This window comes from Pseudomonas sp. H1_G08 (assembly GCF_054681355.1).
In genome coordinates, this window is the sequence record NZ_CP162822.1 from 3,086,346 (window position 1) to 3,142,890 (window position 56,545).

60 protein-coding genes (2 of these 60 only partly in view) are annotated in these 56,545 nt (G+C 59.9%); 10 read left to right on the plus strand and 50 right to left on the minus strand.

The features are described from left to right. Positions 1-655: the beginning of an NEL-type E3 ubiquitin ligase domain-containing protein gene (locus tag AB4N85_RS13930; protein ID WP_460064758.1), read on the minus strand. Its footprint begins 4,172 nt before the window's first position; 655 of the gene's 4,827 nt are visible here — the first part of the coding sequence; its start codon is at positions 653-655; its stop codon lies off the left edge, out of view. Positions 656-1,019: 364 nt separating this feature from the next. On the opposite strand from AB4N85_RS13930, the gene AB4N85_RS13935 reads away from it, so the two are divergent. The 4 genes from AB4N85_RS13935 to AB4N85_RS13950 all read left to right on the plus strand — a co-directional run bounded on the left by AB4N85_RS13935 (position 1,020) and on the right by AB4N85_RS13950 (position 6,297). Continuing rightward, positions 1,020-2,792 carry an N-acetylglutaminylglutamine amidotransferase gene (locus tag AB4N85_RS13935; RefSeq protein ID WP_252876719.1) on the plus strand — a complete coding sequence of 591 codons (1,773 nt, stop codon included), beginning with the start codon at positions 1,020-1,022 and terminating at the stop codon, positions 2,790-2,792. Positions 2,793-2,795: 3 nt separating this feature from the next. After that, positions 2,796-4,544 (plus strand): N-acetylglutaminylglutamine synthetase, encoded by a 1,749-nt coding sequence (gene ngg, locus AB4N85_RS13940; protein ID WP_252868075.1) that lies wholly within the window; start codon positions 2,796-2,798, stop codon positions 4,542-4,544. Between the two features lie 165 nt (positions 4,545-4,709). Next, entirely contained in the window at positions 4,710-5,900 is a 1,191-nt protein-coding gene (locus AB4N85_RS13945) for an osmoprotectant NAGGN system M42 family peptidase (protein ID WP_024013890.1), read from the plus strand. A gap of 169 nt (positions 5,901-6,069) precedes the next feature. Next, positions 6,070-6,297 carry a YheU family protein gene (locus AB4N85_RS13950; RefSeq protein WP_003172962.1) on the plus strand — a complete coding sequence of 76 codons (228 nt, stop codon included), beginning with the start codon at positions 6,070-6,072 and terminating at the stop codon, positions 6,295-6,297. 5 nt (positions 6,298-6,302) lie between these two features. Here AB4N85_RS13950 and csrA read toward each other — a convergent pair whose 3' ends face one another. The 3 genes from csrA to AB4N85_RS13965 all read right to left on the minus strand — a co-directional run bounded on the left by csrA (position 6,303) and on the right by AB4N85_RS13965 (position 7,834). Then, entirely contained in the window at positions 6,303-6,488 is a 186-nt protein-coding gene (gene csrA / locus AB4N85_RS13955) for a carbon storage regulator CsrA (RefSeq protein ID WP_024013891.1), read from the minus strand. Positions 6,489-6,621: 133 nt separating this feature from the next. Continuing rightward, positions 6,622-6,954, minus strand: a complete 333-nt coding sequence (locus AB4N85_RS13960; protein ID WP_016770946.1) for a YnfA family protein — start codon at positions 6,952-6,954, stop codon at positions 6,622-6,624. 64 nt (positions 6,955-7,018) lie between these two features. Then, the gene (locus AB4N85_RS13965) at positions 7,019-7,834 is read right to left on the minus strand and encodes an SDR family oxidoreductase (RefSeq protein WP_041478247.1); all 816 of its coding nucleotides are present in this window, start codon (positions 7,832-7,834) and stop codon (positions 7,019-7,021) included. A gap of 331 nt (positions 7,835-8,165) precedes the next feature. Here AB4N85_RS13965 and AB4N85_RS13970 point away from each other — a divergent pair, with 331 nt between their 5' ends. Continuing rightward, a complete protein-coding gene (locus AB4N85_RS13970) occupies positions 8,166-8,318 on the plus strand; it encodes a DUF3309 family protein (RefSeq protein WP_003183939.1) in 153 nt (50 codons plus the stop codon). Between the two features lie 72 nt (positions 8,319-8,390). On the opposite strand, the gene AB4N85_RS13975 is transcribed toward AB4N85_RS13970, so the two are convergent. The 10 genes from AB4N85_RS13975 to AB4N85_RS14020 form a co-directional block, all read right to left on the minus strand. After that, positions 8,391-10,484 carry an LTA synthase family protein gene (locus tag AB4N85_RS13975; protein WP_041478246.1) on the minus strand — a complete coding sequence of 698 codons (2,094 nt, stop codon included), beginning with the start codon at positions 10,482-10,484 and terminating at the stop codon, positions 8,391-8,393. 313 nt (positions 10,485-10,797) lie between these two features. Further along, the gene (locus AB4N85_RS13980) at positions 10,798-11,403 is read right to left on the minus strand and encodes an START domain-containing protein (protein ID WP_460064764.1); all 606 of its coding nucleotides are present in this window, start codon (positions 11,401-11,403) and stop codon (positions 10,798-10,800) included. Between the two features lie 40 nt (positions 11,404-11,443). Further along, entirely contained in the window at positions 11,444-11,698 is a 255-nt protein-coding gene (locus tag AB4N85_RS13985; RefSeq protein WP_016770949.1) for a YkgJ family cysteine cluster protein, read from the minus strand. A gap of 163 nt (positions 11,699-11,861) precedes the next feature. Then, positions 11,862-12,335, minus strand: a complete 474-nt coding sequence (locus AB4N85_RS13990; protein WP_076563781.1) for a translation initiation factor 2 — start codon at positions 12,333-12,335, stop codon at positions 11,862-11,864. A 78-nt stretch (positions 12,336-12,413) separates the two neighbouring features. Further along, positions 12,414-13,853: an aminotransferase-like domain-containing protein gene (locus AB4N85_RS13995; protein WP_041478242.1), complete on the minus strand. Its 1,440-nt coding sequence runs from the start codon at positions 13,851-13,853 to the stop codon at positions 12,414-12,416. 201 nt (positions 13,854-14,054) lie between these two features. Continuing rightward, a complete protein-coding gene (locus AB4N85_RS14000; protein ID WP_041478241.1) occupies positions 14,055-14,867 on the minus strand; it encodes an OmpA family protein in 813 nt (270 codons plus the stop codon). Beyond that, on the minus strand, positions 14,864-15,226 hold the full coding sequence (locus AB4N85_RS14005) for a DUF4398 domain-containing protein (protein WP_038860459.1): 363 nt from the start codon (positions 15,224-15,226) through the stop codon (positions 14,864-14,866). The genes AB4N85_RS14000 and AB4N85_RS14005 overlap by 4 nt, the downstream gene beginning before the upstream one ends. A gap of 9 nt (positions 15,227-15,235) precedes the next feature. Beyond that, complete coding sequence (locus AB4N85_RS14010; RefSeq protein ID WP_252868076.1) at positions 15,236-16,057, minus strand: substrate-binding periplasmic protein; 822 nt, start codon at positions 16,055-16,057, stop codon at positions 15,236-15,238. An 81-nt stretch (positions 16,058-16,138) separates the two neighbouring features. Then, entirely contained in the window at positions 16,139-17,068 is a 930-nt protein-coding gene (locus tag AB4N85_RS14015) for an electron transfer flavoprotein subunit alpha/FixB family protein (RefSeq protein ID WP_016770954.1), read from the minus strand. After that, a complete protein-coding gene (locus AB4N85_RS14020) occupies positions 17,069-17,818 on the minus strand; it encodes an electron transfer flavoprotein subunit beta/FixA family protein (RefSeq protein ID WP_007908338.1) in 750 nt (249 codons plus the stop codon). It abuts the gene before it with no gap. Positions 17,819-18,368: 550 nt separating this feature from the next. Here AB4N85_RS14020 and AB4N85_RS14025 point away from each other — a divergent pair. Further along, positions 18,369-20,033, plus strand: coding sequence for an electron transfer flavoprotein-ubiquinone oxidoreductase (locus AB4N85_RS14025; RefSeq protein WP_016770955.1), 1,665 nt, complete (start codon positions 18,369-18,371; stop codon positions 20,031-20,033). A 183-nt stretch (positions 20,034-20,216) separates the two neighbouring features. Here AB4N85_RS14025 and AB4N85_RS14030 read toward each other — a convergent pair whose 3' ends face one another. Further along, the gene (locus tag AB4N85_RS14030; protein WP_016770956.1) at positions 20,217-21,107 is read right to left on the minus strand and encodes an AraC family transcriptional regulator; all 891 of its coding nucleotides are present in this window, start codon (positions 21,105-21,107) and stop codon (positions 20,217-20,219) included. 190 nt (positions 21,108-21,297) lie between these two features. Here AB4N85_RS14030 and AB4N85_RS14035 point away from each other — a divergent pair, with 190 nt between their 5' ends. Further along, positions 21,298-22,350: an NAD(P)-dependent alcohol dehydrogenase gene (locus AB4N85_RS14035; RefSeq protein WP_016770957.1), complete on the plus strand. Its 1,053-nt coding sequence runs from the start codon at positions 21,298-21,300 to the stop codon at positions 22,348-22,350. 9 nt (positions 22,351-22,359) lie between these two features. On the opposite strand, the gene AB4N85_RS14040 is transcribed toward AB4N85_RS14035, so the two are convergent. The 10 genes from AB4N85_RS14040 to AB4N85_RS14085 form a co-directional block, all read right to left on the minus strand. After that, entirely contained in the window at positions 22,360-23,163 is an 804-nt protein-coding gene (locus tag AB4N85_RS14040; RefSeq protein ID WP_016770958.1) for an IclR family transcriptional regulator, read from the minus strand. A gap of 61 nt (positions 23,164-23,224) precedes the next feature. After that, the gene (locus tag AB4N85_RS14045) at positions 23,225-24,535 is read right to left on the minus strand and encodes an MFS transporter (protein ID WP_130888462.1); all 1,311 of its coding nucleotides are present in this window, start codon (positions 24,533-24,535) and stop codon (positions 23,225-23,227) included. A gap of 177 nt (positions 24,536-24,712) precedes the next feature. Beyond that, positions 24,713-25,861, minus strand: a complete 1,149-nt coding sequence (gene dgoD, locus AB4N85_RS14050) for a galactonate dehydratase (RefSeq protein WP_016770960.1) — start codon at positions 25,859-25,861, stop codon at positions 24,713-24,715. Positions 25,862-25,922: 61 nt separating this feature from the next. Then, entirely contained in the window at positions 25,923-26,543 is a 621-nt protein-coding gene (locus AB4N85_RS14055; protein WP_071173195.1) for a 2-dehydro-3-deoxy-6-phosphogalactonate aldolase, read from the minus strand. Between the two features lie 19 nt (positions 26,544-26,562). Further along, positions 26,563-27,552 (minus strand): 2-dehydro-3-deoxygalactonokinase, encoded by a 990-nt coding sequence (locus AB4N85_RS14060; protein ID WP_041479409.1) that lies wholly within the window; start codon positions 27,550-27,552, stop codon positions 26,563-26,565. 295 nt (positions 27,553-27,847) lie between these two features. After that, complete coding sequence (locus tag AB4N85_RS14065; protein ID WP_236168413.1) at positions 27,848-28,294, minus strand: hypothetical protein; 447 nt, start codon at positions 28,292-28,294, stop codon at positions 27,848-27,850. Between the two features lie 56 nt (positions 28,295-28,350). Then, positions 28,351-29,085 carry an alpha/beta hydrolase gene (locus tag AB4N85_RS14070; RefSeq protein WP_252868078.1) on the minus strand — a complete coding sequence of 245 codons (735 nt, stop codon included), beginning with the start codon at positions 29,083-29,085 and terminating at the stop codon, positions 28,351-28,353. Positions 29,086-29,091: 6 nt separating this feature from the next. Continuing rightward, positions 29,092-29,586 (minus strand): PAAR domain-containing protein, encoded by a 495-nt coding sequence (locus tag AB4N85_RS14075; protein ID WP_041479413.1) that lies wholly within the window; start codon positions 29,584-29,586, stop codon positions 29,092-29,094. Next, positions 29,583-30,245, minus strand: a complete 663-nt coding sequence (locus tag AB4N85_RS14080) for a hypothetical protein (protein ID WP_252868079.1) — start codon at positions 30,243-30,245, stop codon at positions 29,583-29,585. Before AB4N85_RS14080 ends, AB4N85_RS14075 begins: the two co-directional genes overlap by 4 nt. Before the next feature lie 159 nt (positions 30,246-30,404). Then, positions 30,405-30,884, minus strand: coding sequence for a GNAT family N-acetyltransferase (locus AB4N85_RS14085; protein WP_041479417.1), 480 nt, complete (start codon positions 30,882-30,884; stop codon positions 30,405-30,407). Positions 30,885-31,261: 377 nt separating this feature from the next. Here AB4N85_RS14085 and AB4N85_RS14090 point away from each other — a divergent pair, with 377 nt between their 5' ends. From AB4N85_RS14090 to AB4N85_RS14100, 3 genes are all read left to right on the plus strand, one after another. After that, positions 31,262-31,606, plus strand: a complete 345-nt coding sequence (locus tag AB4N85_RS14090; protein ID WP_041479419.1) for a hypothetical protein — start codon at positions 31,262-31,264, stop codon at positions 31,604-31,606. Between the two features lie 44 nt (positions 31,607-31,650). Beyond that, positions 31,651-31,905: a hypothetical protein gene (locus tag AB4N85_RS14095; protein ID WP_041479421.1), complete on the plus strand. Its 255-nt coding sequence runs from the start codon at positions 31,651-31,653 to the stop codon at positions 31,903-31,905. Between the two features lie 104 nt (positions 31,906-32,009). Beyond that, positions 32,010-32,390: a Rho termination factor N-terminal domain-containing protein gene (locus AB4N85_RS14100; protein WP_217851772.1), complete on the plus strand. Its 381-nt coding sequence runs from the start codon at positions 32,010-32,012 to the stop codon at positions 32,388-32,390. A 114-nt stretch (positions 32,391-32,504) separates the two neighbouring features. On the opposite strand, the gene AB4N85_RS14105 is transcribed toward AB4N85_RS14100, so the two are convergent. The 25 genes from AB4N85_RS14105 to plsX form a co-directional block, all read right to left on the minus strand. Further along, positions 32,505-33,434, minus strand: a complete 930-nt coding sequence (locus AB4N85_RS14105) for a PfkB family carbohydrate kinase (RefSeq protein WP_252868080.1) — start codon at positions 33,432-33,434, stop codon at positions 32,505-32,507. Then, positions 33,427-34,893 carry a purine-cytosine permease family protein gene (locus AB4N85_RS14110; protein ID WP_150742570.1) on the minus strand — a complete coding sequence of 489 codons (1,467 nt, stop codon included), beginning with the start codon at positions 34,891-34,893 and terminating at the stop codon, positions 33,427-33,429. The genes AB4N85_RS14105 and AB4N85_RS14110 overlap by 8 nt, the downstream gene beginning before the upstream one ends. 202 nt (positions 34,894-35,095) lie before the next feature. Further along, on the minus strand, positions 35,096-36,094 hold the full coding sequence (locus tag AB4N85_RS14115; protein WP_252868081.1) for an ADP-ribosylglycohydrolase family protein: 999 nt from the start codon (positions 36,092-36,094) through the stop codon (positions 35,096-35,098). Beyond that, entirely contained in the window at positions 36,091-36,804 is a 714-nt protein-coding gene (locus AB4N85_RS14120) for a GntR family transcriptional regulator (protein ID WP_016770970.1), read from the minus strand. Before AB4N85_RS14120 ends, AB4N85_RS14115 begins: the two co-directional genes overlap by 4 nt. A gap of 796 nt (positions 36,805-37,600) precedes the next feature. Further along, positions 37,601-38,569 (minus strand): L-arabinose ABC transporter permease AraH, encoded by a 969-nt coding sequence (gene araH, locus AB4N85_RS14125; protein ID WP_101156425.1) that lies wholly within the window; start codon positions 38,567-38,569, stop codon positions 37,601-37,603. 12 nt (positions 38,570-38,581) lie between these two features. Next, positions 38,582-40,129, minus strand: coding sequence for an L-arabinose ABC transporter ATP-binding protein AraG (araG, locus tag AB4N85_RS14130; RefSeq protein ID WP_252868082.1), 1,548 nt, complete (start codon positions 40,127-40,129; stop codon positions 38,582-38,584). A gap of 53 nt (positions 40,130-40,182) precedes the next feature. Further along, positions 40,183-41,187: a substrate-binding domain-containing protein gene (locus AB4N85_RS14135; RefSeq protein WP_016770973.1), complete on the minus strand. Its 1,005-nt coding sequence runs from the start codon at positions 41,185-41,187 to the stop codon at positions 40,183-40,185. 137 nt (positions 41,188-41,324) lie between these two features. Continuing rightward, positions 41,325-42,143, minus strand: a complete 819-nt coding sequence (locus AB4N85_RS14140) for an SDR family oxidoreductase (RefSeq protein WP_236168406.1) — start codon at positions 42,141-42,143, stop codon at positions 41,325-41,327. A 270-nt stretch (positions 42,144-42,413) separates the two neighbouring features. Further along, positions 42,414-43,289, minus strand: coding sequence for an SMP-30/gluconolactonase/LRE family protein (locus AB4N85_RS14145; protein WP_252868083.1), 876 nt, complete (start codon positions 43,287-43,289; stop codon positions 42,414-42,416). 134 nt (positions 43,290-43,423) lie between these two features. Next, the gene (locus AB4N85_RS14150) at positions 43,424-44,140 is read right to left on the minus strand and encodes a FadR/GntR family transcriptional regulator (RefSeq protein ID WP_041479437.1); all 717 of its coding nucleotides are present in this window, start codon (positions 44,138-44,140) and stop codon (positions 43,424-43,426) included. A gap of 193 nt (positions 44,141-44,333) precedes the next feature. Then, on the minus strand, positions 44,334-44,894 hold the full coding sequence (locus AB4N85_RS14155; protein WP_041479438.1) for a DUF1285 domain-containing protein: 561 nt from the start codon (positions 44,892-44,894) through the stop codon (positions 44,334-44,336). A 14-nt stretch (positions 44,895-44,908) separates the two neighbouring features. Continuing rightward, positions 44,909-45,514: a DUF4823 domain-containing protein gene (locus tag AB4N85_RS14160; RefSeq protein ID WP_016770979.1), complete on the minus strand. Its 606-nt coding sequence runs from the start codon at positions 45,512-45,514 to the stop codon at positions 44,909-44,911. Between the two features lie 165 nt (positions 45,515-45,679). Continuing rightward, the gene (locus AB4N85_RS14165; RefSeq protein ID WP_252868084.1) at positions 45,680-46,648 is read right to left on the minus strand and encodes a GTP 3',8-cyclase MoaA; all 969 of its coding nucleotides are present in this window, start codon (positions 46,646-46,648) and stop codon (positions 45,680-45,682) included. A 138-nt stretch (positions 46,649-46,786) separates the two neighbouring features. After that, positions 46,787-47,425 (minus strand): TetR/AcrR family transcriptional regulator, encoded by a 639-nt coding sequence (locus AB4N85_RS14170; RefSeq protein ID WP_016770981.1) that lies wholly within the window; start codon positions 47,423-47,425, stop codon positions 46,787-46,789. A gap of 351 nt (positions 47,426-47,776) precedes the next feature. Beyond that, positions 47,777-48,568, minus strand: a complete 792-nt coding sequence (locus AB4N85_RS14175; protein ID WP_252868085.1) for a TatD family hydrolase — start codon at positions 48,566-48,568, stop codon at positions 47,777-47,779. Positions 48,569-48,583: 15 nt separating this feature from the next. Further along, on the minus strand, positions 48,584-48,940 hold the full coding sequence (locus AB4N85_RS14180; protein ID WP_016770983.1) for a PilZ domain-containing protein: 357 nt from the start codon (positions 48,938-48,940) through the stop codon (positions 48,584-48,586). A 42-nt stretch (positions 48,941-48,982) separates the two neighbouring features. Then, the gene (locus AB4N85_RS14185) at positions 48,983-49,966 is read right to left on the minus strand and encodes a DNA polymerase III subunit delta' (protein ID WP_252868086.1); all 984 of its coding nucleotides are present in this window, start codon (positions 49,964-49,966) and stop codon (positions 48,983-48,985) included. Then, entirely contained in the window at positions 49,959-50,591 is a 633-nt protein-coding gene (gene tmk, locus AB4N85_RS14190) for a dTMP kinase (RefSeq protein WP_016770985.1), read from the minus strand. Before tmk ends, AB4N85_RS14185 begins: the two co-directional genes overlap by 8 nt. 19 nt (positions 50,592-50,610) lie before the next feature. Continuing rightward, entirely contained in the window at positions 50,611-51,780 is a 1,170-nt protein-coding gene (gene mltG, locus AB4N85_RS14195; RefSeq protein ID WP_095181624.1) for an endolytic transglycosylase MltG, read from the minus strand. 3 nt (positions 51,781-51,783) lie between these two features. After that, positions 51,784-52,599, minus strand: coding sequence for an aminodeoxychorismate lyase (pabC, locus tag AB4N85_RS14200; RefSeq protein ID WP_252868087.1), 816 nt, complete (start codon positions 52,597-52,599; stop codon positions 51,784-51,786). Beyond that, a complete protein-coding gene (gene fabF, locus AB4N85_RS14205) occupies positions 52,599-53,843 on the minus strand; it encodes a beta-ketoacyl-ACP synthase II (RefSeq protein ID WP_252868088.1) in 1,245 nt (414 codons plus the stop codon). The genes pabC and fabF overlap by 1 nt, the downstream gene beginning before the upstream one ends. 108 nt (positions 53,844-53,951) lie before the next feature. Further along, positions 53,952-54,188: an acyl carrier protein gene (gene acpP, locus AB4N85_RS14210; protein WP_003175607.1), complete on the minus strand. Its 237-nt coding sequence runs from the start codon at positions 54,186-54,188 to the stop codon at positions 53,952-53,954. A gap of 196 nt (positions 54,189-54,384) precedes the next feature. After that, positions 54,385-55,128, minus strand: a complete 744-nt coding sequence (gene fabG, locus AB4N85_RS14215; protein ID WP_016770989.1) for a 3-oxoacyl-ACP reductase FabG — start codon at positions 55,126-55,128, stop codon at positions 54,385-54,387. A gap of 16 nt (positions 55,129-55,144) precedes the next feature. Then, a complete protein-coding gene (gene fabD / locus AB4N85_RS14220; RefSeq protein WP_056788244.1) occupies positions 55,145-56,083 on the minus strand; it encodes an ACP S-malonyltransferase in 939 nt (312 codons plus the stop codon). A 123-nt stretch (positions 56,084-56,206) separates the two neighbouring features. Beyond that, a protein-coding gene (plsX, locus tag AB4N85_RS14225) for a phosphate acyltransferase PlsX (RefSeq protein WP_082530305.1) crosses the window boundary here: on the minus strand, positions 56,207-56,545 show its 3' portion. Its footprint extends 672 nt past the window's final position; 339 of the gene's 1,011 nt are visible here — the last part of the coding sequence; its start codon lies beyond the right edge, outside the window; its stop codon occupies positions 56,207-56,209.

Here is a 56,545-nt window from a genome sequence, read left to right on the forward strand (position 1 = left end):
GCGATTGCTTCAATGCGGCGATATTGCGGGTCATGGCACTGGTCGCCACGACTTTGCCGCACTCCTCACGCAGACCGAACACTTGCTGCAGATGCTCCTGGTTTTTCTTGCCCAGATCCAGCTTGCGGCACATCGCTGCAAACGCTGCCGGCGTCAGATCCTTCACGCCAGCGGGCACACTCTTGACGCGCACCAGGCTGCCGGCGGGGAAACCGTCGGCCTGCTCCTCGTCTGCGGTGAAGTTTTGCATGGCTGCCTGCAACAGGCTTTGCGTCGCGTGTCTGACCAAGCCGATCTCGGCCTGAACCGTCGCCTTCACATCGCAGCCACAATCGACGCCGGGCAGGCTGAGCAGATCCTCGCTCACGTCATAGACCGCTGGCCATTTCTCGCTCAGCGCCGCGTTGAGTTCGCTGATGCAGAAGCTGTGCAATGGTTTGAGCCGGGTCAGATCCTTGTCGACTTTGACTTGCAGGGTGTGCAGTTCACGAGTGATTTCGTCCAGCTTGTTCAGCGTGGCCGCAGAAGCCGTGAGCAGATGCGCCGGCAGGTTTTTTTCCAGGCTTTCAGCGGTATCGAGGTCACCGGTCGCGGCGTACAAGGTGCTCAGGACCGAAGCCTGAATCTGTGGATTTGTCTTGTCTTGGGTGGGCATGGCAATAGTCCTTTATTGCGGTTCGAACACTCGACCCTAGCGCTGCCGGGCAGCCAATAACAGTTCAAATTGCTGCGCAAAACCCAGGTAGACCAAACGCTTTTTTGCATGGAAAAAATAGCCCTGCACCACCCCGCACGGAACGTCCACGCGCTTGTGCGCTTATGCAAAAAAAGCGTAACGGTAAGTGGGCAAATCTCGATCCTCGATCCGCGCTGATAGCGTTGCGGCAGAAGGCAGCCAGGCTGGCTTATAACTTATCGATCTAAAACTCCACCTACCGAGACAGGTCAGTTTCTGAGTACCCGCACTTCTCGCGCGGTACGGCTTGACCTTCCCCAACGGAAAAACCGGTAAGGACTTTATGTGCGGATTAGCTGGCGAGTTACGTTTTGATCAACAACCTGCAGACCTTGCAGCGATCGAAAGAATCACCCATCACCTGGCCCCTCGCGGCCCTGACGCGTGGGGCTTCCATGCCCAGGGGCCGATTGCCCTGGGCCATCGACGCCTGAAAATCATGGACCTGTCGGACGGCTCGGCGCAGCCGATGATCGACAGCCAACTGGGCCTGTCCCTGGCGTTCAACGGTGCGATCTACAACTTCCCGGAATTGCGCGCAGAGCTTGAAGCGCTGGGTTATGCCTTCTATTCGGGTGGCGACACCGAAGTGCTGCTCAAGGGTTATCACGCCTGGGGCGAGGCGCTGCTGCCGAAGCTCAATGGCATGTTTGCTTTCGCTATCTGGGAGCGTGATGCCCAGCGCCTGTTCATCGCTCGTGACCGTCTCGGCGTAAAGCCGTTGTACCTGTCGCGCACTGGCCAACGCTTGCGTTTTGCCTCAGCACTGCCGGCGCTGCTCAAGGGCGGCGACATCAACCCGATCCTCGATCCGGTGGCGCTCAATCACTATCTGAATTTCCACGCGGTCGTACCCGCGCCGCGCACCTTGCTGGCCGGTATCGAAAAACTGCCGCCCGCCACCTGGATGCGCGTTGAAGCTGATGGCCGCACCGAGCAGAAAACCTGGTGGACCCTGCCCTACGGCCCGCATGAGGACGAGAAAAACCTCAACCTCGAAGACTGGGTCGATCGCGTCCTCGACAGCACCCGCGAAGCGGTGGCGATTCGTCAGCGTGCGGCGGTGGATGTCGGTGTGTTGCTGTCCGGCGGTGTCGACTCGAGCATGCTCGTCGGCCTGTTGCGCGAAGTCGGTGTAGAGAATCTGTCGACCTTCTCCATCGGTTTCCAGGATGCCGGCGGCGAGCGCGGCGATGAGTTCCAGTACTCGGACCTGATCGCCAAGCACTACGGCACGCGCCACCATCAGTTGCGCATCGACGAGAAAGAAATCATCGAGCAACTGCCCGCCGCCTTCCGGGCGATGAGCGAACCGATGGTCAGCCATGACTGCATCGCTTTTTATCTGTTGTCCCGTGAAGTGGCCAAGCACTGCAAAGTGGTGCAAAGCGGCCAAGGCGCAGACGAACTGTTTGCCGGTTACCACTGGTATCCGCAGGTCGACGGCGCGGCGGACCCATACGCGGCCTACCGCGATGCGTTCTTCGATCGCAGCTACGACGACTACGCAGCGACTGTGCAGCCGAAATGGCTGGTCGACCACGATGCGGCCGGTGATTTCGTCAAACAGCACTTTGCCCAGCCCGGCGCCGATGCTGCCGTGGACAAGGCGCTGCGCCTGGACAGCACGGTGATGCTGGTCGATGACCCGGTCAAACGCGTCGATAACATGACCATGGCCTGGGGCCTGGAAGCGCGTACGCCGTTTCTCGACTATCGACTGGTCGAACTGTCGGCGCGGGTGCCGGGCCAATTCAAGCTGCCCGATGGCGGCAAGCAAGTGCTGAAAGAAGCTGCGCGCCGGGTCATTCCAAGCGAAGTGATCGACCGCAAGAAAGGCTATTTCCCGGTGCCGGGTCTCAAGCACTTGCAGGGCGACACACTCAATTGGGTGCGGGAGCTGCTGCTGGATCCGAGCCAGGATCGCGGCCTGTTCAACCCGACCATGCTCGACAAGCTTCTGACTGATCCGCAAGGCCAACTGACCCCGTTGCGCGGTTCGAAACTGTGGCAACTGGCGGCCCTGAACCTGTGGCTCAGTGAACAAGGAATCTGATTGATGAAACCCCATGCCACGTCCATCAACCAACGCCTGTTGCGTGGTCAGGCCCCGTCGTATGAACGTTTGCAGGCGCGCCTGGCCGAAGACGGCAGCGAGCCTGCCACCGCCCCGATTGCCGTGCATTGCGGCTGGGGCCGGCTGCTGATCGGCCATACCTTTCCCGACCCGGCGTCGCTCGCGCAGGAGCTGCTCAACGAGCAGCCCGGTGAACGCGATATCGCCCTGTATGTTGCCGCACCGCAGCAGATTCTCGGCCTCGAGCCGACGCAGCTGTTTCTCGATCCATCCGACACCCTGCGTTTATGGTTCAGCGATTACCGGCAGGCCACGCGGGTGTTTCGCGGCTTCCGCATTCGTCGTGCGCAAAGCGAAACCGACTGGCAGGGCATCAACCGTTTGTACCAGGCGCGCGGCATGTTGCCGATCGATCAGGAGCTGCTCACCCCACATCATCAGGGCGGCCCGGTGTACTGGCTGGCGGAAGACGAGGACAGCGGCGCGGTGATCGGCAGTGTCATGGGTCTCAATCATGAAAAAGCCTTCAACGACCCGGAACACGGCAGCAGCCTGTGGTGCCTGGCGGTCGACCCGCATTGCTCGCGCCCCGGCGTCGGCGAAGTGCTGGTGCGACATCTGGTCGAGCACTTCATGAGTCGTGGTCTGGCTTATCTGGATCTGTCGGTGCTGCACGACAACCGCCAGGCGAAAAATCTTTACGCCAAACTGGGTTTCCGCAACCTGCCGACGTTCGCCATCAAGCGCAAGAACGGCATCAACCAGCCGCTGTTTCTCGGCCCGGGCCCGGAGGCGAATTTCAATCCTTACGCGCGGATCATCGTCGAAGAAGCGCATCGACGCGGCATCGACGTGCAAGTGGATGACGCCGACGCCGGGCTGTTCACCCTCAGCCATGGCGGCCGTCGCGTGCGTTGCCGCGAGTCGCTGAGCGACCTGACCAGTGCGATCAGCATGACCTTGTGCCAGGACAAAAGCCTGACCCACAAGGTGCTGAAAGGCGCAGGTCTGAAACTGCCCGCGCAGCAACTGGCGGGCAACGCCGACGACAACCTGGCCTTCCTCGATGAGCACCAACGGGTGGTGGTCAAGCCTCTCGATGGCGAACAGGGCCACGGCGTCGCGGTGGATCTGCGCACCATCGAAGAAGTGCAGAAGGCCATCGAAACCGCCAAGCAGTTTGACAGTCGCGTGCTGCTGGAAAGCTTCCACGAAGGCCTTGATCTGCGCATCGTGGTGATCGGTTTTGAAGTGGTAGCGGCGGCGATTCGCCGTCCGGCGGAAGTGGTTGGCGATGGTCAGCATTCGATCGGTGCGCTGATCGAAGCGCAGAGTCGCCGTCGGCAAGCCGCCACCAGTGGCGAAAGCAAGATCCCGCTGGACCACGAAACCCAACGCACGCTGCACGCTGCCGGTTACGACTACAGCAGCATCCTGCCGGCCGGCGAGCATCTGTTCGTGCGGCGCACGGCCAATCTGCACACCGGCGGTACGCTGGAAGACGTGACCGACATTCTTCATCCGACCCTGGTCGACGCGGCAGTGCGCGCGGCGCGGGCGCTGGACATTCCGATGGTCGGGCTCGATCTGATGGTGCCGGCGGCGGATCAGCCCGAGTACGTGTTCATCGAAGCCAACGAACGCGCCGGCCTGGCCAACCATGAACCGCAGCCGACGGCGGAACGCTTTGTCGATCTGTTGTTTCCGCATAGTCAGCCGGCTGTCTCTTGAACCATCGTTGTTCCGGCTGACGCCTTCGCGAGCAGGCTCGCTCCCACAGGGGAGTGCATTCCAAATGTGGGAGCGAGCCTGCTCGCGAAGAGGCCCTGAACGTCACCACCAATTTTCCTCATCGAAACCATCGATGTGCTCAACCCATCAGGAGTTTCCATGACCATGACTACACAAATCCCTGAACCGGATCTGGCTTACCTGCAAAAAGTCCTGCTGGAAATGCTCGCCATTCCCAGCCCTACCGGTTTCACCGACACCATCGTGCGCTATGTCGCCGAGCGTCTCGAAGAACTGGGCATTCCGTTCGAAATGACCCGGCGCGGGACCATCCGCGCGACGTTGAAGGGCAAAAAGAGCAGCCCTGACCGCGCGGTGTCTGCGCACCTGGACACCATCGGCGCTGCTGTGCGTGCGGTGAAAGACAACGGTCGCCTGACCCTCGCGCCAGTCGGTTGCTGGTCGAGCCGCTTTGCCGAGGGCAGCCGGGTCAGCCTGTTTACCGACACCGGGGTGATTCGCGGCAGCGTGTTGCCGCTGATGGCGTCCGGGCACGCCTTCAACACCCAGGTCGATGAAATGCCGATCAGTTGGGACCATGTCGAGCTGCGTCTGGACGCCTACTGCACGACAAAGGCCGATTGCGAGTCGCTGGGCATTCATGTCGGCGACGTGGTGGCCTTCGACCCGCTGCCCGAGTTCACCGAAAGCGGTCATATCAGCGCCCGCCACCTCGACGACAAGGCCGGCGTTGCCGCACTGCTCGCCGCGCTCAAGGCGATTGTCGACAGTGGCCAGGAACTGAACATCGATTGCCATCCACTGTTCACCATCACCGAGGAAACCGGCAGCGGTGCAGCGGCGGCATTGCCGTGGGACGTCAGCGAGTTTGTCGGCATCGACATCGCACCGGTCGCCCCCGGCCAGCACTCCAGCGAACACGCGGTGAGCGTGGCAATGCAGGATTCCGGCGGGCCGTATGACTATCACCTGTCGCGGCATCTGTTGCGTCTGGCCGATGAACACGAATTGCCGGTGCGCCGTGACATGTTCCGCTATTACTTCAGCGATGCGCACTCGGCGGTCACCGCCGGCCACGACATTCGTACTGCCCTGCTCGCTTTCGGCTGCGATGCCACGCATGGCTACGAACGCACGCACATCGACAGCCTGGCGGCGCTCAGCCGTTTGCTCGGCGCGTACATTCTGAGCCCGCCGGTCTTCGCCAGCGATGCGGCGCCAGCCAATGCCTCACTGGATCGCTTCAGCCATCAGATTGAGCATGACACGCAGATGGAAAGCGAAACCCGGGTGCCGCCGGTGGACAGTCTGGTGGGGCAGCGTTCTGACAGTTGAGCCTTCGGTGAATAGATAACCGCTTTCGCGAGCAGGCTCGCTCCCACAGGGATCGCATTTCAAAGGTGGGAGCGAGCCTGCTCGCGAATGGGTCGGCAAGACCGATACAGAACTGGCAGACAAAACCCAATCCCCGTAGCATCCCGACATTGATTTGACCGAGGTGCCCATGCTCATTCCCCACGACGCGCTTGAAGTCGACACCCTCACCCGCCTGATCGAGGATTTCGTCACCCGCGACGGTACCGACAACGGCGATGACACCCCGCTGGAAACCCGCGTCCTGCGCGTGCGTCAGGCACTGACCAAAGGCCAGGCATTGATCGTGTTCGACCCGGAAAGCGAACAGTGCCAGCTGATGCTCAAGCACGACGTACCCAAGCATCTGTTCGACTGAAGCCGTCAGCCAGCCTTCGCCGCAGCCTCCTTGCGCTTGATCCGGTCATAGACCTCGGCGCGGTGTACATGGACCTTTTTCGGCGCCTCGACGCCGAAGCGCACGCTGGAGCCATTGACCGACAGAACACGCAGGGTGATGTCGTCTCCGATTGAAATCAACTCACCGACCACACGGCTGAGTACAAGCATGGGATTCATCCTTCAGGACTGGCAAACCCTGAAGATGCGCGGCTTACAGCGTCTTCACAATCCACGACGAGCAAATCAGTCTTGCCCTACAGGCGCCCACGCCCGCAGCTGTCAGACACTTCGCACAAAAGCCTCAGGCAGCGGAAAAGCGCGGCCCGAACAGAATGATGCTGGCACCGACCACGCACAGGGCCATGCCAATCCAGTCCGAGCCCAGCGGACGCACCCGCTCGACCACCGCCAGCCAGCCAATCGAAGCAACGATGTAGATCCCGCCATACGCGGCATAGGCGCGCCCGGCGTAGGCCGCTTCAACACGGGTCAGCAACAGCGCGAACAGGGTCAGGCTGAGCAACGCGGGAATCACCCACAACGCGCTCTTGCCCTGGCGCAGCCACATGTAGAAGGCAAAACAGCCGGCGATTTCAAACAGCGCCGCAAGGAAGAACCACAAGTAATTGAGCATGAGCGCATCTCGACAGGGTGACCATTGGCGGCCACCCTAACGACGCGACGGGCATCGAACAAGATCAAGCGTTGTTTTGTTTGGCCTTGGCGCGCATTTTCTCGGCCATGGAAGTCATTTCGTTGTAGAGCAGTTGCGGATTCTTCTGTTTGAGCGCCCAGGCCATGCGCCCTTGTTCGTGGGGCAGAATCAAGAATTCGCCGGCGGCGACTTGCTGATAGATGTAGTCAGCGATGTCGGCGGCGCTGATCGGCGAACTTTCCAGCAACTTGCCGACCTGGGCTTTCATGGCCGGAGTCGGGCCACGGAAAGAATCGAGCAAGTTGGTCTGGAAGAACGACGGGCAAACCACATGCACCGCCACTTCCTGCTGCGCCAGTTCGATCAGCAGACTCTCCGACAACGCCACTACGCCGGCCTTGGCCACGTTGTAGTTACTCATTGCCGGGCCTTGCATCAACGCGGCCATGGAGGCGATGTTGATGATCTTGCCCTTGCTCTCTTCCAGCAGCGGCAGGAACGCCTTGCAGCCTTTGACCACGCCCATCAGGTTGATCGCGATCTGCCAGTCCCAGTCTTCCAGCGACAATTCGCTGAAAAACCCGCCCGAGGCGACGCCGGCATTGTTGACGATGATGTCGATGCCGCCGAGCTTCTCTTCGCAGGCCTGGGCGAAGGCCGTGAGCTGACTGTAATCGCGCACGTCACAGCGCTGGATGAAGCCGTCACCGCCCGCCTCGCGCACCAGTTTCAGGGTTTCCTGCAGGCCGGGCTCACTGACATCGGACAAGGCCAGCCGCCAGCCTTCACGGGCCCAGCGCAGCGCGATTTCGCGACCCAGGCCTGAGCCTGCACCAGTGATCATCATGCGATTTTGCATAGCGGACAGCCTTGTTGTTCCGGGAGAGATGCGCCGAGTGTAGCGAAGGAAGTTCGTTCGCCCACGCTCCATCCAGTTGCTGAATGGAGGATCAAAAGATTCCAGCCGTCATTGTTTTCCGGTTGGTCTCATGTAGGAGCTGACGAGTGCAACGAGGCTGCGATCTTTTTGCTGGAAAGGAAATAACCGAGCAATCCAAATACATTAAAAAAACATTGAATTTTTTTTCATCGGCGCAAGTCGGAACATGTAAGCCGGCTGGAATTTAGTTGCTCTCCAGCTGCCCACTGAGCATCAAGACTCTTCCAGACTCTGAACAAGGAAATCACCCATGGGCACAATTCTAATCATCATCCTGATCCTGTTGCTGATCGGTGGTCTGCCGGTCTTCCCGCACTCAAGAAGTTGGGGTTATGGCCCGTCGGGCATTATCGGCGTGGTGTTGGTCGTGCTGCTGGTGCTGTTGTTACTCGGCAAGATATGACGATTTGACGCGGTAAAAAAAGAGGCCCTTGTTCAAGGGCCTCTTTTTTATTGCGTGGACTTTAACCAGTTATCAGTCCGGCTTGCCGTGAATGACACCGGCGGTGTTATCGAGCAGGCTCTTGGTCGCGGTTTGCAGGAACGCCTCAAGTTTGAGTTTGAGTTCGGCAGTGCGCGGCGCGTCCGGCACTACTTCGGCGTGCGGGTTGGCGCCGAGCTGGTATTGCCAGATTTTCGGGCCCATGTCCTTGTCACGCGGCAGCACCAGAATCTGGTCGGCGGTGACAATGGCGGTGGTCTGTTCGCTGCCCGATGGCTTGATCACACCGAAACCGGTATCGCCCTGCGGCAGGTTGAGCAGGTCACGGCCCCAGCACTGGTGACGCACTTCGCCACCGAGACGGCCCATGATGGTCGGCACGATGTCGATCTGCGTGCCCACGGTGTGGTCGCGGGTACCGAACTTCTGCTGAATGCCCGGGGCGATCATCAGCATCGGCACGTTGAAGCGGCCCAGGTCCATTTCAGTGATCTGGCGCTCGTTGCCGAAGCCATGGTCGCCGACGATGACGAACAGGGTTTCGTTGAAGTACTTCTCTTTGCGCGCCTTCTCGAAGAACTGGCCGAGCGCCCAATCGGAGTAGCGCATGGCGGTCAGGTGTTCGTTGAGGCTGCCACGGTCAGTCACGCGCTCGACCGGCAATGGCGTCGGCAAGGCGTACGGCGTGTGGTTGGACAGGGTTTGCAGCAGCGCGTAGAACGGCTTGCCGTTTTCCCGCGCCTTCAGTTCCTGCAGGCCACGATCGAACATGTCCTGGTCGGACACGCCCCAGGTCGGATCGGAGAACACCGGGTTGACGAAGTCATTGCGGCCAACGAAGTTGGTCATGCCCTGGTTGCTGAAGAAGCCCGACTGGTTATCCCAGGCGAAGTCGCCGTTATAAACGTAGACGTCGTCATAGTCGCGGGCGCTGAGCAGCTGCGGCAGGCCGGACAGTTTGTGGCTGCCTTCCGGGGTCTGCATCAGGTATTCGAAACCTGGCAGGTTGGGGAAGCAGGCCATGGTCGCGAACATGCCCTGGTGGGTGTGGGTGCCGTTGGAGAAGAAGCGGTCGAACAGCAGACCTTCCTTCGACAGCTTGTCCAGGTACGGGGTGATATTGCCCGGCGCGCCCAAAGCACCGACCGAGTGACCGGCCATGCTTTCCATCAGGATCACCACGACGTTCTTGATCGGCAGGGTCTTGTCAGCCGGCGGCATGTAGTCGCGGCGAACAGCGGCGATGTCGGCATCGACGAGTTTGTCGTCCGGCATCAGCAGCATGTCGCGCACCACTTGCTGCGCCTGTTCCTGCGGCAGCGTGGCTTTCCAGATATTGTCGCGGTCTTCGCCCATGCGCGCCTTGGCTGCGGCGACCAGCGACAGCGTGCCATTGAGGCCGAGTTGGTTGGCGAAGTTGGAATCGGTGGTGTAGACGTCACCCCAACGCATCGGCGGACCTTGACGCAGGGTGCCGCGAGCGGCGACCACGCAGATCAGCAGGCAGACCACGAACACCGCCAGGCGGGTGTACCACGGCGCAACCTGACGGGAGCTGACGCTGCCGCCGCTGAACGGTCCGCGCGGGCGGGTGGCGCGGTCGGCACCTTTGAACGCCAGGGTCAGAATGACCGTGCCGATTACCCACGCCAGCACGTAGCGCACCACCGGGAAACCGTACCAGAGCATGCTCATTACGGTTTTCGGGTCTTCCTTCACGTACTGGAACACCAGACCATTGAGGCGCTGGTGAAACTCGCGGTAGAAGTCCATTTCCATCAGGCCGAGGAACAGCGCGATGCTCGAGGCGACGGTCAGCCACAGACGGAAGAAACCGCGCGCGGCCATGGCCCGGGCACTGAACAGCGCCAGCACCAGCGGAATGCACAGGTAGACCACCAGGCGCAGGTCGAAACGCAGACCGTTGACGAACGCTTCAAGGAAGGTCGCGGCCGGGGTGTCGAGGATCATCTCGCGGTTGTAGACCAGCAGCGCGAGGCGCAGCGCGGAAAACATCACCATCATGACCAGCGCGCACAGCAGCGTGTAGGCCAGATGCGATTTGACGGTCGGTTGCAGCAGACGAGCAGAAGATCGCTGCTGACTCAGGGCGTCCGGGTTTGCCATGTCGTTTTAGGACCCATTGGAAGTTGAAGTTGCAAAAATACAGCGGCGCCATGCCCTCTATTGGTCAATCCAGACCCCGGGGCGTGCGCGGTGCGCAAATGTTGCACGATCGTTCACACCATTGCCATTGATTACTGCCCAGCCCTTCGAGACTTTCATTCGAAGGCTGGCAACGCAATGGCAGTCAACAAGTGCGGGCGAATTGTCTTGGAGACTTTGTGAAAATTTCGTGCAACGCATATCTGGAAATACAATTTAGAGACAAAACAAAACGCCCCGAAGCGATCGGGGCGTTTTGCTTACAGCCAATTGATTATTTCTCGGCGCGTTCTTTCAGCGCTTTCAGGGTATTGAATGGCGCATCGACCACAAACTTGTTGGCGACCATGGCCGGCACGCTACCGCCCGGCTCGGTGTGCACCTGGTAAGTCACTTCAACCTGATCGCCTTTAGGCACGAACTTCCAGAAGCCTTTGACTTGCTGAACCCGCACGAAGCCTTTTTCTTCCGGCAGATAGGTCGGCACGCCTTCAAGATTACGGGTCAGGCTGCCATCGGCGCCCTCAACAGTGGTGATCTTCAACACCGAATCACGCGGGGTCACCGGCCACGGCGTATTGAATTGCGAATAGGTCCAGCTCAGATCGCCTTCGTGCTTGAGCAGTTTCTGGCTCTTGCATTCGTGAATCCACGCGCAGGCGCCGGAGACGTCTTCCTGCAAGGCACGCAGTTTGGCAACGGTGGTTTTCATCAGCGCAACGCCTTGGTAGGACTTGTAATCCGAACCGGGTATTTCGCTCAGGGAAACCTTGATGCCGTCTTCGTTCTTGGCAACTTTCCAGTCTTCCGCGTGGACGACCGAATTGGCAAGTACGGCAGTCAGACCACACAACACAGCGATACGGTGCAGCGAACCCATAGTTTTATTCCTTATTGTTGAAGTTCCGTTGGTGAACACATCACGCCGCCGTCATCTGCTCCCACCAGCCGATCAATCTGATCGCTTCTTCTGAACTGCTGCCGCAAACCTCGACATCCGCAGCGAAACCCGAGCACACAGCCGGACGTTCCGGACGGCCGAAAATGCTGCACAGGTTATCGACCGACAGTTGCACGCAACGTTCGCCGGCGGGTTTGCCATCGGGCATGCCGGGGATCGGCGAACTGATGGAGGGGGCAATGCAGCAAGCGCCACAGCCTTCACGGCATTTCATGACGAATAGATCCTCGCGACGGGCGATGTGTAAAGAGACGGGGAACAGAGTAACCGCTAAAACAGCTGTTTCAAATTGCTGCAAGCGGCTTTTCAACGATAAGTAAAAGTGACCGGGCAGTCTCCGACGAAGCGTCTGCTCTGCGCGTCGCAGAGGCCTGCATCTATTGCTTGAATTCGAAATCCAGCGCCGCGCCTTCCACATCGCGTCGCGCTTCGTTGCGCAATTGCAACTCCATTTCATTGCTGAGCAAGCGGCCGTTGAGCTGGAAGCCGTTATCTTTTTCGCCAAACATCTGCGGCAGGATCGCCTCGCGTTTGGGCAGTTCTACGGTGCCCTGTGGCTTCAGGTCTTCAACCATATCCTTGGGCAGGCTGAGATCGAGTTTTGCCGGCGGCAATTTGGTCTTGGCCACTTCGCTCGCGGATTTCGACTTCGAGGCAACCGGGCGGCGCTTCTTCACCGTGGCGTTTGTTTTGGCCTGGGCTTTTTTTGCCGGAGCCACGGTTTTGACGGCTTTCTTCGTCGTACTGGTCGCTGCCGGTTTTTCCTGGGCTGCGGCCGCCATGACACCCGGTGCCTGACCGATCATCAACAAACCCAGCAATACCCACGCGGCAGGAACAATGGCTTTCATGGACCCAACGAACTAACGGCAGAGGGCCACATGCTCGCTTGTTGTGCGTCACATGACAAGCCTCAGCGCCCTCCCCGTTCAGAATCCGCCAGCCATTTCCTGACACAGTTGGGTGGCCAACAGACCCAACGTCATCAGCGCGCGCTCCGCCTCGCGGTTCCACGGAATGCCGCAATTGAGCCGGATACAGTGGTTGAACTGCTCGGTGTTGCTGAAGATCAGCCCCGGCGCGATGCTGATGCCTTGTTGCAGTGCGCGGACATGTAATTCCTGGGTGTTGACCCGCCCCGGCAAGCTCACCCAAAGGATGAAACCGCCCGTTGGCCGGGACATCTGCGTGCCTTCAGGGAAATGCTGTTGAACCGCCAGCTGGAACGCGCTGAGGTTTTTCCGGTACTCCTGGCGGATGTAGCGTAAATGCCGGTCATAACCGCCGTTTTCCAGATACGCGGCAATCGCCATCTGCGTGACGCTGCACGCCGAATGGGTGCTGAAGGTTTGCAGGCGCTGGATTTCCTGTTGGTATTTGCCGGCGATCATCCAGCCGATACGCACACCTGGCGACAAGGTTTTGGAGAAGCTCGAGCAGTAGATCACCCGATCCAGCCTGTCGTAAGCCTTCAGCGCCTTGGTACGGCCCTGCTCGAACATCAGTTCGCCGTAGATATCGTCTTCGACAATCTGAATGTCGAAATCCGAGGCCAGACGCAACAACTGTTTCTGCCGCTCTTCCGGCATGGTTCCGCCGAGGGGATTGCTCAGGCGCGTGGTCAGCACCAGCGCCTTGATCGACCACTGGTTGGCGGCCAGTTGCAAGGCTTCCAGGCTCATGCCGGTGGCGGGGTCGCTGGGGATTTCGATGACCTTCAGGCCAAGCAGATCGGCCAGTTGCAGCAGGCCGTAATAGGTCGGTGATTCGGCAGCGATCAGATCCCCCGGCCGGGTCAGCACACGCAATGACATCTGCAAGGCGTCGACACAGCCGTGGGTAATCACCACTTCCGACGGATCGACCACCACGCCGGCGTCACGCATGCGGATCGCGACTTGCCGACGCAGCGGTTCGAAGCCGGGGCTGAACATGTAGCTGAACGCCCGTGGACTGTGAAACCGGGTGACCTTGGCCAGTTGCTGATGCAGCGCGCGCACCGGTAAATAATCGACACTCGGCACCGCAGCGCCCAGCGGAAACACGCCTTCGCGCCGCGACTCGACCAATACCTGCTGGATGATGCTGCTGCGCGTCACCAGCCCCGGCCGTTCGACCCGGGCAATATCCGGCGTCGGCGCGGTCAGCGCTGGGGTCTGGTGCACGTAGTAACCCGACTGCGGCCGAGCGCGGATCAGGCCCTGATCTTCAAGGTTGGCGTAAGCCTGCAACACCGTCGCATGGCTGACGTTGAGCTGCGAACTCATCTTGCGCACCGAAGGCACGCGCTCCCCCGGTTGATAGACACCACGGCGGATGTCTTCGGCCAGTTGCTGAGCAATACGTTGGTAGAGCAAGAGATTGGTCATGACGCAGCACTCGATTTCACGGGCGTTTTATTCTTGTCTGAAACAATACCGGAACAGTTTAGAAGTGTACTGGGACAGTTGCCAGATTACTCGACCGTACAGTGGGGTGTCTGCCCCATCTGTACGGTTTTGCGCAGCAATCGACAGACATAAAAAAGCCCGGCACTGCATGACAGTCCGGGCTTTCCAGAGACGCAGCCCTCAGCGGGCGGCGCCGAGCTGGCCTTTTTCGTCGGAGAACACGATTTCCACCCGGCGGTTCTGCGCCCTGCCGCGCTCGGAGGCGTTGGCGTCAACCGGGAACTGGTCGCCATAACCTTCGACCTGAATGCGTTTTTCATCGATGCCCAGATCGACCAGCACGTCAGCTACCGACTGCGCACGATCGCGGGACAGTTTGAGGTTTTCCTGTTTGCCACCGGTGCTGTCGGTGTAGCCCTCGATGCGCACCACGCGCTTGGGGTTGAGTTGCAGGAACTGGACGATCTTCAGCACGACACGGTTGGCCGAGTTTTTCAGTTCCGCCTGGCCGGTGTCGAACAACACGTCGCCGAGGGTCATGACCAGCCCCCGATCGGTCTGAGTGGTGGCCAGCGCCTCGATCTGTTCCTCCAGCCACTTGCCCTGCTGCTGCACACTGAGCAGCTTCGACTCGCGCAGAGCCAGTTGCAGACGCTGACGCTCAAGCTCGAGCTTGGCTGCGCGTTCCTCGTTGAGCGCCTGGTTGGTGTGCTCGCGGGCGATTTCGCTGTAGCGCTGGCTCAAGTAGGCGTAATGCACCACGTCGGCACCGCTGCCCCAATAGGTCGACAGCCGATCGGCACGGGCCAGGGATTCGCCGGCGCGGATCACGTCTTTCGGCGCAATGCGCAGGACGTTGGAATCTTCCTTGACCTTCTGGAAATCAGCGCCGGCCTGTTGCAGCGCCGCCTCACTGTGCTGGCCGGCGCAGCCGTACAGGCTGGCGCAACCGGCAAGAAGCAGGATGCCGAAAGCGTTGGACTTGAGGCTCATTGTGCTTCCCCCAGTTGCAGCTGCTTGCGCAGGCGGACAATGCGGGTATTGAGCACATTCAGCTGTTCTTCACTTTTTTTCGTCAGCACCTTGGCCTCGGCCAGACGTGCATCCAGTTCCGCCTGCTCGGCACGCATGCGCGCGTTGCGATAGGACTCGTCGGCCATGCTGCCTTTGGCGCGGTTGTATTTGGTTTCGGCCAGTTGCATTTCCGGCACTTCGTCGGCGGTAGCGCCGACTGCCTTGGCCTGCACGATGGCTTGTTCGGTCAAACGCATTTGTTCACTGGGTGCCGGATCGGATGCGCACCCGGCCAGGGCCAGAACGGCCACAGCCGCGAAAAGAGGTCGAATACTCACTAAGAATCCCTACTGTTTTGGGGCACTGACAGGTTGTGGCGGCTGTTGCTGTTGCGCCTTCCAGCGCTCGATGTTGCTTTGCAGCGCGGCTTCCGTCAGTCCGGACGCGGGCAATTCTGTCATCTTTTTGGCGAGCTGTCCGCGCAACCACGGATCGTTGCAGGCCGAGTTATGCGAAACCGCGAGGAACAGACCCGGCCGGTCGATGGGTTGTTCGAACGCCAACAGATCGCTGGTCATGCCCAATGTCTGCGCGGCGGCCAGGCCTGAATACCGTCCGGCGAGAACATATTCCACCTCGCCCAAAAGAAGTTTCTGCAGGGCCTGGGTAAGATTGGCTGTCCGCGTCAGGGTCAGATTCTGTTCGGCGAAAGTGCCGAATGCCTGGGTCATCCGAGACTTTTCCGACACCGCGCCGGCATGGCCCTTCAGGTCGCTGGCCTCGCCGTAGGACAGCGTCGAGCCTTTGCGCGTCCACACCAGATAGTCGTTTTCCAGCAGTGGCGGATGGATGTAGTCGAGGTTTTCCAGCTCATTCACGGTCAACGGCGCGTCGGCCAGCATGTCCATGCGCCCGCTGCGCACTTCATCGAGGGCCTGCGAGCGTTTGCCGGCGTAGAGCAGGTCAACTTTGATGCCCAGATCCTTGGCCACTTGCTGCAACAGATCGGCACTGGCGCCGATCAGGCGCTTGGGGTTTTGCGGGTCCTGCCACAGATAGGGCGGCGCATCCGGGCTGCCGGTGACAACCAGGCGCTCGCACTTGCCAGCGGCCGTGGCCAGACCTGGCAACAGCACCCATCCCAACAACCATCCGCAGCGCAGATCCATGGCAAAACCCTCCCGCTTGAAATTCGAGACAAAAAAAAGCCCGACCAACAGGCCGGGCTCTTTATAAGTGAAGACGCCGGATTAGACCAGCTTCTCCAGCTCAGGTACTGCTTCGAACAGATCCGCCACGAGACCGTAATCGGCCACCTGGAAGATCGGCGCTTCTTCGTCCTTGTTGATCGCAACGATCACTTTGGAGTCTTTCATACCGGCCAAGTGCTGGATCGCGCCGGAGATACCGACGGCGATGTACAGCTGTGGCGCAACGATCTTGCCGGTCTGACCGACCTGCATGTCGTTCGGTACAAAACCTGCGTCGACCGCAGCGCGCGAAGCGCCAACAGCAGCGCCAAGCTTGTCGGCCAGCGCGTACAGGTGTTTGAAGTTGTCACCGTTCTGCATGCCGCGGCCGCCAGAGACGACGATCTTGGCAGCGGTCAGCTCAGGACGATCGGACTTGGCCAGCTCTTCGCTGACGAAGCTCGAGGTACCGGCGTCGTGGGCAGCGCCAACGGCTTCAACGGCAGCCGAACCACCTTCAGCAGCAACCGGATCGAAACCGGTGGCACGCACGGTGATCACTTTGATCGCGGCGGTCGATTGCACGGTGGCGATGGCGTTACCGGCGTAGATCGGACGCTTGAAAGTGTCAGCGCTTTCTACCGAGATGATCTCGGAGATCTGGTCAACGTCCAGCGCAGCAGCAACGCGCGGCAGGATGTTTTTGCCGTTGGAGGTCGCGGCAGCCAGGATGTGGCTGTAGCCAGCGCCCAGCTCTGCAACCAGCGGTGCAACGTTTTCCGGCAGCTGATGCGCGTAAGCGGCGTTGTCAGCATTCAGGACTTTGCTCACGCCAGCAATTTTCGCTGCGGCTTCGGCCACCGGGCCTGCGCCCTGACCTGCTACCAGAACGTGGATGTCGCCGCCGATTTTGGCCGCAGCAGCCACGGTGTTCAGTGTGGCCGGGGCCAACACTTTGTTGTCGTGTTCAGCAATAACCAAGATAGTCATTTAGATTACCTTCGCTTCGTTCTTGAGTTTTTCAACCAGTTCAGCCACCGACTTGACCTTGATGCCCGCGCTGCGTGCAGCCGGCGCTTCGACTTTCAGGGTCTTGTTGGTGGAGGCGGTGGAAACGCCCAAAGCGTCCGGAGTCAGCACTTCGAGAGGCTTCTTCTTGGCTTTCATGATGTTTGGCAGGGACGCATAGCGCGGCTCGTTCAAACGCAGGTCGGTGGTGACGATGGCCGGCAGTTTCAGCGAAACGGTCTGCGCGCCGCCGTCGATTTCGCGAGTCACGGCAACGCTGTCGCCGGAGACTTCGACTTTCGAAGCGAAGGTGCCCTGACCGTAGCCGCTCAGTGCCGCGAGCATCTGGCCGGTCTGGTTGTTGTCGCTGTCGATCGCCTGTTTGCCAAGGATCACCAGCTGAGGCTGCTCCTTGTCGACAACGGCCTTGAGCAGCTTGGCCACGGCCAGCGAGGTCAGGTCTTCAGCGGATTCGACGAGGATGGCGCGGTCGGCACCCAGAGCCAGTGCGGTACGCAGCTGCTCCTGAGCGGTGGTCGGGCCGATCGAGACGACGACGATTTCAGTCGCAACGCCCTTCTCTTTCAGGCGTACGGCTTCTTCCACGGCGATTTCGCAGAACGGGTTCATCGACATCTTGACGTTGGCGAGGTCGACGCCGGAATTGTCCGCCTTGACGCGGACCTTGACGTTGTAATCCACAACGCGTTTGACAGCTACAAGAACCTTCATGGATTCCTCGTTACTCTCCGGTGAAAAGAAAGTCGCCTAGGCGAACCTGGCGGATGATGCTCATCGGGCGACAAGGGCACCTCTAAAAACGCCGGCTTGAATGTGAGGTGATTCACTTCGCGAAGAGCGGTGACCGTTCGTCAGGGGTGACTGTCGGGTCATTCATTCTCACGCTGTGTAAACTGCGCGCCGGACTTGCGCTGCGCATCACCGTCTACTGCCTGTGCCCTGTCTTTAGAGGTGCTCTTGAAACCGCCAGTCTGCCTACGGCGAGCGCAAAACCGCCCGTATCTTGACCGGAACGCCCATTCTGGTCAATACGCCAAAATGCCCTGTCATAAGCCGCGCTTCTTTGATTTATCAGGGCTGGAGGCGATTCAAACAAACGTTTGTATTGGACGCTAGGAGTGGTGTAGATATAATGCGCCGCCTAGAGAGAAAGGTGGATTCGCCAATATTCCCTTTGACGTTAACGTAAAGGCAATACGGATGCGAGATCAAACCTCCATATTAGAAAAAAAACTGTTGAGCCTTGAGTAGGAGATAGCCTGTGGAACGCGAATACATGGAATTCGACGTCGTCATCGTCGGTGCCGGCCCCGCTGGTCTGTCCGCCGCCTGCCGCTTGAAGCAGAAGGCCGCTGACGCCGGTAAGGAAATCAGCGTCTGCGTGGTCGAAAAAGGCTCCGAAGTCGGCGCGCACATCCTCTCCGGTGCGGTGTTCGAACCCCGCGCCCTGAACGAACTGTTCCCGGACTGGAAAGAACTCGGCGCACCGCTGAACACGCCAGTCACGCGCGATGACATTTTCGTACTGAAAAACGCCGACAGCGCGCAGAAGATTCCCGACTTCTTTGTGCCCAAGACCATGCACAACGAAGGCAACTACATTATCTCCCTGGGCAACCTGTGCCGCTGGCTGGCTCAGCAGGCCGAGAATCTGGGTGTGGAAATCTACCCGGGCTTCGCCGCTCAGGAAGCGCTGATCGATGAAAACGGCGTAGTGCGCGGGATCATCACCGGTGATCTGGGCGTCGACCGTGAAGGCAACCCGAAAGAAGGCCTGTACACCCCTGGCATGGAACTGCGTGGCAAATACACGCTGTTCGCCGAAGGCTGCCGTGGCCACATCGGCAAGCAACTGATCAAGCGCTACAACCTCGACAGCGATGCCGACGTGCAGCATTACGGCATTGGTCTGAAAGAGATCTGGGAAATCGACCCGGCCAAGCATCAGCCGGGCCTCGTGGTGCACACCGCCGGTTGGCCGCTGGACATCATGGGCACCGAGAACACCGGCGGCTCGTTCCTCTATCACCTGGAAAACAATCAGGTGGTGGTCGGTCTGATCGTCGACCTGTCCTACAGCAACACTTACCTGTCGCCGTTCGATGAGTTCCAGCGCCTCAAGCATCACCCGGTGCTCAAGCAATATCTGGAAGGCGGCAAGCGCGTCAGCTATGGCGCCCGCGCCATCGCCAAGGGTGGCCTGAACTCGCTGCCGAAAATGGTCTTCAAGGGCGGCGCGCTGATCGGTTGCGACCTCGGCACCCTGAACTTCGCCAAGATCAAAGGCAGCCACACCGCGATGAAGTCCGGCATGCTCGCGGCGGAATCGGTAGCCGATGCGCTGTTTGCCGAGCAGGATTGCACCGTCGAACTGACCACTTACGTCGACGCATTCAAGAACAGCTGGCTGCATGAAGAACTGTTCGCCAGCCGTAACTTCGGCCCGGCGATCCACAAGTACGGCGCGATCATCGGCGGTGGTTTCAACTGGCTGGACCAGAACATCTTCGGCGGCAAACTGCCGTTCACCCTGCGCGACACCAAGCCGGATTACGCCTGCCTCAAGCTCGCGGCCGACTGCAAGAAGATCGATTACCCGAAACCTGACGGCAAACTGAGTTTCGACAAACTCAGCTCGGTGTTCATCTCTGGTACCAACCACGAAGAAGAGCAGCCGTGCCACTTGAAGCTGACCGACCCGAGCATCCCGATCAGCAAAAACCTGCCGCTGTACGACGAACCGGCGCAGCGTTACTGCCCGGCCGGCGTATACGAGGTGATTACCAAGGAAGATGGCGAGAAGCGCTTCCAGATCAACGCCCAGAACTGCGTGCATTGCAAGACCTGTGACATCAAGGATCCTGCGCAGAACATCACCTGGGTGGCGCCGGAAGGTGCCGGCGGCCCGACTTACCCGAACATGTAAGACGAAACGCTGAACAACAAGGCTCCCGAAATGGGGGCCTTTTTGTTGCCCAAAATTCCCCTGACACCACAAAACAACTGTGGGAGCGAGCCTGCTTGCGAAAGCGGTGTGTCATATGAAGATGATGTCGACTGATCCAGCGCCTTCGCGAGCAGGCTCGCTCCCACAGGGAATATCGGCGGATCAGGCAGCGCGCTCATCCCCCGGGCTGCGTTCGAAGTAGCGCTTGTACTCGCGGCTGAACTGCGACGTGCTCTGATACCCCACCCGATGCGCCACCTGCGCGACACCCAGCCCCTCCGCCACCAGCAGCGTCTGCGCCTTCAACAAGCGCAAACGCTTGAGATACTGCACCGGCGACAACAACGTGCTGCGCTTGAAATGCTCATGAAACGTCGACACGCTCATGTTCGCGCAACCGGCCAGTGTCTCGACATTGAGCGGCTCGGTGTAATGCGCATGCAGATGGCTGATCGACGCCGCCACCCGGGCGAATTGCCCTTGTTGCTCGACCAACGCACGCAATACATCCGCCTGCGGCCCGCGCAACGCAACGAACAACAACTCGCGGACCCGCGCCGGGCCGAGAATCTGGCATTCCAGCGGATCGTGCAGACAGCTAAGCAGCCGTTCGACACAACCGCGCATGCCATCGTCGAGCACCACCGAGGTCATCGACTCCGGCGTCTGCGCCGGAATATGCCGACCCGGCGCCAGCCCCATAGCCAGCACCAATTCGCCGAGCAGGACGCGATCAATCGCCACCGACACACCGAGCAATGGCGCATCGGGCAAGGCAAAAGTTTCACATTCGAACGGCACCGGCAGCGCCTGGATCAGGTAATGCCCGGCGCCGTATTCCATGGTTCGTGGGCCGAGGAACGCCAGTTTGCTGCCCTGGGCGATGATCATCAGGCTCGGCTCGTAAATGTGCGGGCCACGGGCGACGTCGCAACTGGCGCGCAGGATCTGCACACCGGGCAGGCCGGTCTGGCTGTAGCCATCGCGCAGCGCCAGCGGTTCGATCAGCGAAACCAGCCGGGCATTGGCATCAAGATGACGGGTCAACTGCATCGAATAGGTCTTCGTAAAATTCACGGAAAAGGGGATGAAAACATCATCGCAGATCCGCTGACCAATGCGATCGCCGAAACCCGCATGCCGGAGGATTAGGCATGAGACCCGGAGAAATCGTCATGGCCGCACCCGCGTCTGACGGCCAGAATTCACCGCCTCACTTGTCACTGTTTTTGCGAGGTCACCCATGTACACCGCCATCGGCTATGCCGCCCAATCGGCCACCACCCCCCTCGCCCCGATGAAATTCGAACGCCGCAGCCCGCGCGCCGACGACGTGGCGATCGAAATTCTCTACTGCGGCGTCTGCCATTCCGACATCCATCAGGCACGCAACGAATGGGGCATCGCCGTTTATCCGCTGATGCCTGGCCATGAGATCGTCGGAAAAGTCACCGCAGTCGGTGCGAATGTCACCCGTCACAAGGTAGGCGATCTGGTTGGCGTCGGCTGCATGGTCGACTCCTGCCGCAGCTGCGAAGCCTGCCAGGCGAACCTCGAGCAATATTGCCTCGAAGGCCCGACCATGACCTACGCCACCCCGGATCGGGTTGATGGCAGCAACACCATGGGCGGTTACTCCGACAGCATCGTGGTCAGCGAACACTTCGTTGTGCGCATCCCCGAGAAACTCGCACTGGCCAGCGCCGCACCGATTCTCTGCGCCGGCATCACCACTTACTCGCCGCTCAAGCACTACGGCGTCAAGGCCGGTGACAAGGTCGGCATTCTTGGCATGGGTGGCCTCGGCCACATGGGCATCAAGTTCGCCAAGGCCATGGGCGCGGAAGTCACGCTGTTCACCCGTTCGGCGAGCAAGGCTGAAGAAGGTCGCCGTCAGGGCGCCGATCACGTCATCGTCTCCACCGATGCCGAGCAGATGAAGGCCGCGGCCGGCTACTTCGACTTCCTGCTCGATACCATTCCGGTGCAACACGATTTGAACCCGTACCTCGACACCCTGCGTTTCGACGGCGTGCACATTCTGGTCGGCCTGATCGAGCCAGTGAACCCGCCCGTGCACGCCGGCAAACTGGTGATGAGCCGTCGCGTACTGGCCGGCTCCCTGATCGGCGGTATCGCCGAAACCCAGGAAGTGCTGGATTTCTGCGCCGAACACAACATCACCTGCGACATCGAAATGCTCGACATCCGCCAGATCAACGAAGCCTACGCGCGGATGATTGCCGGTGACGTCAAGTACCGCTTCGTCATCGACATGGCGACGCTGAAGGCCTAAACCTTAGGGCTATACCTTCAAACCAAGCTCCGCCGACAGCCGGGTTGTGACCCCTTTGAGCAGGGGGATCAACTCGGCCATTTTTTCCAGCGGCATGTACGGCACGGTGCTGGCGATACTGATCGCCGCGACGATGCCCTTGCTCGCATCACGAATTGGCGCCGCCACACAGCGGATCGACGGTTCGTTGTCTTCCAGATCGAACGCGTAGCCACCGGCAACGTATTCGCCCATGCGCTGCTCCAGCTGCTCCCACGATTGCTGCGGATGCTGCGGCCAGAACTGACTTTTGCCACCCGCCGGCAGGCTGATGTCGTACAGCCGCCGCCAATCCTGCGGCGAATCATCGAGCATCAAGGCCTTGCCGATCCCGGTGCGTACCAGCGGCATGCGATGGCCAACCCGTGAGCGCATTTCCGGGCCGTTGCGCCCTGGATTCTTCAGCAGGTACAGCACTTCGTCGCCTTCGCGGATTCCGAGGTGCACGGTATCGCCGGTCAGCGCCGACAACTCATCCAGATACGGCCCGGCCAACGTCACCAGCGGCAACTCTTCGCGGGCCTGAAAGCCCAGTTCGATCAGTTTCGGCCCGAGCAGATAACCGATTTGCGGCACCACGCGCAGATAACGCTCGTCGACCAGACAGCTGGCCAGACGATGGGTAGTGCTGCGCGTGGTGCCGATCAGCCGGGCAATCTCCTTGAGATCACGCGCGCCACTGGCCACCGCCTGCACCACACCGAGGCCGCGCAGCAGCGTCTGGGTGCCGGTGGGCGCGGCGTCCTTGGTTTTTTCCGGGGCGTCTTCCTGCATATCCAGCCTTTTACCGTTGAGCGAAGGAACGGGCGGCATTATGGTCGCCCGAGACTGAGCACTACAACTCGATACGCTCGACCTTGCCCACCAGCAGCACGTAGGACAAGGCACCGACCAGCGCGAGCACGGCGATGTAGGTGATCGCCGGCGCGAACGAATCACCGCTGGCGAGGAAGCCGATCACGATCGGCGTAGCGATCGCCGAAAGATTGCCGATGAAGTTGAACACGCCACCGGTCAGGCCGAGCAACCGCGCCGGTGCCAGCGTCGACACCAGTGACCAGGTGATCGACGCCAGACCGTTGCCAAAAAATGCCAGGGCGAGGAAGGCAATCACCAGCGGCGTCGACTCGACAAAGTTGGCGCCGATGATCGAAGTCGAAATCAGCAGCCCGCCAATGATTGGCAACTTGCGCGCGAAGCCCACGGTGTAGCCGCGCCGGATCAGGAAGTCGGAAAAGAATCCCGAGCACAACACGCCGACGAACGCGGCAAGAAATGGCAGCGATGCGAGCAGACCGGACTTGATGAAGTCCATGCCGCGATATTTCACCAGATAGGTCGGAAACCAGGTGAGGAAGAACCACAGCGTCGAGTTCAGGCAGAACTGGCCGAGGTAGATGCCCCACAACTTGCGCTTGCTGAGGACGATGCCCAGATCGGTCCAACTGAATCTGGCCTTGACCTTGGCCGCCTCGGCCTGGATATCGACCAGCCCGCCGCCTTCGCGGATCAGGTCGATCTCCGCCTGATTGGTGCCTTTGAAATCGCGCGGCTCGCGATACACCGCGTACCAGATCAGCGCCCACAGAATGCCCACCGCACCGGTGGCGACGAACACCATGTGCCAGCCGAATGCATGTTGCAGCCACGCCAGCACCGGGGTCAGGAAGGCCAGGCCGACAAACTGTCCGGAGGTGTAGAAACCGATCGCCGTGGCGCGCTCGCGCTCAGGAAACCAGGTGGTGACCACGCGGCTGTTGATCGGATAGGCGGGCGCCTCCAGCGCACCGACGGCCATGCGCAGCACGAACAGGGCGATGAAGCTGCTGACGAAACCGAGCATCACCGTGGCCACCGACCACAGCAGCAGCGCGACGCTGTAAAGGATGCGCGGCGGCACGCGATCGACCAGCCAGCCGCCGGGGATCTGCATGGCAGCGTAAGTCCAGCCGAAGGCGGAGAAGATCAGACCGACGTGAACCGGATCGATGCCCAGCTCACTGGTCAGCGCCGGCGCGGCAATCGACAGGTTGCTGCGGTCGAGGTAGTTGATGACCACGGTGATGAACAGCAACACCATGATGAAAAATCGCTTGCGGCTAGGCGTGACTAAAGACGCCTGCCCGGAGAGGGTATGCGTTTGCATGAGGAGAGCCTCTTTTTATGTTTGTTGAGGTCATGACGCAGATCTCCTCTCCCTGGAGATCAAACTGTGGGAGCGAGCCTGCTCGCGAAAGCGTCGGGTCAGTCACATGGATGGCGGATGTGACATTGCATTCGCGAGCAGGCTCGCTCCCACAGGGATCAGTGCTGAATCAGGAGATCACCACTCGGCAAAGCTGCCATCGGCATGGCGCCAGATCGGGTTGCGCCAGCGATGGCCGACGGCGGCGCGTTCGATCACGTATTCCTCGTTGATCTCGATGCCCAGCCCCGGGCCGTTCGGAATCTTCACGAAGCCCTGGTCGTAGTCGAACACGCGCGGATCCTTCACATAGTCGAGCAAGTCGTTGCTCTCGTTGTAATGGATGCCCAGGCTCTGCTCCTGGATAAACGCGTTGTAACAAGCCGCGTCGAGTTGCAAACAGGCAGCCAGCGCGATCGGTCCCAGCGGACAATGCAGCGCCAGCGCGACGTCGTAGGCTTCGGCCATGTTGGCGATCTTGCGAGTTTCGGTGATGCCGCCAGCGTGGGAGGCATCCGGCTGGATAATGTCGACGTAGCCTTCGCTCAACACCCGTTTAAAGTCCCAGCGCGAGAACAGACGCTCGCCGAGGGCAATCGGCGTGCTGGTCAGCGGCGCCAGTTCTTTCAATGCTTCGTAGTTTTCGCTGAGCACCGGTTCTTCGATGAACATCAGTTTGTACGGGTCGAGCTCCTTCATCAGCACCTTGGCCATCGGCTTGTGCACGCGGCCGTGGAAATCGACGCCGATACCGACGTTCGGCCCCACCGCATCACGCACGGCGGCAACGTTGGCCAAGGCGAGGTCGACTTTCTCGAAAGTGTCGAGGAACTGCAGTTCTTCGGTGCCGTTCATTTTTACCGCAGTGAAACCACGGCTCACTGCTTCTTTCGCCGCACGCGCGGTGTCCGCCGGACGGTCGCCGCCGATCCACGAATACACACGAATCTTGTCGCGCACCTGGCCACCGAGCAGATCGCTGACCGACACGCCGAGGGCCTTGCCCTTGATGTCCCACAGCGCTTGGTCGATACCGGCCAGCGCGCTCATGTGGATCGCGCCGCCACGGTAGAAGCCACCGCGATAGAGCACGGTCCAGATGTCTTCGATATTGCGTGGGTCTTTGCCGATCAGGTAGTCGGACAATTCTTCCACCGCAGCAGCTACGGTATGCGCGCGCCCTTCGACCACAGGCTCGCCCCAACCGGTCACGCCCTCGTCGGTTTCGACCTTGAGGAAGCACCAGCGCGGCGGAACGATGAAGGTCGTGAGTTTGGTGATTTTCATCTCTGCTCTCTTTTGTAAATGCAGCTTTTATTAGATGCAGCGCACACAGCGCCAAAAAGTCTTAACGCAGGGCTTTCCAGGCAGCCACGTAGGCCTTGGCATTGACCGCCACCTGCTCGGGCGTCATGCCCGGTTTGAACAGACCGGAACCGAGGCCGAAACCTTTCACACCGGCATCGATAAAGGCCTGCATGTTGTCCGGTGTGATCCCGCCGACCGGCGCCAGCACCGTGCCGGCTGGCAACACCGCCAGCCAGGCCTTGACGACCGCCGGGTTCATTTGCTCGGCCGGAAACAGCTTGAGAATGTCCGCGCCCTCAGCCAGTGCGGCGAAGGCTTCGGTCGGCGTGGCCACACCCGGCGACAGGTACAGCCCCGCCGCTTTCGCCGCGCGCAACACCTTGGCATCGCTGTGCGGCATGACGATCACTTGGCCGCCAGCAGCTTTGACCTGCTCGACCTGCTCGGGGCTGAGCACCGTGCCAGCACCGATCAGGCAATCGGCGGGCAGCGCATCACGCAGGATGCGGATACTTTCGTACGGCGATGGGGAATTGAGCGGTACTTCGATGACGCGAAATCCGGCGGAATACAGGACTTCTCCGACAGCCGCCGCTTCCTGCGGTTGCAGGCCACGCAGAATCGCGATCAGACCGTTTTGTGCCAGTGCTTGCTTGAGCATGTCAGGCCTCCAGTCAGGGTTAACGGGATGAGGAATCGATCAGTCCGGCGGCGCGCGCCAGTTGCCACAGGCCACGCTCGGTCGCCTGCTCGGCCAGCGTCACCCGAGCAAAGCCGCAGGCGTCGAGGGCGCGTTGATAGCGTGCGCACAGAAGCGCATTGCCGATGAGCACGATCGCTGGAAGATTCGCTTGATTGCGCCGGCGCCGCTGCACATTGGCGAGCGCGGCCAGCTCATGGCCGATCATCAGACCGGACAGATAATCCGCCTGAGCAGTCGGGCTCAGTTCACCGGTCAGGCCGAGGGTGCGGGCGCTGAACAAGGTCGAGAGCACACCGAGCTCGGCATCTGTCGACAGCGCGATTTGCACGCCGCGATCGAACGCCTGCGCATCGAAGGTCGCGCTCGGTTGTTGGGTACGGCCGAGAATGCTGTGCTCGCTGAGCACGGCAAACACTTCGCCGGTCATGAACGTGTCGAAATGGGTGATGCGGCCATCGACCACCTCCACCCACTTCGAGTGGCTGCCAGGCAGGCCGATCAGCAGATCATTACCCGCCTCGACCGGCAGACTTTGCAGCACGCCGAGGACTTGGGTTTCTTCGCCGCGCATTACATTCGGCAGACGCGAACGCTGGATCACGCCCGGGACGATATGCACCGGCGTACCGCGCAGACTGACAACGGTTTGTAGGGAATTTCCGAGATGGGCGACGTCGGCTGGCGTTTCGCAGTAAGGCGCTTCGCGCCAGCCCTGCGCACTGCCGACCATGCCGCAAGCGATCACCGGCAGATCCGGCTGCGCATCGAGCCAGTCACCGCAGGCCTCGTCGAAGGCCAGTTCAAAACCATCGGCGCATTCACGGCCGTGGATGATTCGCGGGGTCTTGGGCAACTGCATGATCCCGGACGACAGCGCACGCTGCTCCAGCACCACACCGTCCGCCGCGAGTTTGTAAGCACGTAATGAGGTCGTCCCCCAATCGAGCGCGATCAATTGCGCCTGCATCGCTTCACCTGTTTTGTTTTTGGCAGTGAGTGCGACGGACTATAAACCCGGGCGGGCTAAAATCTCAATATATAAATATCAATCCCATATTTTGGGATTCGCGCAAGTGGCGAGCTTGTCTTGTCGCGGGTACAAATCGTGCTTCGTAAGGATCAACGGAGAAAAAGCCAAGGTATTAAAGATTTTCTGCGAAAGGCGCTGCATGCATCTGCTCAGCGGACATTGAAAGGCGGCAGAGGAGCAATCGAGATCAGGCTCCCTCCCGCCAGAAAAGGAGCCTGGATGAATGAAGGATTCACTCCCTGTTGATAGCTCGCGCCAGGTCGGCAGTTGGCACACGCATGATTTGGGAAAAATACGTTTTGTAAGGAGTCGTATGAACGCGGAACACGCAGGAAATAAAACGTCTGTTCGTAAACCAACGATTGAGCACCGGCCCCTCCGGAAAGATTTCCGCGCCCTTTTCGCCAGTCGACTCTCTGAAAATCACGTCGGCTTTGTACTCGTTTGCAGCGCCACTCTCATCGCGCTCAACAAGGCCAAAACCGGAGCGTTTTATCTGGTGCCCAACAGAAAAGTCCACATCATCATCCACAGTACATACCAACCCTTGGCTTATATGTGATGTGAACAACTCGAGTAATTCCACATCGGCGAGAAAGTGAACCTGATAGATTCCGGTGTCTTCCAACTCATCAACACCGGAATAAAACAGCTTCGCAGCCGGCTTTTCGTGATTCATTGAACATCCAGAACATATGACCAATAAACCCATCAAAAAAAATCGAGACACGATGTTCATTCCTTGAAAAAACTCAAGACCGACTCGTTAAAAATCTGACGAGCAGTCTTGCCGTTATCCAACGGCCGCAAATACATAATATTTGCATCCGCATGATTCACATCTACGCGCCCCATTACATTAGGCCCGGTAGAAACCTCCCATTGTTCACCAAAACTAGCAACCGTATCTGATACGTTCGTTATCTTCGGCGCAGCGCGAATATTAACCCAGTACTGAGCCTTGGGCTTGGGTGGCAACCGGTAGATATTGGAAATACCCCAGACCATTACACCTTCGCCAACCGGATCGATGGTCAATAACATTCTCACTGTATAGCCCTTCTCCGTGAGAGTGGCTGAAAGGTGGGCGCCATTCCAGCCTCCCAGACTATGACCCACAATGTACACAGCGGTTGAGCAGTCAGGGATCTTCGCCAGTACCTTTTCAGATAGGTCTTTATCGCTAATGAAATCATTATAGCCAAGAGGCCACGACTCAAATTTTCCCACAGGAAATTTCAACGCCTTGGCATCTCTGATAAAGATTTCGCGCACCGCGTCGACATTATTATTTGGCCCACTGAAGTAATAACTTTCCTGGTCTCCAGCACCACCAATAAAAAAAACCACAAAATTCCGCAGAGATATGGCCACCTGCTTATTGGTCTGATCGGTCTTGCATGTAAGTGTATGTGCTTTGACTTCCCTTTTCGCATGAGGTACTTCAGTAGGTGCATTGACTTCGGACATAAGCAATCATTCCACGAATAGTTTGATGGTTTCTGCCACGTGCGAACTGACCATATGAGTGAATCCGTTCGCATCAGTAACACCGTGTTCCTCACTTCCGTCGCCTCGTTGAATGGTGTAGGCGTGATAAGGCACTGGCTGTCCAGTCGCTTCATTCGTCACTTGCAACCGGTCAGTGAAATGCACCGGCATCGGCAACAGCCCACTAAATGCGGCCCCTCCCCCACTTTGGCCGATGATCACCGTGCCCGAGCCACCGATCACGACATTGCCATGCCCACCAGTGCTATCGAGCATCGCGGCATTCAGGCCGTTAATGAAAACAGTGCCGGAGACCGCTCCGGTGATAGGGCTGCCACACGCTGATTTATCGGTCATGCGTGCAGCAGCGAGGCCGTCGAAGAATACGTCCGGCGAGCCGGAGACAATCGGGTTGGTGCCGTGACCTGGCAGTGGGCAGGCGGTTGGGTCGGTGACGCGAGCTGCGGGTTTACCACTCAATTCAAAGCTCCTTGCTTAAGGGGTGCCGGGGATGGCTGATAGATGTCGATGTCGGTCGCGGCAAAGCGCCAGCGATTATCGACCGGGTCGAACAGAGCATGACAATGCTCACGGCTTTCAGGTGATGTCGCGGTTTGTATGGCACGCCAGGCTTCGTTGGCTTGCCAACTCAACTCGGCAGGCGTTGCATCATCAAGTTCGTTGAGCCAGGCGTTGTAGTTGCGCAGGTGATTGCGCTCGAAAGTCGATTGCAGCAACTCGACCATTTCCACGCCAAGGTCCAGATGATGCCTGGAGGTCCAGCGCCCCACTTCGGAGTAGACGTGCCAGCCCATCGGGATCAACGCACCGTTTTTCAACAGAGAATGGCCGGCGAGAGCGACGAAGCCGCAACAGATGTGCAGCATCAGCCAGCCTTGATGAGCGTCGATAATCGCAGTTGGATCAAAGGTTCTCAGCGCTACCACACGGTATTCGCCGAGGCCGGCGCTGCGCGACATCAACTCGGCGTCGAGCCGCGACACGAAAGCCCGAATAGCCAGGCCGCCGGTGCGCTGGGCCATGCAGAGAATTTCGACAGCCTGTCGATTCGGGTCGTCGGAAGAGCCGGTAGTTTTCACCAGACCATACAGACGCATAGACGCCTGCAGTCCGCTCATAGCTGGTCACTCATTGACGCAGCGAGGGCTCCACAGGCGCGGAGAAATTTTGCCAGATGCATTGCAGGTGTCGTCCGTGAGCGCGCAAAAATGGCGCACAGAATGCCGGACCAGAGCGGTGGCGACAACTGAATCAGCAGTAGATTGCCATCATTGTGCTCAGCCCTCGGCAAACTCTCGCAACACCTTGCCATCCATGCGATACCGCACCCATTCCTCCTGCGGTTGTGCGCCGAGAGATTTGTAGAATTCGATGGCTGGGGTGTTCCATTCCAGCACGCTCCATTCGAAGCGGCCGCAGTCGTTGGCGCAGGCGATTTTCGCCAGGTGGCGCAGCAGGGTTTTGCCGGCGCCGCCACCGCGTTGTTCGGGGGTGATGTAAAGGTCTTCGAGGTACAGGCAGTTGCTGCCCAGCCACGTTGAATAGCTGAAGAAGAACACCGCGAAGCCGATCGGCAAGCCGTCGCGCAGGCAAATCAGGCCATGGGCGGTCGCGCCTTCGCCGAACAGGCTGCGTTCGATGTCGGCGACGCTGGCGATGACTTCGTGACGGGCCTTTTCGAAATCTGCCAGTTCGGTGATGAAGGCGAGGATTTGCGGCGCATCGCTGGGGGTCGCCGGGCGGATTTCGATCGTCATGGACGGGCCTTGTCTGCAAATTAAAGCGCCATACTAAGGCGCGCAGCGGCGCTCGTCACATGGCAAACATACTGACCTGCCCGATCGGGCGAACGCCGTTGCCCCTGTGGGAGCGAGCCTGCTCGCGAATGCGTCCTTCCAGTCAGCCTCGAGTCAACTGCTTCGCGAGCAGGCTCGCTCCCACAGTTGATAGCGCACGTTCTGAAAGGATGCTTATGACCGTTAACTGTTTTGCACCGATGGAAACACTAAAGATCGGCATCGTCTGAACAGCAGACACGCGACCCCGGAGAAGACCGTTCGTCGATCATCAGGCACCAATCCGTCATCAGGGCTGACCAACCCAGTGTAAGGATTCCAATCACTGGAGAAGCCCTATGATCTCGTCAAGGTTGACCGCTTTAGTCTTCAGCGCCCTGCTTTGCCCTGCGGTATTCGCCGCCTCGTCCACGGCAGCGGGCACTGGCCCTACCGATCCGACCCCGCCACGCGCGCCCGCCATCAACAGTGCTCCCGGTATGAATACCGATGGTTCCGGCGTGCCGCTGATCAATCAGCCACCCGCCACCGGCACCGATCCGCGCACACAAGGCAGCGATCCGGGCCGTCAGGGTGGCATGAACACGCCTGACTCTCCTGCCACTCCGCCTGACAATGCCGGCCCCGGTGTCGGCTCGAAAACCACCACCGGTGGCTCCGGTTCCGAAGGTGCCGGTCAGTAGTTCGCCGACGCGAGCGCCCTATTCACTCCCATGAAGAGGTAACCATGAACGTCGACAAAGACCTGGAAAAAGAAGTTCTCACCCGCCTGCTGCACGCGCATCCCAACGGCTTGGGCAAGGAGGTGCTGGACAATTACCGGGGCGAGAAAGTCGTGGCCAGCGCCCTCGCCGCCCTGCAGGATCGCGGGCTGATTCACCATGGTCATGTGACCTGCAGCGAAGCCGGTGAGCACTCGCTGAACCTGCCGATCAAGCTCAGTTCAGCCGGCGTTGAAGCGGCGAAGAAACTCGATAGCTGACGCTGGTTGGGGCTGCGGATCTTCGACTTCGAACGGGTGATTCGTCTCGAGTGATTCGCAGCCTTCGGCGTAACGCAGCACATCCTGACGCAAGGAGAAATCCCATGCCTCGTGGAAGCAAAGACAAATACACCAGCGAACAGAAGCGCAAAGCCGAGCACATCGAAGACAGCTACGAGAAAAAGGGCGTGTCGAAAGATGAAGCTGAGGCGCGTGCCTGGGCGACGGTGAACAAGCAATCCGGCGGTGGCGAAAAGTCCGGCGGCTCAGGGCGCAAGAAGCCTGCAAGTGCCAAGTCGGAAGAGCGCAAAGAGTCATCCCGCCGCGCGGTGGCCAGTCGCAAGGGCCATTCGCGCAATAGCGAGACTTCGAAGGATACGCAGACTGTCGATAGCCTGATGAAGGAAGCCCGAGCGAAGAATATTCCGGGACGCTCGTCGATGCGCAAACAGGAGTTGATTGAGGCGTTGCGCAAGGCCGGTTAAGTCTGATGGCCTCATCGCTGGCAAGCCAGCTCCCACAGATTTTTCGGGTGGTTGCACTATTGCACTTACACACGAAGACCCTGTGGGAGCTGGCTTGCCAGCGATTGCGGTGCATCAGTCGCCGCAGGATTCGCGGATAAACGCATCCACCTCACCCGCCCCCGGCGATGTCGCCGGCCCCCAGCGCGTCACCGCCAGCGCCGCCGCAGCATTCGCCCGCCGCGCCGCTTCCAGTGCATCCAGCCCCTGCGCCAATCCGGCCACAAACACCCCGGCATGCGCATCACCGGCGCCATTGCTGTCCACTGCATTGACAGCAAACCCCGGCACCTGACGGCGCTCGCCGCGCTGTTGAATCCAGCAACCCTGCGGCCCGTCGCGCACCACCATCAGCACACTTTCCGGCAGCAGTTCCGCGAGGCAATCCATCGCGATACCAATCTCATCGGCTCCGGTAAACCGCAGCGCCTCAACGCTGTTGCTGGTCCACACATCGATGCGCGGCAGCAACGCCTGCATCATCGGCGCGTCAGGTGACTCCACCAACGGCCCCGGGTCGAACACCACATTGACCGACGCCGGCAGCGCCAGCGTCCAGTCGAGCAACGCCTGCGCCTTGCCCTCGTGCAGCAGACTGTAACCGCTGAGATAAACGTAATCGCCGGGCTCGGCAGCCACACTGTTCAAATCGTCTTCGGTCACCTCACCTTCAGCGCCGATATAGGAAATGAAACTGCGTTCAGCCGACGCATCGGTCAGCGCCACACACAGACCGGTGTCGCGCTCGGCCGGTTCGCGGATGCCGATGCAGATACCTTCCGCCTGCATCGCTTGGCGCGCCAAGTCACCGAAACGCCCCATGCCATGGCGACCGAGGTAAACCACCGGCAGACCGTTACGCACCGCAGCGGCCATCACGTTGAAACCGCCACCGGCTTCGAACCCCGCCGACTGCGCCAGCACGTCGCCGCCAATCTGCGGCAGTTTATCCACGGCCATGACCAGGTCGATGATGACCTGGCCGGTGTGCAGCATCTTAGGCATGAGCATTCTCGGGTTGCGCGGCGCGGCGATCTTTCGCACCGCCAAGTATCAGGTAAATGCCACCGGCGACGACGAAGGTCACGATCCAGCCGAGGCCGTTGTGGCCCAGCCAGGAGTCGGACAGAAAGCCCTTGAACCAGACGTTTTCTGCCGTGGTACCGATGGTGGTGAAGCTGAAACCAAGGACGATGGCGATCGCCCAGGCGCCAAACGCGCGCCACTCGATGCCGCCGCGATACCAGTAGGCGCTGCTCGGGCTGACGTCGAGCAGGTCTTTGGGGCTGTAGTAGTGACGGTGAATCAGATCGACGACGAAAATCCCCACCCATGCGGTGATCGGCACTGCCAGCAGGGAAATGAAGGTAATGAACGGGCCGTAGAAACTGTCGGCGATCAGCATGAAGTAGATCGAGCCGGCGAAGATCGCGACGATGTCGACCACTACCGCGTAGACGCGTTTGACCTTGAGGCCCAGGGTCAGCGTGGTCAGGCCGGCGGAATATACCGACAGGTTGTTCGACAGCAGCAGGCCGCCGAACGCGGTGATCAAGTACGGCACGGCCATCCAGGTCGGCAACATGTCCCGGATCGCCACGATCGGGTCAGTCGCCGACGCCAGGTCATTGTTGCCCACCGACAACAAGCCGCCGAGGGTGATCAGCAGCACCAGCGGGATCCCTGCGCCGAACGCCGCCGACGCCACCAGGCGCACTGCCTTGACGCTGCGATGCTGATAGCGCGACATGTCAGCGCCAGCGTTGGCCCAGCCGATGCCGGTGCCGGCGGCCATGGTGCCGATGCCGATGATCATTGCGCTCAGCGGTGCTGGCGTGGCGTTGAACACCGCACTCCAGTCGATCGTCGCGCAGAGGAAACCACCGACGAGAATGTTCAGCGCACCGAACACATAGGTCGCCCACTTCTGGATCACCAGCAAAGTCGCGTGGCCGAGGCCGGACACCGACAAGGTCAGCAGGACGAAGATGGCGATAAAGATCAGCGTCAGTATCGGCGCACTTTTCGCCTCGACCGGCGAGCCGAACAGGATCGAGCACAGCGACAGCAGGACAAACGCCGCAGTGGTGGTGTTGACGGTTTCCCAACCCAGACGCGACATCAGCGAAACCAGCGTCGGGCCGATATTGCCGCGTACGCCGAAGATTGCCCGGGACAGCGTCAGACTCGGCGCGCGGCCACGCCGCCCGGCAATCGAAATGATCCCGACCACGGCAAACGAACCGGCGGCACCGAGGATGGCGACGATGATCGCCTGCCAGATCGCCAGCCCGCGAAACGCCACCAGCGTGGCTCCCAGCGGCAGGCCAAGGATGGAAATATTGGCCGCAAACCAGACCCAGAACAGTTGCAGCGGATGGCCGTTGCACTCGGCTTCCGGCACCGGCTCGATGCCCCGGGTTTCCAGTTGCCCGACGCTTTGCCCGGCGGTTGATGAACTCATGAAGATGCTCCTGTTTGCCTTTTTTGTGGTTGTGGCAATGATGCAAAACGACAAGACAACCGGCCTTCCGAGGCCTGTCTGTGCGATCCATTGCTGTGTGAATTCTTTAGAAATGCGCCGCCCCTTTCGCGAGCAGGCTCGCTCCCACAAGCAAATGCATTCCAATTGTGGGAGCGAGCCTGCTCGCGAAGAGGCCAGCCAGTCAACGCAAGGCCAACAGCCCCTGCACTAACGGCTCAAGCTGCAGATGATTAACAGCTTTCACCGTATCGACCATCGGCTCCGGCCAGCACTCAAGACCCAGGCAAGCGCCGAGCATGGCGCCGAGAATCGCCGCGATGGTATCCGTGTCGCCGCCCAGGCTGGCAGCCATGCACAACGCTTCGAATGCCGTCATTTCACCGATGGCCACTTGCTGCGCCAGTGCGAATGAAACCACCACCGACTCCTGCGACGCCACCGATGTACCGATCACGTCGTAGAGCAGATCGGCGAGCAGTGCTTTGTCACTGTCGACGCTGATACTGCGCGCCCAACTGATGCGCGAGGCCATGCGCCCACCGGCGACCCAATGCCCGTGGGCTTCGGCTTGCTGGGCAATCTGCTGGCCAAGATTCAGCGCCTCGCCCAGATCGACGCCGTTGATCCCGGCCGAGACCACCGCCGCCACCGCTGCTGCACTGGAAATCCCCAGCGTGGTGTTATGCGTCACCTGGCAAGCCTGCACGACCGCCGCAATGAAGCGCTGCGGATCGGCCACGTTCGCGGCAATGCCCACCGGGGTGATGCGCATCGCCGCGCCATTGGTGGTGCCGTAACGCCCGGCTTCTTCCGGGGAATGCCCGGCGAGGATCATTTCAATAGCGCGTTTGGTCGAGGGGCCGAGCAAGTCCTGCGAGCCTTTGGCCTGCATCTCGGCTTCCCATTCGATCAAGCGCTGGGCGAGAACCGCCGGCTCGATACGGCCGTGACCTTCGACCAATAATTCGCCGACCAGGATCGCCTGCTCGGTGTCATCGGTGATCGAGCCTTTGGGCATGTTCGCGGCGATCGGTTGCAAGGGACCTGCGTCCTGCAAATCAGTGATCTGGCCGAAGCGCGCCTTGATCGTTTCACGATCGAGCGACTGTGTCGGCATGCCCAGCGCGTCACCCAGGGCCAGACCATAGAAAGCGCCAAGCGCACGGTTGAGCGCGGTCATTTCGATTCTCCGAATTGCAGGTGCAGACGAAAGTGCACCGGGTCGAGCAGGCTTTCGACCTGCTCCATGAAACGGTTCTGCCGGTCGTAGGTGGTGCGCAGGGCTTTGAGAAACACCGTGCCGACCGGGCGACCGAGCAGCTCGGCGTCTTCGGCATTCAGCGGCTCGGCGCCGATCCACTGATCGCCGCGCTCGCCGATATAGCCGTAGGCGGCCAGGGTGATGGTCAGGGAATTGTCGATCAGGCCGACGCGAGGCAGGCTTTCCAGGCCGCCGTTGGCCGGCATCAAGGATCGTTCCAGAGACACCAGCGTACCGTCGGTGGCGCGCCGGCGACGGTCGAGGGTGATGAATTGATCGGTGCCGAAACGCACCAGCAGATCTGGGCGAGTCACCGCCTCGAGGCGCAACACTTCGGTATTGATCAGCGCCCCGCTGTCGGCCAACGCCTGCGCCCAGCCGCTGCGCTGATCGAGCGCGACACCGTCGAAAGTGACGATGGAACCGACACCGCTCTGCGTGGCGATGTAATTACGCCGCTTCAGTTCGGCCAGCGCCTCACGCAAGGTGCCACGGCTGACCTGGAATTCTTGAGCCAACTGATGTTCGCCGGGCAACAGAAAGCCGTCCTCCATGAGGCCGCTTTCGATGCGTCGGACGAGCTCGTCGACCACCCGTTGTTTCTTGTCGAATCGTACCTGTCTAATCATGTACAAATTGATAACCGAAACGGGGCGTGGCGGGCAACAAAAATTTGAGGGAGGTGACCGGTGGAGAGAGCAAAATCAAGAGCCCCTCACCCTAGCCCTCTCCCGGAGGGAGAGGGAACTGATTGGGGAGTGCTCAGGAAATGCGCCGAACTGATGTTGCTTTAGCGAATCCACAATCGACCCGATCTTTCAGGTCGATGTACAACGCAAGACACCTCGGTCGGCCCCCTCTCCCTTTGGGAGAGGGAACTGATTGGGGAGTGCTCAGGAAATGCGCCGAACTGATGTTGCTTTAGCGAATCCACAATCGACCCGAACTTTCAGGTCGATGTAGAACGCAAGACACCTCGGTCGGCCCCCTCTCCCGGAGGGAGAGGGAACTGATTGGGGAGTGCTCAGGAAATGCGCCGAAATGATGTTGCTTTAGCGAATCCACAATCGACCCGATATTTCAGGTCGATGTAGAACGCAAGACACCTCGGTCGGCCCCCACTTCCTTTGGGTGAGGGAACTGATTGGGGAGTGCTCAGGAAATGCGCCGAACTGATGTTGCTTTAGCGAATCCACAATCGACCCGATATTTCAGGTCGATGTAGAACGCAAGACACCTCGGTCGGCCCCCACTCCCTTTGGGAGAGGGAACTGATTGGGGAGTGCTCAGGAAATGCGCCGAAATGATGTTGCTTTAGCGAATCCACAATCGACCCGATCTTTCAGGTCGATGTAGAACGCAAGACACCTCGGTCGGCCCCCTCTCCCTTTGGGAGAGGGCTGGGGTGAGGGGTAGCTTTTGACGTTACCGTTGTTTCAAGCGGTCAATGACCACGGCCAGCAACAGAATCGAACCACGAATCACATACTGATAAAACGTATCGATGTTCTTCAGGTTCATCGCATTCTCGATGATCGCCAGAATCAACACCCCGGCAATCACATGACGAATCATGCCGATGCCGCCACTCAGCGAAACCCCGCCCAATACGCACGCGGAAATCACTGTCAATTCAAAACCCTGACCAATCATTGGCTGCCCGGAAGTCATCCGCGAGGCCAGAATCACACCCGCCAGCGCACCGATCAAACCATGCACGGCGAAGATGATGATCTTGGTCCGGTCGACGTTGACGCCCGCCAGCAACGCCGCTTCCTGATTGCCACCGATGGCCATGGTGTTGCGCCCGTAGGTGGTGTAGTTCAGCAGCCAGCCGAAGAACAGGAAGCAGACAATAGTGATCAGGATCGGCACCGGCACACCGAACAGCTGGCCATTGCCGAAAACAAAGAACGATTCCTGCGAAACGCCGACTGCCTTGCCGTTGGCAAAGATATAGGCCAGGCCGCGCACAATCTGCATGGTCGCCAGCGTTGTAATCAAGGCATTGACGCGCAACTTGGCGATCACGATGCCGTTGATCAGCCCGACGATCAGGCCCATCGCCAACGCCGCGCTGACCCCGAGAAATACACTGTTGGTGTCACGCATTACCACTGCCGCGACCACGCCGGCACAGGCGATCACTGAGCCGACCGAGAGGTCGAAGTGTCCGGATGCCAGGCAATAAAGCATGGTGCACGCGGCGATGCCGGTGGTGGAAATCGCCAGACCCAGGCCACGCATGTTCAGCGGCGAGAGGAAGTTGTCGATCAGCAGTGTGCAGGCGACAAAGATGCCGATCGCCGCCAGCAGCATGACCCAGTCATCGAGGAAGCGCCGCATGTCCAGCGGTTTGCGCTCGGTCGGCAGAGTTTCGTTTTGCGTAGTCATCATAGTCACCTCTCAGTTCGCCACGCCGTCAGCGCGGTGGCGCGGCAAAGCCAGTTGCAGCAGGTTGGATTCATTGGCCTGGTCGCGGCTGACTTCGCCGCGCAGGGCGCCTTCGCACAGCACCAGGATGCGGTCGGAAATGCCCATCACTTCCATCAGATCGCTGGACACCACGATCACCGAAATACCGTCGGCGGCGAGGTTATGAATGATCTGGTAGATCTCGGCCTTGGCGCCGATGTCGATGCCACGGGTCGGTTCGTCGAGCAGCAGGACTTTCATCGGCATCGACAGCCAGCGGCCGAGAATCGCCTTCTGCTGATTGCCGCCGGAAAGGAACTTGATGTGCTGGCCAGCGTGCGGGGTTTTCACTTTCAGGGCCTTGATCTGCTTGTCAGCGTTGCCCTTTTCCCACAAGCCGCGGATCAGGCAGCCAAGCCCGGAATGCGCACCGCGGGCACTGATGTTGATGTTCTCGGCAACGCTGGCCAGGGGGATGATGCCTTCCTTCTTGCGATCTTCCGGGCAGAGCAGAATGCCGGCGGCAATCGCATCACGCGGCGAGCGCAGTTTCAGCTCATGGCCGCGCAATTCGAGGCGGCCGGCGGTGTTGCGCTCCAGGCCGCTGAGCAGGCGAAACAGCTCGGTGCGCCCTGCCCCGACCAGCCCGAACAGGCCAAGGATTTCGCCCTTGTGCGCTTCGAAACTGATCGGCTCACGCAGGCCCGGGCCGAGCAAACCATCGACCTTCAACGCCACGGCACCGCGCGGGCGATGGCGGTAATCGTAGATATCCTGAATGTCGCGACCGACCATGCAGGTCACCAGTTGATCGTGGGTCAACTGGCTCATGTCGTCGAATGTACGAACGTAGCGGCCGTCCTTGAACACGGTGACGGCGTCGCAAATGCGGAAGACTTCTTCCATGCGATGGGAAACGTAGAGCACCACTTTGCCTTCGTCGCGCAGACGACCGATGATCGCCATCAAGCGATCGATCTCCCGCGCCGAAAGGCTGCTGGTCGGTTCGTCGAAAGCGATGACGTGTGCGCCGCGCGACAGCGCTTTGGCGATTTCCACCAGTTGCCGCTGACCCAGCGACAAGCGTCCGACCTTGGTTTGCGGATCGATTTCGTCCGCCAGACCCTTCAGGCAATTCAAGGCCTTCTGACGCAGCTCACCGCGATTGATCAAGCCGAAACTGGCCGGCAGATGGCCAAGAAACAGGTTTTCGGCCACGGTCATTTCCGGGACCAGATGCAGTTCCTGGTGAATCACCGCGACGCCGCTGCCGATGCTGTCGGCGGTGGACTTGAAGGCCATCGCCTGCTCGCCGATCTGCAGTTCGCCGCTGCTTGGGATGTAAGCGCCACCGAGGATTTTCAGCAGGGTCGATTTGCCCGCGCCGTTCTCGCCCATCAAGGCATGAACCTGACCGGGGTGGGCGACGAAGCTGATGCCGTCGAGCGCTTTCACGCCGGGAAAGGTCTTGCCGATCCCGTTGAAGCGCAGGCTGCCGCTGGCGCCGTGTTGTTCTTGTGTCTGTACTTGCGCGTGCATAAAGCCACCTCTTCACACCGAAAAACGGCCCGGCTGCCCGGGCCGTCGCTGCCTCAGTTCCACAAGCCGATTTTTTCCAGCTCTTGCTTGAAGTTTTCGCGGGTGATCAGGGTGACGTCATCCATGGCGGTGTACTTCGGCGGCTCTTTGCCGGCGGTGATCCACTCGTACATCATCTCGGCGGTCTTGTAGCCTTCGATGTGCGGGCTTGGCAGCATCGAACCGAAGAAGCCGCTGTTAGGCTTTTTCAACTCGCCGATGGCGTCGGTGCCGTTGATGCCGATGCCGATCACGTTGCTCGCGGCAAACCCGGCCGCTTCGGTGGCGCGCACGCCGCCGAGCACGGTGTTGTCGTTCATGCCGCCGATGATCAGGTTTTTCGCCGCGCTCGGCAGTTTCACCAGCGCCGAGTTGGTGGCGTCCATGCTGCCCGGTACGTCGAGGGTTTTCAGTGCGGCGAAGAGGATGTGGTCCTCCGGCATGCCGGCCTTCTTCAGGGCATCGACCGAACCGTCGGTGCGCTTCTTGCCGGTGTCGAGTTCGTTGTAGGTGTTGACCACCGCGTAGGTGTCTTTCCAGTCCCAGTTACGCTTTTTCGCTTCGGCAGCCATGGCGGCGCCCTGCTTCTGGCCCACTTCAAACGCGGCCATGCCCAGGTACGGCACGTCTTCCATGAATTTGCCGTTGGCGTCGACAAAACGGTCGTCGACGGCAATCACTTTCAAGTCGTTGATCTTGGCTTTGGCCATGATGGCAGGGCCGAGGGACACGTCAGGCGGGCAGATCACAAAACCCTTGGCGCCGTTGGCGGCGAGGCTGTCGATGGCCGAGAGGGTCTTCTCGCCATCCGGCACCGCGATCTTGATCAGTTCAAAGCCTTTGTCCTTGGCGGCTTTTTCGGCAAAAGCCCATTCGGTCTGGAACCACGGTTCTTCGGCCTGCTTGACCAGAAAACCGATCTTCACCGCGTCGGCGGCGAGCAGCGCACTGCTCAGGCTGAACGCAGTGACCGCCAGGGCAGTGCTGCACAGGGTACGAATCCCGAAACGACGTTTCATCAGATGACTCCTTGTTATTTTTTTTGAGCAAGGTTTGAAAAGCGTTGAAGCGTGTTCTCAGTGAAGCTGGTTGAAAATAGTCATATCGTATGATGATTGGATTTCAAGCGTAGTTCAGCGCTGGAGATCCGTTTTATTCAGTCGTGGTACATCACCGAGCGGCCACCATCGATGGTGATGCACGAAGCATTGATAAACGGTGCCTCATCGCTGGCCAGAAACACCGCCGTCATCGCCACTTCGATCGGCTGGCCGATGCGCTTGGGCGGATGCAGGTCGAAGGCGCGCTGCCGCTCGGCGTGCGGATCGGCAAAGCCATTCCAGTAATCAACGTTCAGCTGCGTTTCGATGTAGCCCGGCGCGATGGCGTTGACGCGAATGCCTTTGGCCGCGTATTCGATGCCGAGTGCACGGGTCAGGCCGAGCAAGCCGTGCTTGGCCACCGGGTACGGGAAGCAGCCGGGAATGATGTGGCTGGAATGGGTCGAGGCGATGTTGATGATGCTGCCCACGCCCTGCTCGAGCATCTGCGGCAGCACGGCTTTGCAACCATACCAGGCGCCATCCAGATCAATGGCGAAGCAGCGGTGCCAGTCCTCTTCGGTCATCTGCAAAGGATCGCGGAACACATTGACCCCGGCACAGTTGACCAACACATCGATGCGGCCATGCAATTCCACGGCGCGTCGGGCCAGGGCATGCAGATCCTGCTGATTCGATACGTCGACCTTGAGCGCCTGCACGTCATGGCCCTGATCGCGCCAGTGAGCGGCGACCTGCTCGACCTTGTCGGCCTGGATGTCGCTGATTAGTAATCTGGCTTGCTGCGCGGCGAAGGCGGCGACGATGGCTTCGCCGATGCCCTGAGCGGCCCCGGTCAACAGCACGACCTTGTTTTTCAGGCGCTCGCCTTTCGGCGGGGCCGACACTTGCGGCAATGTCAGCGCTTCAGCCATGGCTCAGGCCTCCCGCACGCAGGCGCAAAAAAACCGGCCATCGGTGGATGTCCGGTTCTGACGGCTCGGGAAAACAGACAGGCAAGCGTCGTCAACGGCATTGAGCCGTGGCGAAAGGCGGATCCCGCTTGCGCGGGCGACAAGAATTCGCTGCATCACTTCACCTGTTTTGTTCTTTTTAAGTGTGAGTGCGTGTTACTGCTGGAGCCGACTATAAACCCGACCGCCAAATAATCTCAATATATAATTTTGCATCCCATATTTTGGGATCTAGCCAGCAAAACGCGTACAGAGTTTTCCTGCAACGTCGACGCGCATGCTCAGCACCGCGCCATCCAATGGATGATTCAGTGGACTCTTGGCGCTGGTGATGAATAAGGTTTGCAAGTCTTCGCCACCGAACACACAACTGGTCGGGCGACTGACCGGCAGATCGATTTTGCGATCCACCTGCCCGTCCGGCGTCAGGCGCAGCAGGCAACTGCCGTCCCAGCGTGCATTCCACACGTAGCCTTCAGCGTCCATCGCCGAGCCATCGGGACCACCGTGTTGATCGGACGAGTAGAACACCTGCGGAGCATCGAGACTGCCGTCGGTGCGGATGAAATATCGATTGAGCGTGCTTTCGAGACTTTCACCAAACAGCAGCGTGGTGCCGTCGTCACTCCACAGCAGGGTGTTGGGGATGCCCAGGCCGAGCAGCAGCGGTGTGACGCGTTGATCGGGATCGATACGGAACAGGCCGCCGGAACGGCGCGCCAGCGGCAGATCCTCGCCGTGCTCGCCGATGTTGTTCTGCATGGTGCCCAACCACAACCGGCCCAAGGCATCGCAACGGGCTTCGTTGGGGCGGTTGCCCGGTTGCGGGTCGGCGACGCAGAACAGCGTCAAGCGTGGCTCGAGGCCGGGCGAATCGAGATCGAGCCGGTAGACACCACTGCTCAACGTCACCAGTGCATCGCCGCTGGCGCAGGGAATGAAGGCGGAGATGTGCTCGGGCATCTGCCAGATCTGCACGTTCTGGCCGATCAGGCGCAACGCTTGTTTACCGGCGATATCGACCCAGTACAACGCCTGGGTCGGCGCATCCCAGAACGGGCCTTCGCCGAGTTGCGCGCGGTGTTGGGTCAGGGCGGTGCAGGTCATCTGGAATCCTTCATGTTCTTGTTGTTTCCAATGTGGGAGCGAGCCTGCTCGCGAAGGCGGCGTGTCAGTCAATGATGATGTATCTGACCTGACGCATTCGCGAGCAGGCTCGCTGCCACAGGGGATTTTCGGTCTTAGCTGGCTTTGCGGTCCGCCATGACTTTCGGGTAAAAGCGTTTTATCGCCAGATCGGCATTGTCGATCAAGGTCATGCACGCCCACACGCCACGGGTCGAATCGCGCGCGGCGATGGCATCGGCCATGTCTTTATGGATCGGCAAGGTGCGGCGCAGTTCATCGGGGTCGGCGGCGGAGACTTCGAACGACACCGCCAGTAACGCACCGAGGGCCGGGACCATTTGTTCGATGAACTGATTATGGCTGGCGGCAAGAATGCATTCGTGGAAGGCCTGGTCGGCACGGTTGTAATCAACGCCGCTGTCGACTGCACGTTCCAGCGCATTGAAAGCCAGTTGTACCGCTTCGATCTGCTCCGGTGTCGCCCGCTCACAGGCCCAGCGCACCGCCATCGGCTCAATGGTGCGGCGCAAATCCAGCAGGTCATCTACGAAGTTTTCCGGCAACCCATTGCGCGATAGCCAACCCACCACCTGCGGATCGAACAGATTCCAGCGCCGTACTGGCAACACCCGCGTGCCGACCTTCGGTCCGACTTCGAGCATGCCTTTAGCGACGAGGGTTTTGATGGCTTCGCGAATCACTGTGCGGCTGACGCCAAGCTGCTCGCCCAGATCCGCCTCGACCTTGATGGTCTGCCCCGGCTTGACCTGACCGGCCGCAATCCAGCTGCCCAGCCAGTCAACGGTTGACGCATGAAAGCTGCTGGACATGTACACCTCAAGGCGAATCGCGATGGGTGCCTACGCTAATCATCATACGAATAACAGTCAACCGGATTTTTTTTAGCTTGCACAAACCATTGTGGGAGCGAGCCTGCTCGCGAAAGCGTCGTGTCAGTCAACATTGCTGGCGACTGATACACCGCGTTCGCGAGCAGGCTCGCTCCCACATTTTGATGTTGTGTCAGGGTTCCAGGCCGATGCGAAAGAACTCGCCGCCGCTCCACACGCCCAACCAGCGCTGGCCATCAATCTCGCGGCTCACCGCCAGTTCCACCAACTGGTAAAACACATTGCGGTGAATCAGCGCTTCAAGGTTGCTGCGCACATGCACATAGGGCGCAGGCTCCTGGGTCTCAGGATCGATCTCGACACGCAGCGGATGCTCAGTCCCCGCTTCGGTGGTTTCCTCGACGTTGGTGGTAAAGCGCAAAACCTGCGCCTCGCCCTCGCCTTGCACGTCAACGGCAACCGCCACGAACGGCGCGTCATCGACCTTGATCCCGACCTTCTCGACCGGGGTGATCAGGAAATAATCATCGCCGTCGCGGCGGATGATGGTGGAGAACAGTTTGACCATCGGCTTGCGCCCGATCGGCGTACCCAGGTAGTACCAGGTGCCGTCACGGGCAATGCGCATGTCGATGTCGCCGCAGAAATCCGGGTTCCACAAATGCACCGGTGGCAGGCCTTTGGTCTTGGGGATCTGCCCCAGCAGGTCATTGGCTGTTTGCGGGTCACTCATGGCGTACTCCTTGATTACTGGTCGCCGATCCCCAGCAGGCTGCGTGCGTATTGCGCCAGCGGCGGACCGATGAGGTCTTCGGGTTTGGAATCATGGAACGTCAGTAAACCGCCACGACTCTTGATCCGTGCAGTATCAATCAAATACTGGGTGCTGGTCTCGATCAACATGATCTGAATCACGCCGCCATCGATACCGAGGCGATCCACGGCTTCCTGGTCCAGCCACTCGTCGGAGTTGCCGATGCGGTCATCAGCCTTGGCGAAACGTGTGTAGAGCAGGTAATGCGCCCCGGCATCACGGGCTTCGCCCATGGCTTGGTCGAGGCCTTCCGGCGCACGGGCGCGGCGGACCATCGGGAAGTATTCGACAAAGCCCTTGAAGGCTTCTTCGGCGACCACGTTCGGCCGTGGATAGGAACCACCCGGTGGCGCGAACGCGCCCTGGGCGATAAAGATGAACGAGTCCGGCTGAATGCGGAGATTGTTCACCCGGCGGCTGTCGCTATGGTCCAGAAGCCCCGCATCGCTCATGTGATAGCGAGTGCCTTCGGCCATATCGCTGACATTCATGCAGCCGCCAAGCGCCAAAACGGCCAGCAGCAAAACCAGGCTACGCATCCTATTCCTCCAGAAGCCGGTGTCGGAAAACCGGCGAATGGCCGTTGAATGCAGCTTTTGCGCCAGCTCGACAAATTCAGTGATAGAGGCATTCGCGAGCAGGCTCGCTCCCACAATTGAAATGCATTCCAAATGTGGGGCGAGCCTGCTCGCGAAAGCCGTTGTTCAACCGCCAATAATCTTCATGACAGTAGCGCCGCCAGAGAACGCCACCTCCTGTTTGTCACCCAACGCCTTGACCAGCAAACGTTGCAGCGCCGGCAACGCCTGGTGGCGCGGCTTGTCGAGCAGATCGCCGACATAGTGGCGGTTGCTCGACGATAAACAGCCATGCAGCCAACCGGTCGATGACAGGCGCAAGCGCGAACAAGTGCGGCAGAACGGCACACTTTCGTTGGCGATCACCCCGAAAGTGCCGCGACCGGGAATCGCATAGCGCACAGCCGTGGCGTCCACCGGTGCGTCGGTCTGGGCGTATTCATAACGTTCGCCGATCAGGCCGAGCAACTGCTCAAGGCTGACGAACTGCTGCAGGAAGGCATTGGAATCCTTGGCCAGATGGCCCATGCGCATCAGCTCGATGAAACGCAGTTCGAAGCCGCGCTCCAGACAGTAGTCGAGCAGCGGCATGACCTGATCGAGGTTCTGCCCGCGCAACGGCACCATGTTGACCTTGATCTTCATCCCGGCGGCGGCAGCCTGATCCATGCCTTCGAGCACGCTGGCCAGATCGCCGCCACGAGCGATGCTGCGAAACGCAGCGGCATCAAGAGTATCGAGGGAAACGTTGATTCGACGCAGACCGGCATCGACCAGCAGCGGCAGTTTTTTCGCGAGGAGTTGACCATTGGTGGTCAGGCTGATGTCGTCGAGGCCCATCTGGCCGACGGCAGTCATGAACGATTCGAGTTTGGGGCTGACCAGTGGCTCGCCGCCAGTGATGCGCAGGCGCTCGATGCCGGCCGCTTCGATCAGGTATTCGACGCCGCGCGCCATGGCTTCGGCCGACAGCTCATCCTGCGCAGCGACCAACCGCTTGCCGTTGGGCACGCAGTAGGTACAGGCGTAATTGCAGGCAGAGGTCAGGCTGATGCGCAGATTGCGAAAACGCCTGCCTTGACGGTCAACGATCATGAAACACTCCGGCGAAAGAAAATCGAGCGAGCAAAACTTGACTGAGAAATCAGGTTTTAGCAAGCCCTATGCCTGAGTATATTCCTGTGCTATTGCGCCATGTTGTGAAAACACGGCGCAATCAGCCCGCTGAATGACTTATGTGCTCGGCGTTTCCGGGTCGCGCTTGCGCTTGTTGCCCATGCGCACGCCGATGTCCATCAGGAACTGGAAGAAGCCTTCCTGATCTTCCAGCACGTTGCTCCAGAACGGCGAGTGATACAGCGCCACCGCGCCGTGCACCAACGCCCAGGATGCGCAGTAGTGGAAGTACGGCGGCACGTCTTCGAGCTTGCCTTCGCTGATGCGACCCTTGATCAGCAGGGTCAGGCGTTCGAAGTTCGAGGCACGGATCTTGTGCAGTTCCTCGACCATCTCCGGCACCTGATTGCCCTTGACCACTTTCTCTTCGAGACGGTCGAACAGGCGATAGCGCTGCGGGTCGCGCATGCGGAATTCGAAGTAGGCGCGGGACAGCGCTTCCTTGTCCTTGTCGACATCGGCCGAATGCAGCAGCTCGTTCAGATCGCGCTCGTAATCGAGCATCAGGCGCAAGTAGATCTCGGCCTTGGATTTGAAGTGCTTGTAGATCGTGCCTTTGCCGATACCCACGGCATCAGCAATCATCTCGACGGTGACACTGTCTTCACCCTGGTCGAGGAACAGCTTGAGCGCGGTATCGAGAATTTCCTGCTCGCGGCGACGAAATTCACGGACCTTACGAGGTTCTTTATGCATAAGAAAAAGGTCTGAAGGGTCAAAATTCGAAGCCGCGTATTATGCCTAACTTGCGCAAAAAAGCACGGTTCATCGACCAAATCTGTGTTTCTTGTTCATTTCGAGAACGAATCGGGTGCAATGAGAACTCAACTGAAGCAAACGTATTCCAAATTTGTTTAAAAACCCCGACCCGCTCACTGGACTGCACGCCAGACTGATCAATACTTGAACTGTCGGGCGACATCTCCCCCAAGTGTCGTGCCGGTAAAGGTACCAACGGACCGCGTGCCTTTGTTTTACTCCTAATGGTCTTAACCCGGATTCACCCCCCAGAACCCGGGTTTTTTTTGCCTGCGATTTGGCCTGCGGTCATACGGCAGATTTAACACTCGCCAGCGGGAACAAGCGCTTGAAGTTTTCCGTGGTCTGCTCGGCAAAGCGCTCGTAGTTCTCACCACGCAGCATCGCCAGAAACTCCGCCACTTCGCGCACGTACTGCGGCAGGTTCGGCTTGCCGCGATACGGAATCGGCGCCAGATACGGCGAATCGGTTTCCACCAGCAGGCGATCGGCCGGCACTTTGCTCGCCACGTCACGCAAGGCGTCGGCATTGCGGAACGTAACAATGCCCGACAGGGAAATGTAATAACCCATGTCCAGCGCTGCTTTGGCCATGTCCCAGTCTTCGGTGAAGCAATGCAACACGCCAGCCTGGGGCAGCGCCGCTTCGCGCAGCAGTTCGAGGGTGTCGGCACGGGCGCCGCGAGTGTGGATGATCACCGGCTTGCCGGTCTGCTGCGCCGCTTGCAGGTGCAGGCGAAACGACTCCTGCTGCAACTCGGCAGCTTCCGGCTCGTAGTGATAGTCGAGACCGGTTTCGCCGATCGCCACCACTTTCGGGTGATCGAGTTCGTGCAGCAGCCAATCCAGCGCCGGTGCCGCGCCCGGCTGCACATCCAGCGGATGCACGCCGACCGAGCAATCGACGTCGTCATAACGCTCGGCGAGGGCTTTGACGTCGGCGGCGTTGTCGGCGCTGACGCCGATGCACAAAAAGTGTCCGACCCCGCGCTCGCGGGCCGCAGCAAGTGCGGCATCCAGCGAGCCGTCATGGGCGGCGAGGTCGAGACGGTCAAGGTGACAATGGGAATCTACGAGCATAAAAAGGACTGCAACTTACATCGTATGAGTGGGACGGTCGGATTTCAGCGCTCCGGCCAGATGAGTTTCGATGCGACTGCGCGCGGTGTCGTCGCCGTCATTGAACTGCACGCCGACACCGGCGGCGCGATTGCCTTGTGCGCCTTTGGGGGTGATCCAGGCGACTTTGCCGGCGACCGGAATTTTTTCCGCTTCATCCATCAGGTGCAACAACATGAACACCTCGTCGCCCAACCGGTAGCTTTTGTTGGTCGGGATGAACAGACCACCGTTCTTGATGAACGGCATGTAGGCGGCGTAGAGCACCGACTTGTCCTTGATGGTCAGGGACAAGATGCCGTTACGCGGCCCCGGGCTGACAGGTTCAATCATGTTCACCTCCACTGCTGATCTTCAGAGTCTAGGTACACATTCTTATCTTTGACCAGGCAATACCACCCATTGCACCAACAATGCTTCCAGCAACAGGGCCGGATTGAGGTTGGCCTTGCTCAGCACTTTCTGTCGCTGGGCGAGAATCCAGTCTTGAATATCCAGCACTTTACCCTGCGGGCTTTTCTGGGCCAGGTACTGCACGACCTTGCGCATATCGGCCAGGCCGAGGCCGGCTTCGTCCTGAGTCAGTTGATAGCGCAAGATCAGGCTCGACCAGTCGCAGAACCAGTCGAACAGACGCAGCATCGGAATGCTTTTCCACTCTTCCGCCAGTTGCGTCGGCGATTGTTGTCCCTTGAGCAGCTTCTTCACGCCTTCGACCACTTGTGCACGTTGTTCACGCACACCTTGCGATTGCAGGCTGACCGCCATCAGCGGCGACCCGGCGGCGAGGGTCAGCAGTTCGACGCGCTCTTCCTCCGCGCAATCCGGCAGCGCCTGGGCCAGCCATTGCAGGCTCATCGCCTCGCCCGGCAGCGGGCAGGCCTGCTGCACGCAACGGCTCTTGATGGTTGGCAACAAACGGCTCGGCTGGTGGCTGACCAATAGCAGCACGGTATCGCCGGACGGTTCTTCAAGACTTTTGAGCAAGGCGTTGGCAGCGTTGATATTCATCGACTCGACCGGCTCGATCAACACCACTTTGCGCCCCCCGAGCTGCGCGGTCTGCACGACGAAACTGACCAGATCACGAACCTGATCGACCTTGATCGCCTTGTCCGCCTCTTCCGGCTCCAGGATGTAATTGTCCGGATGACTGCCGGCCTTGAGCAGCAGACAGGATTTGCACTCGCCGCACGCCTCAGGCGTAGGGCGCTGACACAGCAGGCTGGCCATCAAGCGCTCGGCCAGCGCACGCTTGCCGATACCGGCCGGACCGTGCAGCAGGTACGCGTGAGCATGCTGACTGCGGCCGGCCAGTTGCTGCCAGAGGCTGTCCTGCCATGGATAGGCCTCAGCCACGGGCCAGCTCCAGCAAATTCGGTAGCAAGGTGTCCAGCGATTGCTGCACCTTGGCCAATGGCTGACCGGCATCGATGCGCACGTAGCGCGACGGGTCGGCTTCGGCGCGTTTCAGGAACGCATTGCGCACGTTCTCGAAAAACGCCCGGCCTTCGAGTTCGAACCGGTCCAGCCGACCACGGGCACTGGCGCGGGCCAGGCCGATTTCAACGGGCAGGTCGAAAATCAAGGTCAGATCGGGCCGCAAGTCGCCCTGCACGAAAGTCTCCAGGGTGGCGATGCGTTCCAGCGACAAACCACGACCGCCGCCCTGATAGGCGTATGTTGAATCGGTGAAACGATCGCACAGCACCACGGCGCCACGCGCCAGCGCCGGGCGAATCACCTCTGCCAGATGCTGGGCCCGCGCGGCGAACACCAGCAACAGCTCGGCGTCCGGGTGCATCACTTCGTCGGCCGGGGTCAGCAGGACATCACGAATCCGTTCGGCCAGCGGTGTACCGCCAGGCTCACGGGTGAGCAGCACTTCGATACCGGCGGCGCGCAGGCGCTCGGCGAGGTATTCGCGATTGGTGCTCTTGCCCGCGCCTTCCGGGCCTTCCAGGGTAATAAACAAGCCAGTCACAGGCAGTCCTTCATCAAAGTCATTGCGCGTTCTGTGGTGCAGCGGCGTCCGGTTCCGGGGCTGGCGCAGGTTCTTGCGACGGCACTTGCGGCAGCGCCTCGGGCGCGGTGTTCGGCGAGGCCGCCGGAATGGCCTCATCGGTGGCCGGCGCGGTTACTGGTGCCGGGCTGGAACGGTAATCGGCACGGCGCTTGAGCTGGTATTCGCGCACCGCGTTGTTGTGCGCATCCAGATCATCGGAGAACACATGGCTGCCATCGCCACGGGCGACGAAATACAGGCTGCTGCCCTCCACCGGGTTGAGCGCAGCATGAATCGCTTCGCGCCCGACCATCGCAATCGGCGTCGGCGGCAAGCCTGGAATCACGTAGGTGTTGTAAGGCGTCGGCTCTTTCAAATGTGCGCGGGTCAGTTTGCCGGTGTAGCGATCACCGAGGCCATAAATCACCGTCGGATCGGTCTGCAACTGCATGCCCAGCGCCATGCGCCGTACAAAGACGCCGGCAATCTGCCCGCGCTCCTGCGGAACGCCAGTCTCTTTCTCGACCAGCGAGGCCATGATCAGCGCTTGATAAGGTTCGCTGTAAGGCACATCGGCAGAACGCTGCGCCCACTCTTTGGCGAGCACTTCATCGAGACGATCAAAGGCCTTTTTCAGCAGCTCGGCATCGGACATGCCGCGCACGAAGCGATAGGTATCCGGGAAAAACCGACCTTCCGGGAACAAGCCTTTGTGGCCGATCTTCGCCATCACGTCGCTGTCGCTCAGGCCATTGAGGGTCTGCTCGAGCTTGTCGTCCTTGGCCAGGGCGGCGCGCACTTGATGAAAAGTCCAGCCTTCGACCAGGGTCAGGCTGTACTGAACCACGTCGCCGCGCTTCCACGAATCGATCAGACCGTTGACGGTCATGCCCGGCTGCATGCGGTATTCGCCGCTGTGAATCGGTGTGCCGGCGAGATTGAAGCGCCAGTAGACGCGCAGCCAGAACGCGTCCTTGATGACGCCATCGGTTTCGAGTTCAAGGAAGGTACGGGTCGGTGTAGAGCCTTTCGGCACATCCAGCAGTTGTTCCTGCGGGATGTTCAGGGGCTGTTCCAGCGCCGAATGAATTTTCCAGGCGCTGGCGCCCAACAGCAGCCCTGCCAGAACCAGTCCGGTTTCCAGCAGCAGCAAAAGTTTACGTCTCACGAATCAAGCATCCAGTAGCGCGCGGGCAATGGTTTGCAGTTTACGGGTGAGCGGGCCAACCGGCCAGCTCAGTGCAGCACAGGCGCGTACCGGCCAGACGCCATAAACGCTGTTGCAGACAAACACTTCATCAGCCCATTGCAGCTGTTCGAGGCTGATATCGGCGATTTGCGTGGGGATGGCCAGCGACTCGGCCTGAAACAATATTTCCGCGCGCATCACCCCAGCGACGCCGCAGCGCTTCAAGTCGGGCGTAATCAGACCACCGTCGCGCACCAGGAAAATATTGCTGTACACACCTTCGACGACGCGCCCGGCCTGATCGAGCATCAAGCCTTCGGCATGCTCGCTGTCCTGCCATTCGGCGCGGGCGAGCACCTGTTCCAGTCGATTCAGATGTTTGAGCCCGGCTAACAACGGCTGCGTAGATAAACGCGTGTTGCAGGGAAACAGGCGGATGCCGTGCTCGGCATGGGCAGCGGGATACGCTGCCGGCGGATTGCCTTGCAGGATGCGTCGGCCCTGCGCCGCAGGATCGGGCGCATAACCGCGCAAGCCGTCACCCCGAGTGAGGATAAGCTTGAGCACGCCCTCGCCCATCGCAGCGGCATAGCTGAGCAGCTCATGGCGAACCAGCTCGAGATCGGTCGCAATGGCCAGACGCGCACAGCCATCGGCCAGGCGCGCCAGGTGCCGATCCAGCAGGACCGGCTGACCGCTGCGCACGGCAATGGTCTCGAACAGACCATCGCCGTAAGCCAGGCCGCGATCTTTCAGCGACAGCGCGTCAGCCGGTTGACCGTCGACCCAGCTGTCCATCAGCTGGCGAACCGGCGAAACGCCAGAGTGCCGTTGGTGCCGCCAAAACCGAAGGAGTTGGACAGCACGACATCGATGTCCATGTTACGCGCGGTGTGCGCAACGAAATCGAGATCGCAGCCTTCGTCCGGTTCATCAAGGTTGATGGTCGGCGGTGCCACCTGGCTGTTGATCGCCAGCACGCTGAAAATCGCTTCGACCGCGCCCGCCGCACCCAACAGGTGGCCAGTCATCGACTTGGTCGAGCTGACGGCCAGCTTGTAGGCGTGATCGCCGAACACAGACTTGATCGCATTGGCTTCGGCAAGGTCGCCGGCCGGGGTCGAGGTGCCGTGGGCGTTGATGTACTGCACTTGATCGACGTTGATCTTCGCGTCACGCAGGGCATTGGTGATGCAGCGCGCGGCACCGGCGCCATCGGCGGGTGGCGAGGTCATGTGGAACGCATCGCCACTGGTGCCGAAACCGATCAGCTCGGCGTAGATCGTCGCGCCACGGGCCTTGGCGTGCTCCAGCTCTTCAAGGACCAGCGCACCGGCGCCGTCGGACAGGACAAAGCCGTCACGGCCCTTGTCCCATGGACGGCTGGCGCGGGTTGGCTCGTCGTTGCGGGTCGACAGCGCACGGGATGCGCCGAAGCCGCCCATGCCCAGACCGCAGGCAGCCATTTCCGCACCGCCGGCAATCATCACGTCGGCTTCGTCGTACATGATGTTGCGCGCGGCCATGCCAATGCAGTGCGTACCGGTGGTGCACGCGGTGGCGATGGCGTAGTTGGGTCCCTGTGCGCCGAGATGGATCGACAGGAAGCCGGAAATCATATTGATGATCGAGCCAGGCACAAAGAACGGCGAGATCCGTCGCGGACCGGTCTCGTGCAGGGTGCGGCTGGTTTCTTCGATGTTGGTCAGACCGCCGATACCCGAACCCATGGCCACGCCAATGCGTTCACGGTTGGCATCGGTGACTTCCAGACCGGCGTTGCGCACGGCTTGAAAGCCTGCGGCGAGGCCGTACTGAATGAACAGGTCGAGCTTGCGCGCTTCCTTGACCGACAGGTATTCCTCGACATTGAAGCCCTTGACCGAACCGCCGAAGCGGGTCGAATAGGCAGAAAGGTCGGTGTGTTCGATCAGACCAATGCCACTGCGGCCAGCCAGAATGCCCTGCCAACTGCTCGGCACATCCGTGCCCAGTGGCGACAACATACCCATACCGGTGACTACGACGCGTCTACGCGACACAGCACTCTCCTTTTTCAAATGACGACTTTGCATCAGGCCTAAAGAAAAAACCGCACGCCATGATGGCAGTGCGGTTTTTCCATGACAGCAAGCAACGATTACAAACTATTACGCCTGGTGGCTGGTAACGTAGTCGATTGCAGCTTGTACAGTAGTGATCTTTTCAGCTTCTTCGTCAGGGATTTCGGTCTCGAATTCCTCTTCCAGAGCCATCACCAGCTCAACGGTGTCAAGGGAGTCGGCACCCAGGTCTTCTACGAAGGAAGCGGTGTTGACCACTTCTTCTTCTTTAACACCCAGTTGCTCGGCAACGATTTTCTTGACGCGCTCTTCGATGGTGCTCATACCTTGTTTTCACTCCTAATGGACAAATTCAGGCAGCTGGCCAGTGGGTAAGTGTATAGAAAGCCTTTTCAGTTTTTCAACTGAAAGCTTCACTCCTCAAACCCTGCGGCCCTCTGCCTATAAATAGATTGCAGCTTTATAACGGATTTTAGACAGCTCGTATGACATTTTTTTGAAGCAATCCGTCACATTTTACTTACATGTACATCCCACCGTTCACCGGGATTGTAGCCCCGGTAACGTATGCCGCACCGTCGGATGCAAGAAAAGCGACCACGGACGCGATCTCTTGAGCTTGCCCCAGACGACCCAGCGGAATCTGCGTCTGCAAGGCTTCACGCTGTGCTTCAGGCAGCTCGCGGGTCATATCGGTGTCGATGAACCCTGGGGTTACCGAGTTGACCGTAATCGAACGCGAACCGACTTCACGCGCCATCGCCCGGCTGAAACCTTCCAGACCGGCCTTGGCGGCTGCATAGTTTACTTGGCCGGCGTTGCCCATGGCACCCACTACCGAGCCAATACTGATAATTCGACCCCAGCGCGCCTTGGTCATGCCACGCAAAACGCCCTTGGACAGGCGATACAGACTGTTCAAGTTGGTATCGATCACGTCGTACCACTCGTCGTCTTTCATGCGCATCATCAGGTTATCGCGGGTGATACCGGCATTATTGACCAGAATCGCCACCGGCGCACCGAACTGCTCCTGAATGCCTGCCAGCACGGCGCTGACCGATTCGTCGCTGGTGACATTGAGTTCGAAACCGGCGCCCTGGATACCGTTTTCCTTCAGGGTCGCGGCAATGCGCTCGGCGCCCGACGCGGAGGTCGCGGTGCCGACAACGATGGCGCCCTGACGACCCAGTTCCAGCGCGATGGCCTGGCCGATGCCGCGGCTTGCACCGGTAACCAGTGCAACTTTACCTTGCAGACTCATGCAAGTTTCTCCTGATTCAGGCCTGCGCTGCGCGAGCGGCAGCGAAGGCGTCTGGGGTATTGAGATTGGAAGTCGAAACGCCTTCGGCGCAACGTTTGTTCAGGCCAGCGAGGACTTTGCCCGGGCCGCATTCAACCAGATTGGTCGCGCCCTTGGCGGCCAAAGTCTGCACCGATTCAACCCAGCGCACTGGCTTGTAGAGCTGTTCGAGCAGATCGCGCTTGAGGGTTTCCAGATCGGCTGGCACTTGTGCGCTGACGTTCTGCACCACCGGGATCTGCGGCGCCTGCCAGTCGATGGCGGCGATGGATTCGGCGAAACGCTCGGCAGCCGGACGCATCAGCTCGCAGTGCGACGGCACGCTCACCGGCAATGGCATGGCGCGCTTGGCACCACGGGCCTTGCAACCCTCGATGGCGCGCTCGACGGCCGCCTTGGCACCGGCGATCACCACTTGGCCCGGCGAGTTGAAATTCACTGCGCTGACGACTTCGCCTTGCGCCGCTTCGGCGCAGGCAGCCAGCACGTCGGCATCTTCCAGGCCGAGGATCGCGGCCATGCCGCCTTGCCCGGCCGGCACCGCTTCCTGCATCAACTGGCCACGGCGCTCGACGAGCTTGACCGCGTCAGCCAGGGTCAGGCTGCCGGCGGCAACCAGCGCGCTGTATTCACCCAGGCTGTGGCCGGCGACAAACGCCGGACGCGCGCCGCCTTCGGCCAGCCACAGACGCCACAGGGCGATCGAAGCGGTCAGAATGGCTGGTTGGGTTTTGTCGGTTTGATTGAGCAGCTCTTCCGGACCCTGTTGGGTCAGTGCCCACAGGTCGTAGCCCAGCGCAGCAGAGGCTTCTTGAAAGGTTTCGAGGATCAGCGGATGTTGCGCGCCCAGCTCGGCCAGCATGCCGAGGGACTGCGAACCCTGTCCTGGAAAGACGAATGCGAGGGAAGCAGACATGTAACAAGCCCCTAATGATCTTGTCGTCGGAAAATAACGCCCCGTTGGGGACGCCAGAAACTGACAGTTTGGATGGCCCTTTGAACCGGGCGGTCACATTTAAGCATTGTCCGACGAAAACGCCTAAGACAACAGCTCCTCCAGACGACCGTGGAGACGCTCGGGGAGGTTCTCTTGAATCTCGATCAGCGCCCGTTGAATGGCACTCTGAAAGCCCTGTACCCCGGCCGATCCGTGGCTTTTCACGACGATGCCCTGCAAGCCGAGAAAGCTTGCGCCATTATGTCGCGCCGGGGCCAGGTCGGCCTGCAGACGCTTCATCAACGGCAGCGCGAGAACGCCGACAGCGCGCGAAGCGAAGTTTTTCTTGAACAAAGCCTCGATCCGCGCAGCAATCATCGTCGCCAGACCTTCGCTGGACTTGAGCAGGATGTTGCCGACGAAGCCGTCACACACCACCAC

Bases quoted from the DNA above. Each gene is read 5' to 3' on its own strand.
- AB4N85_RS13935 (WP_252876719.1), top strand. From the start codon at position 1,020: ATGTGCGGATTAGCTGGCGAGTTACGTTTTGATCAACAACCTGCAGAC.
- ngg (WP_252868075.1), top strand. From the start codon at position 2,796: ATGAAACCCCATGCCACGTCCATCAACCAACGCCTGTTGCGTGGTCAG.
- AB4N85_RS13945 (WP_024013890.1), top strand. From the start codon at position 4,710: ATGACTACACAAATCCCTGAACCGGATCTGGCTTACCTGCAAAAAGTC.
- AB4N85_RS13950 (WP_003172962.1), top strand. From the start codon at position 6,070: ATGCTCATTCCCCACGACGCGCTTGAAGTCGACACCCTCACCCGCCTG.
- csrA (WP_024013891.1), bottom strand. From the start codon at position 6,488: ATGCTTGTACTCAGCCGTGTGGTCGGTGAGTTGATTTCAATCGGAGAC.
- AB4N85_RS13960 (WP_016770946.1), bottom strand. From the start codon at position 6,954: ATGCTCAATTACTTGTGGTTCTTCCTTGCGGCGCTGTTTGAAATCGCC.
- AB4N85_RS13965 (WP_041478247.1), bottom strand. From the start codon at position 7,834: ATGCAAAATCGCATGATGATCACTGGTGCAGGCTCAGGCCTGGGTCGC.
- AB4N85_RS13970 (WP_003183939.1), top strand. From the start codon at position 8,166: ATGGGCACAATTCTAATCATCATCCTGATCCTGTTGCTGATCGGTGGT.
- AB4N85_RS13975 (WP_041478246.1), bottom strand. From the start codon at position 10,484: ATGGCAAACCCGGACGCCCTGAGTCAGCAGCGATCTTCTGCTCGTCTG.
- AB4N85_RS13980 (WP_460064764.1), bottom strand. From the start codon at position 11,403: ATGGGTTCGCTGCACCGTATCGCTGTGTTGTGTGGTCTGACTGCCGTA.
- AB4N85_RS13985 (WP_016770949.1), bottom strand. From the start codon at position 11,698: ATGAAATGCCGTGAAGGCTGTGGCGCTTGCTGCATTGCCCCCTCCATC.
- AB4N85_RS13990 (WP_076563781.1), bottom strand. From the start codon at position 12,335: ATGAAAGCCATTGTTCCTGCCGCGTGGGTATTGCTGGGTTTGTTGATG.
- AB4N85_RS13995 (WP_041478242.1), bottom strand. From the start codon at position 13,853: ATGACCAATCTCTTGCTCTACCAACGTATTGCTCAGCAACTGGCCGAA.
- AB4N85_RS14000 (WP_041478241.1), bottom strand. From the start codon at position 14,867: ATGAGCCTCAAGTCCAACGCTTTCGGCATCCTGCTTCTTGCCGGTTGC.
- AB4N85_RS14010 (WP_252868076.1), bottom strand. From the start codon at position 16,057: ATGGATCTGCGCTGCGGATGGTTGTTGGGATGGGTGCTGTTGCCAGGT.
- AB4N85_RS14015 (WP_016770954.1), bottom strand. From the start codon at position 17,068: ATGACTATCTTGGTTATTGCTGAACACGACAACAAAGTGTTGGCCCCG.
- AB4N85_RS14020 (WP_007908338.1), bottom strand. From the start codon at position 17,818: ATGAAGGTTCTTGTAGCTGTCAAACGCGTTGTGGATTACAACGTCAAG.
- AB4N85_RS14030 (WP_016770956.1), bottom strand. From the start codon at position 21,107: ATGCAGTTGACCCGTCATCTTGATGCCAATGCCCGGCTGGTTTCGCTG.
- AB4N85_RS14035 (WP_016770957.1), top strand. From the start codon at position 21,298: ATGTACACCGCCATCGGCTATGCCGCCCAATCGGCCACCACCCCCCTC.
- AB4N85_RS14040 (WP_016770958.1), bottom strand. From the start codon at position 23,163: ATGCAGGAAGACGCCCCGGAAAAAACCAAGGACGCCGCGCCCACCGGC.
- AB4N85_RS14045 (WP_130888462.1), bottom strand. From the start codon at position 24,535: ATGCAAACGCATACCCTCTCCGGGCAGGCGTCTTTAGTCACGCCTAGC.
- dgoD (WP_016770960.1), bottom strand. From the start codon at position 25,861: ATGAAAATCACCAAACTCACGACCTTCATCGTTCCGCCGCGCTGGTGC.
- AB4N85_RS14055 (WP_071173195.1), bottom strand. From the start codon at position 26,543: ATGCTCAAGCAAGCACTGGCACAAAACGGTCTGATCGCGATTCTGCGT.
- AB4N85_RS14060 (WP_041479409.1), bottom strand. From the start codon at position 27,552: ATGCAGGCGCAATTGATCGCGCTCGATTGGGGGACGACCTCATTACGT.
- AB4N85_RS14065 (WP_236168413.1), bottom strand. From the start codon at position 28,294: ATGAATCACGAAAAGCCGGCTGCGAAGCTGTTTTATTCCGGTGTTGAT.
- AB4N85_RS14070 (WP_252868078.1), bottom strand. From the start codon at position 29,085: ATGTCCGAAGTCAATGCACCTACTGAAGTACCTCATGCGAAAAGGGAA.
- AB4N85_RS14080 (WP_252868079.1), bottom strand. From the start codon at position 30,245: ATGAGCGGACTGCAGGCGTCTATGCGTCTGTATGGTCTGGTGAAAACT.
- AB4N85_RS14085 (WP_041479417.1), bottom strand. From the start codon at position 30,884: ATGACGATCGAAATCCGCCCGGCGACCCCCAGCGATGCGCCGCAAATC.
- AB4N85_RS14090 (WP_041479419.1), top strand. From the start codon at position 31,262: ATGATCTCGTCAAGGTTGACCGCTTTAGTCTTCAGCGCCCTGCTTTGC.
- AB4N85_RS14095 (WP_041479421.1), top strand. From the start codon at position 31,651: ATGAACGTCGACAAAGACCTGGAAAAAGAAGTTCTCACCCGCCTGCTG.
- AB4N85_RS14100 (WP_217851772.1), top strand. From the start codon at position 32,010: ATGCCTCGTGGAAGCAAAGACAAATACACCAGCGAACAGAAGCGCAAA.
- AB4N85_RS14105 (WP_252868080.1), bottom strand. From the start codon at position 33,434: ATGCCTAAGATGCTGCACACCGGCCAGGTCATCATCGACCTGGTCATG.
- AB4N85_RS14110 (WP_150742570.1), bottom strand. From the start codon at position 34,893: ATGAGTTCATCAACCGCCGGGCAAAGCGTCGGGCAACTGGAAACCCGG.
- AB4N85_RS14115 (WP_252868081.1), bottom strand. From the start codon at position 36,094: ATGACCGCGCTCAACCGTGCGCTTGGCGCTTTCTATGGTCTGGCCCTG.
- AB4N85_RS14120 (WP_016770970.1), bottom strand. From the start codon at position 36,804: ATGATTAGACAGGTACGATTCGACAAGAAACAACGGGTGGTCGACGAG.
- araH (WP_101156425.1), bottom strand. From the start codon at position 38,569: ATGACTACGCAAAACGAAACTCTGCCGACCGAGCGCAAACCGCTGGAC.
- araG (WP_252868082.1), bottom strand. From the start codon at position 40,129: ATGCACGCGCAAGTACAGACACAAGAACAACACGGCGCCAGCGGCAGC.
- AB4N85_RS14135 (WP_016770973.1), bottom strand. From the start codon at position 41,187: ATGAAACGTCGTTTCGGGATTCGTACCCTGTGCAGCACTGCCCTGGCG.
- AB4N85_RS14140 (WP_236168406.1), bottom strand. From the start codon at position 42,143: ATGGCTGAAGCGCTGACATTGCCGCAAGTGTCGGCCCCGCCGAAAGGC.
- AB4N85_RS14145 (WP_252868083.1), bottom strand. From the start codon at position 43,289: ATGACCTGCACCGCCCTGACCCAACACCGCGCGCAACTCGGCGAAGGC.
- AB4N85_RS14150 (WP_041479437.1), bottom strand. From the start codon at position 44,140: ATGTCCAGCAGCTTTCATGCGTCAACCGTTGACTGGCTGGGCAGCTGG.
- AB4N85_RS14155 (WP_041479438.1), bottom strand. From the start codon at position 44,894: ATGAGTGACCCGCAAACAGCCAATGACCTGCTGGGGCAGATCCCCAAG.
- AB4N85_RS14160 (WP_016770979.1), bottom strand. From the start codon at position 45,514: ATGCGTAGCCTGGTTTTGCTGCTGGCCGTTTTGGCGCTTGGCGGCTGC.
- AB4N85_RS14165 (WP_252868084.1), bottom strand. From the start codon at position 46,648: ATGATCGTTGACCGTCAAGGCAGGCGTTTTCGCAATCTGCGCATCAGC.
- AB4N85_RS14170 (WP_016770981.1), bottom strand. From the start codon at position 47,425: ATGCATAAAGAACCTCGTAAGGTCCGTGAATTTCGTCGCCGCGAGCAG.
- AB4N85_RS14175 (WP_252868085.1), bottom strand. From the start codon at position 48,568: ATGCTCGTAGATTCCCATTGTCACCTTGACCGTCTCGACCTCGCCGCC.
- AB4N85_RS14180 (WP_016770983.1), bottom strand. From the start codon at position 48,940: ATGATTGAACCTGTCAGCCCGGGGCCGCGTAACGGCATCTTGTCCCTG.
- pabC (WP_252868087.1), bottom strand. From the start codon at position 52,599: ATGGACAGCTGGGTCGACGGTCAACCGGCTGACGCGCTGTCGCTGAAA.
- acpP (WP_003175607.1), bottom strand. From the start codon at position 54,188: ATGAGCACCATCGAAGAGCGCGTCAAGAAAATCGTTGCCGAGCAACTG.
- fabG (WP_016770989.1), bottom strand. From the start codon at position 55,128: ATGAGTCTGCAAGGTAAAGTTGCACTGGTTACCGGTGCAAGCCGCGGC.
- fabD (WP_056788244.1), bottom strand. From the start codon at position 56,083: ATGTCTGCTTCCCTCGCATTCGTCTTTCCAGGACAGGGTTCGCAGTCC.